Source organism: Bradyrhizobium sp. FW305-F6 (genome assembly GCF_058782905.1).
The window spans coordinates 1-55,379 of record NZ_JBYSYD010000004.1; the positions used below are offsets into that span (position 1 = coordinate 1).

55 protein-coding genes (1 of these 55 running past the window's edge) are annotated in these 55,379 nt (G+C 64.9%); 12 read left to right on the plus strand and 43 right to left on the minus strand.

Annotated features, from left to right (window positions below; genetic code table 11):
• The coding region (locus AC3WLX_RS24535; RefSeq protein WP_492337919.1) for an endonuclease domain-containing protein at positions 1-400 on the plus strand (400 nt) is incomplete at its 5' end.
• Between the two features lie 79 nt (positions 401-479).
• On the opposite strand, the gene trpB is transcribed toward AC3WLX_RS24535, so the two are convergent.
• The 9 genes from trpB to ubiE all read right to left on the minus strand — a co-directional run bounded on the left by trpB (position 480) and on the right by ubiE (position 8,794).
• Positions 480-1,697 (minus strand): tryptophan synthase subunit beta, encoded by a 1,218-nt coding sequence (gene trpB / locus AC3WLX_RS24540; protein WP_492337920.1) that lies wholly within the window; start codon positions 1,695-1,697, stop codon positions 480-482.
• Positions 1,694-2,353, minus strand: a complete 660-nt coding sequence (locus AC3WLX_RS24545; RefSeq protein WP_492337921.1) for a phosphoribosylanthranilate isomerase — start codon at positions 2,351-2,353, stop codon at positions 1,694-1,696. The genes trpB and AC3WLX_RS24545 overlap by 4 nt, the downstream gene beginning before the upstream one ends.
• Before the next feature lie 67 nt (positions 2,354-2,420).
• Positions 2,421-2,813 carry a lipopolysaccharide assembly protein LapA domain-containing protein gene (locus AC3WLX_RS24550; protein WP_492337922.1) on the minus strand — a complete coding sequence of 131 codons (393 nt, stop codon included), beginning with the start codon at positions 2,811-2,813 and terminating at the stop codon, positions 2,421-2,423.
• A gap of 66 nt (positions 2,814-2,879) precedes the next feature.
• Complete coding sequence (locus tag AC3WLX_RS24555; RefSeq protein WP_008539997.1) at positions 2,880-3,185, minus strand: integration host factor subunit beta; 306 nt, start codon at positions 3,183-3,185, stop codon at positions 2,880-2,882.
• Positions 3,186-3,357: 172 nt separating this feature from the next.
• Positions 3,358-4,338 carry a signal peptide peptidase SppA gene (gene sppA / locus AC3WLX_RS24560; protein WP_492337923.1) on the minus strand — a complete coding sequence of 327 codons (981 nt, stop codon included), beginning with the start codon at positions 4,336-4,338 and terminating at the stop codon, positions 3,358-3,360.
• 145 nt (positions 4,339-4,483) lie between these two features.
• On the minus strand, positions 4,484-4,942 hold the full coding sequence (gene dut / locus AC3WLX_RS24565; RefSeq protein WP_492337924.1) for a dUTP diphosphatase: 459 nt from the start codon (positions 4,940-4,942) through the stop codon (positions 4,484-4,486).
• Entirely contained in the window at positions 4,939-6,390 is a 1,452-nt protein-coding gene (gene coaBC / locus AC3WLX_RS24570) for a bifunctional phosphopantothenoylcysteine decarboxylase/phosphopantothenate--cysteine ligase CoaBC (protein WP_492337925.1), read from the minus strand. The genes dut and coaBC overlap by 4 nt, the downstream gene beginning before the upstream one ends.
• 71 nt (positions 6,391-6,461) lie before the next feature.
• A complete protein-coding gene (ubiB, locus tag AC3WLX_RS24575; RefSeq protein ID WP_492337926.1) occupies positions 6,462-8,036 on the minus strand; it encodes a 2-polyprenylphenol 6-hydroxylase in 1,575 nt (524 codons plus the stop codon).
• Positions 8,033-8,794 (minus strand): bifunctional demethylmenaquinone methyltransferase/2-methoxy-6-polyprenyl-1,4-benzoquinol methylase UbiE, encoded by a 762-nt coding sequence (gene ubiE, locus AC3WLX_RS24580; RefSeq protein WP_492337927.1) that lies wholly within the window; start codon positions 8,792-8,794, stop codon positions 8,033-8,035. The genes ubiB and ubiE overlap by 4 nt, the downstream gene beginning before the upstream one ends.
• Before the next feature lie 81 nt (positions 8,795-8,875).
• On the opposite strand from ubiE, the gene mutM reads away from it, so the two are divergent.
• Positions 8,876-9,757: a bifunctional DNA-formamidopyrimidine glycosylase/DNA-(apurinic or apyrimidinic site) lyase gene (gene mutM, locus AC3WLX_RS24585; RefSeq protein ID WP_492337928.1), complete on the plus strand. Its 882-nt coding sequence runs from the start codon at positions 8,876-8,878 to the stop codon at positions 9,755-9,757.
• 6 nt (positions 9,758-9,763) lie between these two features.
• Positions 9,764-10,678 carry a GNAT family N-acetyltransferase gene (locus tag AC3WLX_RS24590; protein ID WP_492337929.1) on the plus strand — a complete coding sequence of 305 codons (915 nt, stop codon included), beginning with the start codon at positions 9,764-9,766 and terminating at the stop codon, positions 10,676-10,678.
• Here AC3WLX_RS24590 and AC3WLX_RS24595 read toward each other — a convergent pair.
• Positions 10,602-11,345 (minus strand): nucleotide-binding protein, encoded by a 744-nt coding sequence (locus tag AC3WLX_RS24595; RefSeq protein ID WP_492337930.1) that lies wholly within the window; start codon positions 11,343-11,345, stop codon positions 10,602-10,604. The two genes, AC3WLX_RS24590 and AC3WLX_RS24595, sit on opposite strands and share 77 nt — an antisense overlap.
• A gap of 240 nt (positions 11,346-11,585) precedes the next feature.
• On the opposite strand from AC3WLX_RS24595, the gene ggt reads away from it, so the two are divergent.
• Positions 11,586-13,265, plus strand: a complete 1,680-nt coding sequence (gene ggt, locus AC3WLX_RS24600; RefSeq protein ID WP_492337931.1) for a gamma-glutamyltransferase — start codon at positions 11,586-11,588, stop codon at positions 13,263-13,265.
• A gap of 6 nt (positions 13,266-13,271) precedes the next feature.
• Here ggt and AC3WLX_RS24605 read toward each other — a convergent pair whose 3' ends face one another.
• On the minus strand, positions 13,272-13,667 hold the full coding sequence (locus AC3WLX_RS24605; protein WP_492337932.1) for a hypothetical protein: 396 nt from the start codon (positions 13,665-13,667) through the stop codon (positions 13,272-13,274).
• 118 nt (positions 13,668-13,785) lie between these two features.
• Entirely contained in the window at positions 13,786-15,144 is a 1,359-nt protein-coding gene (locus tag AC3WLX_RS24610; protein ID WP_492337933.1) for a serine protease, read from the minus strand.
• A 230-nt stretch (positions 15,145-15,374) separates the two neighbouring features.
• Here AC3WLX_RS24610 and AC3WLX_RS24615 point away from each other — a divergent pair, with 230 nt between their 5' ends.
• Positions 15,375-16,178 (plus strand): HesA/MoeB/ThiF family protein, encoded by an 804-nt coding sequence (locus AC3WLX_RS24615; protein ID WP_492337934.1) that lies wholly within the window; start codon positions 15,375-15,377, stop codon positions 16,176-16,178.
• Between the two features lie 9 nt (positions 16,179-16,187).
• On the opposite strand, the gene AC3WLX_RS24620 is transcribed toward AC3WLX_RS24615, so the two are convergent.
• Positions 16,188-17,195, minus strand: coding sequence for an aldo/keto reductase (locus AC3WLX_RS24620; RefSeq protein ID WP_492337935.1), 1,008 nt, complete (start codon positions 17,193-17,195; stop codon positions 16,188-16,190).
• A 113-nt stretch (positions 17,196-17,308) separates the two neighbouring features.
• Here AC3WLX_RS24620 and AC3WLX_RS24625 point away from each other — a divergent pair, with 113 nt between their 5' ends.
• Complete coding sequence (locus AC3WLX_RS24625; protein WP_492337936.1) at positions 17,309-18,220, plus strand: LysR family transcriptional regulator; 912 nt, start codon at positions 17,309-17,311, stop codon at positions 18,218-18,220.
• A 3-nt stretch (positions 18,221-18,223) separates the two neighbouring features.
• Here the strand turns inward: AC3WLX_RS24625 and AC3WLX_RS24630 are convergent, their stop codons facing one another.
• Positions 18,224-19,225 carry a 2-hydroxyacid dehydrogenase gene (locus AC3WLX_RS24630; RefSeq protein ID WP_061023436.1) on the minus strand — a complete coding sequence of 334 codons (1,002 nt, stop codon included), beginning with the start codon at positions 19,223-19,225 and terminating at the stop codon, positions 18,224-18,226.
• Positions 19,226-19,548: 323 nt separating this feature from the next.
• On the opposite strand from AC3WLX_RS24630, the gene AC3WLX_RS24635 reads away from it, so the two are divergent.
• Positions 19,549-20,079 carry an SH3 domain-containing protein gene (locus AC3WLX_RS24635; protein ID WP_291620118.1) on the plus strand — a complete coding sequence of 177 codons (531 nt, stop codon included), beginning with the start codon at positions 19,549-19,551 and terminating at the stop codon, positions 20,077-20,079.
• 139 nt (positions 20,080-20,218) lie between these two features.
• Here AC3WLX_RS24635 and irrA read toward each other — a convergent pair whose 3' ends face one another.
• The gene (gene irrA, locus AC3WLX_RS24640; RefSeq protein WP_291620120.1) at positions 20,219-20,710 is read right to left on the minus strand and encodes an iron response transcriptional regulator IrrA; all 492 of its coding nucleotides are present in this window, start codon (positions 20,708-20,710) and stop codon (positions 20,219-20,221) included.
• 319 nt (positions 20,711-21,029) lie between these two features.
• Between irrA and fabA the strand changes: the two genes are divergently transcribed.
• The 3 genes from fabA (at position 21,030) to fabI (ending at position 23,754) form a co-directional block, all read left to right on the plus strand.
• The gene (gene fabA / locus AC3WLX_RS24645) at positions 21,030-21,551 is read left to right on the plus strand and encodes a bifunctional 3-hydroxydecanoyl-ACP dehydratase/trans-2-decenoyl-ACP isomerase (protein WP_492337937.1); all 522 of its coding nucleotides are present in this window, start codon (positions 21,030-21,032) and stop codon (positions 21,549-21,551) included.
• 42 nt (positions 21,552-21,593) lie between these two features.
• Positions 21,594-22,817 carry a beta-ketoacyl-ACP synthase I gene (gene fabB, locus AC3WLX_RS24650; RefSeq protein WP_291620124.1) on the plus strand — a complete coding sequence of 408 codons (1,224 nt, stop codon included), beginning with the start codon at positions 21,594-21,596 and terminating at the stop codon, positions 22,815-22,817.
• 136 nt (positions 22,818-22,953) lie between these two features.
• Positions 22,954-23,754, plus strand: a complete 801-nt coding sequence (gene fabI, locus AC3WLX_RS24655) for an enoyl-ACP reductase FabI (protein WP_492337938.1) — start codon at positions 22,954-22,956, stop codon at positions 23,752-23,754.
• A 107-nt stretch (positions 23,755-23,861) separates the two neighbouring features.
• On the opposite strand, the gene AC3WLX_RS24660 is transcribed toward fabI, so the two are convergent.
• The 5 genes from AC3WLX_RS24660 to AC3WLX_RS24680 form a co-directional block, all read right to left on the minus strand.
• Positions 23,862-24,458 carry a glutathione S-transferase family protein gene (locus tag AC3WLX_RS24660; protein WP_492337939.1) on the minus strand — a complete coding sequence of 199 codons (597 nt, stop codon included), beginning with the start codon at positions 24,456-24,458 and terminating at the stop codon, positions 23,862-23,864.
• Positions 24,459-24,574: 116 nt separating this feature from the next.
• Positions 24,575-25,489 carry a hypothetical protein gene (locus AC3WLX_RS24665; protein WP_492337940.1) on the minus strand — a complete coding sequence of 305 codons (915 nt, stop codon included), beginning with the start codon at positions 25,487-25,489 and terminating at the stop codon, positions 24,575-24,577.
• Between the two features lie 6 nt (positions 25,490-25,495).
• Entirely contained in the window at positions 25,496-26,320 is an 825-nt protein-coding gene (locus AC3WLX_RS24670; protein ID WP_492337941.1) for a hypothetical protein, read from the minus strand.
• 92 nt (positions 26,321-26,412) lie between these two features.
• Positions 26,413-26,871, minus strand: a complete 459-nt coding sequence (locus AC3WLX_RS24675) for a GNAT family N-acetyltransferase (protein WP_492337942.1) — start codon at positions 26,869-26,871, stop codon at positions 26,413-26,415.
• A 7-nt stretch (positions 26,872-26,878) separates the two neighbouring features.
• On the minus strand, positions 26,879-27,805 hold the full coding sequence (locus AC3WLX_RS24680) for a hydrogen peroxide-inducible genes activator (protein WP_291620137.1): 927 nt from the start codon (positions 27,803-27,805) through the stop codon (positions 26,879-26,881).
• A gap of 113 nt (positions 27,806-27,918) precedes the next feature.
• Between AC3WLX_RS24680 and katG the strand changes: the two genes are divergently transcribed.
• The gene (gene katG, locus AC3WLX_RS24685; RefSeq protein ID WP_492337943.1) at positions 27,919-30,087 is read left to right on the plus strand and encodes a catalase/peroxidase HPI; all 2,169 of its coding nucleotides are present in this window, start codon (positions 27,919-27,921) and stop codon (positions 30,085-30,087) included.
• Between the two features lie 110 nt (positions 30,088-30,197).
• Here the strand turns inward: katG and AC3WLX_RS24690 are convergent, their stop codons facing one another.
• From AC3WLX_RS24690 to rimP, 9 genes are all read right to left on the minus strand, one after another.
• On the minus strand, positions 30,198-30,929 hold the full coding sequence (locus tag AC3WLX_RS24690) for a superoxide dismutase (RefSeq protein WP_492337944.1): 732 nt from the start codon (positions 30,927-30,929) through the stop codon (positions 30,198-30,200).
• Between the two features lie 204 nt (positions 30,930-31,133).
• The gene (gene pnp, locus AC3WLX_RS24695; RefSeq protein WP_492337945.1) at positions 31,134-33,296 is read right to left on the minus strand and encodes a polyribonucleotide nucleotidyltransferase; all 2,163 of its coding nucleotides are present in this window, start codon (positions 33,294-33,296) and stop codon (positions 31,134-31,136) included.
• A gap of 377 nt (positions 33,297-33,673) precedes the next feature.
• Positions 33,674-33,943, minus strand: a complete 270-nt coding sequence (rpsO, locus tag AC3WLX_RS24700; RefSeq protein WP_008540131.1) for a 30S ribosomal protein S15 — start codon at positions 33,941-33,943, stop codon at positions 33,674-33,676.
• 2 nt (positions 33,944-33,945) lie between these two features.
• Positions 33,946-35,064 carry a tRNA pseudouridine(55) synthase TruB gene (gene truB, locus AC3WLX_RS24705; RefSeq protein WP_492337946.1) on the minus strand — a complete coding sequence of 373 codons (1,119 nt, stop codon included), beginning with the start codon at positions 35,062-35,064 and terminating at the stop codon, positions 33,946-33,948.
• Positions 35,061-35,519 (minus strand): 30S ribosome-binding factor RbfA, encoded by a 459-nt coding sequence (gene rbfA / locus AC3WLX_RS24710; protein ID WP_291629769.1) that lies wholly within the window; start codon positions 35,517-35,519, stop codon positions 35,061-35,063. Before rbfA ends, truB begins: the two co-directional genes overlap by 4 nt.
• A 157-nt stretch (positions 35,520-35,676) precedes the next feature.
• The gene (infB, locus tag AC3WLX_RS24715; protein WP_492337947.1) at positions 35,677-38,373 is read right to left on the minus strand and encodes a translation initiation factor IF-2; all 2,697 of its coding nucleotides are present in this window, start codon (positions 38,371-38,373) and stop codon (positions 35,677-35,679) included.
• 70 nt (positions 38,374-38,443) lie between these two features.
• Entirely contained in the window at positions 38,444-39,127 is a 684-nt protein-coding gene (locus AC3WLX_RS24720; RefSeq protein ID WP_492337948.1) for an RNA-binding protein, read from the minus strand.
• 60 nt (positions 39,128-39,187) lie between these two features.
• Entirely contained in the window at positions 39,188-40,795 is a 1,608-nt protein-coding gene (gene nusA / locus AC3WLX_RS24725; protein ID WP_492337949.1) for a transcription termination factor NusA, read from the minus strand.
• A 2-nt stretch (positions 40,796-40,797) separates the two neighbouring features.
• Complete coding sequence (gene rimP, locus AC3WLX_RS24730; RefSeq protein ID WP_492337950.1) at positions 40,798-41,553, minus strand: ribosome maturation factor RimP; 756 nt, start codon at positions 41,551-41,553, stop codon at positions 40,798-40,800.
• Between the two features lie 365 nt (positions 41,554-41,918).
• Between rimP and AC3WLX_RS24735 the strand changes: the two genes are divergently transcribed.
• Positions 41,919-43,001 (plus strand): DUF2336 domain-containing protein, encoded by a 1,083-nt coding sequence (locus tag AC3WLX_RS24735; RefSeq protein ID WP_291628774.1) that lies wholly within the window; start codon positions 41,919-41,921, stop codon positions 42,999-43,001.
• A gap of 83 nt (positions 43,002-43,084) precedes the next feature.
• Here AC3WLX_RS24735 and trmB read toward each other — a convergent pair whose 3' ends face one another.
• The 14 genes from trmB to AC3WLX_RS24805 form a co-directional block, all read right to left on the minus strand.
• A complete protein-coding gene (gene trmB / locus AC3WLX_RS24740) occupies positions 43,085-43,795 on the minus strand; it encodes a tRNA (guanosine(46)-N7)-methyltransferase TrmB (RefSeq protein WP_291628775.1) in 711 nt (236 codons plus the stop codon).
• Positions 43,792-44,949 (minus strand): M20 family metallopeptidase, encoded by a 1,158-nt coding sequence (locus AC3WLX_RS24745; RefSeq protein WP_492337951.1) that lies wholly within the window; start codon positions 44,947-44,949, stop codon positions 43,792-43,794. Before AC3WLX_RS24745 ends, trmB begins: the two co-directional genes overlap by 4 nt.
• Positions 44,950-45,035: 86 nt before the next feature.
• Positions 45,036-45,449 carry a helix-turn-helix domain-containing protein gene (locus AC3WLX_RS24750; protein ID WP_018319423.1) on the minus strand — a complete coding sequence of 138 codons (414 nt, stop codon included), beginning with the start codon at positions 45,447-45,449 and terminating at the stop codon, positions 45,036-45,038.
• Between the two features lie 216 nt (positions 45,450-45,665).
• Entirely contained in the window at positions 45,666-47,279 is a 1,614-nt protein-coding gene (gene lnt, locus AC3WLX_RS24755) for an apolipoprotein N-acyltransferase (RefSeq protein WP_492337952.1), read from the minus strand.
• Complete coding sequence (locus AC3WLX_RS24760; RefSeq protein ID WP_492337953.1) at positions 47,276-48,394, minus strand: hemolysin family protein; 1,119 nt, start codon at positions 48,392-48,394, stop codon at positions 47,276-47,278. The genes lnt and AC3WLX_RS24760 overlap by 4 nt, the downstream gene beginning before the upstream one ends.
• A gap of 1 nt (position 48,395) precedes the next feature.
• Entirely contained in the window at positions 48,396-48,905 is a 510-nt protein-coding gene (gene ybeY, locus AC3WLX_RS24765; RefSeq protein ID WP_492337954.1) for an rRNA maturation RNase YbeY, read from the minus strand.
• A gap of 58 nt (positions 48,906-48,963) precedes the next feature.
• Entirely contained in the window at positions 48,964-49,959 is a 996-nt protein-coding gene (locus AC3WLX_RS24770; RefSeq protein ID WP_291630156.1) for a PhoH family protein, read from the minus strand.
• Positions 49,960-50,023: 64 nt separating this feature from the next.
• Positions 50,024-51,418 (minus strand): tRNA (N6-isopentenyl adenosine(37)-C2)-methylthiotransferase MiaB, encoded by a 1,395-nt coding sequence (gene miaB, locus AC3WLX_RS24775; protein WP_492338403.1) that lies wholly within the window; start codon positions 51,416-51,418, stop codon positions 50,024-50,026.
• Between the two features lie 189 nt (positions 51,419-51,607).
• Positions 51,608-52,288 (minus strand): HAD family hydrolase, encoded by a 681-nt coding sequence (locus tag AC3WLX_RS24780; RefSeq protein ID WP_492337955.1) that lies wholly within the window; start codon positions 52,286-52,288, stop codon positions 51,608-51,610.
• Positions 52,289-52,507: 219 nt separating this feature from the next.
• A complete protein-coding gene (locus AC3WLX_RS24785) occupies positions 52,508-52,963 on the minus strand; it encodes a Fur family transcriptional regulator (RefSeq protein ID WP_492337956.1) in 456 nt (151 codons plus the stop codon).
• A gap of 39 nt (positions 52,964-53,002) precedes the next feature.
• A complete protein-coding gene (gene rimI, locus AC3WLX_RS24790) occupies positions 53,003-53,488 on the minus strand; it encodes a ribosomal protein S18-alanine N-acetyltransferase (protein WP_492337957.1) in 486 nt (161 codons plus the stop codon).
• Positions 53,485-54,177: a tRNA (adenosine(37)-N6)-threonylcarbamoyltransferase complex dimerization subunit type 1 TsaB gene (gene tsaB / locus AC3WLX_RS24795; RefSeq protein WP_492337958.1), complete on the minus strand. Its 693-nt coding sequence runs from the start codon at positions 54,175-54,177 to the stop codon at positions 53,485-53,487. The genes rimI and tsaB overlap by 4 nt, the downstream gene beginning before the upstream one ends.
• A gap of 192 nt (positions 54,178-54,369) precedes the next feature.
• Positions 54,370-54,939, minus strand: coding sequence for a NifU family protein (locus AC3WLX_RS24800; protein ID WP_492337959.1), 570 nt, complete (start codon positions 54,937-54,939; stop codon positions 54,370-54,372).
• 251 nt (positions 54,940-55,190) lie between these two features.
• Positions 55,191-55,379 carry the 3' end of a universal stress protein gene (locus AC3WLX_RS24805; RefSeq protein ID WP_492337960.1) on the minus strand. It continues 306 nt past the right edge of the window, so 189 of the gene's 495 nt are visible here — the last part of the coding sequence; its start codon lies beyond the right edge, outside the window — the gene reads right to left on this strand; it ends in the stop codon at positions 55,191-55,193.

Sequence of the window (55,379 nt, forward strand, 5' to 3'; positions counted from 1 at the left end):
GCTATACCTCTCCCCTTCGGGGAGAGGTCGGCTGCGAAGCAGCCGGGTGAGGGGGATGGAGAGGTTCAAGTCGAGAGCGCGACGGCTCCGCGAATCGCAGACGAGCGCCGAAGCGAAGCTTTGGCAGGCGTTGCGCAACCGGCAGCTCGCCCGCTGGAAGTTTCGTCGCCAGCATCCGATCGACCGGTTTGTTGTCGATTTCGTGACGCTAGATGGGAAGCTCATCATTGAAGTCGACGGCGTGACGCATTCCAGCCCGTCCGAGATCGAACGTGACGAAGCGAGGACCAAGGTGCTTGAGTCCTGCGGCTTCTTGGTCCTGCGCGTTTCGAACACCGATGTGTACGACAATCTTGAAGGCGTTCTCGAACTCGTCCGGAGATCACTGACGTTCGAGTGAGCGGACAGCCCCCTCACCCGGCTGCTGCGCAGCCGACCTCTCCCCGACGGGGAGAGGTGAAGAGAGTGCGATACCCGCCTCACTTGCTCTTGCCCCTCAGGATGTCGCCGACCTGCGGGACGTCCTTGTCGCCGCGGCCGGAGAGGTTGACGACCATCAGGTGATCCCGTGGCCGTTTCGGCGCGAGCTCCATCACCTTGGCGATGGCATGCGCGGGCTCGAGCGCGGGGATGATGCCCTCTAACTTCGACAGCAGCTGGAACGCGGCGAGCGCCTCGTCGTCGGTCGCGGAGAGATAGTTCACGCGGCCGACGTCGTGCAGCCAGGAATGCTCGGGGCCGATGCCGGGATAATCGAGACCCGCCGAGATCGAATGCGCGTCCTGGATCTGGCCGTCGGCATCCATCAGCAGATACGTGCGGTTGCCATGCAGCACGCCAGGACGGCCGCCTGCGAGCGAGGCCGCATGCAGCTGCGTCAGGCCATGGCCGGCGGCTTCGACGCCAAAAATCTCGACGGAGGGGTCGTCAAGGAAAGGATGAAACAGGCCCATCGCGTTGGAGCCGCCGCCGATGCAGGCGACCAGCGAATCCGGCAAGCGGCCTTCGATCTCCTGCATCTGCGCCTTGGTCTCGTTGCCGATGATCGACTGGAAGTCGCGGACCAGGGTCGGATAGGGATGCGGGCCCGCCACCGTGCCGATGCAATAGAACGTGTTGTGCACGTTGGTGACCCAGTCGCGCAGCGCCTCGTTCATGGCGTCCTTGAGCGTGCGTGTGCCCGACTGCACCGGGACCACTGTCGCGCCCAGCATCTCCATGCGGATCACGTTGGGCTGCTGCCGCTCGACGTCGACCGCGCCCATATAGACCACGCATTCGAGACCGAAGCGCGCGCACAGCGTCGCGGTGGCGACACCGTGCTGGCCCGCGCCGGTCTCGGCGATGATGCGCTTCTTGCCCATGCGCCGCGCCAGCATGATCTGGCCGAGCACGTTGTTCACCTTGTGCGAACCGGTGTGATTGAGCTCCTCGCGCTTCAGGTAGATTTTTGCGCCGCCGAGATGCTCGCTGAGGCGTTCGGCGAAATAGAGCGGGGAGGGGCGGCCGACATAGTTCTTGAGATAGCCGTTCATCTCCCCCTGGAACGCTGGATCGGCCTTGGCTTCGGTGTAGGCCTTCTCCAGTTCGAGGATCAGCGGCATCAGCGTTTCGGCGACGAAGCGGCCGCCGAAAATGCCGAAATGGCCGCGGTCATCGGGGCCACTGCGATAGGAGTTTGGTTTGGCGATGTTCATCGTACGCTCGACTGTTGGGTGGCGCGCGCGGCGCGGATGAAGGCCTTGATCATCTCGGGGGCCTTGACGCCGGGCGCGCTCTCGACGCCCGAGGACACATCGACGCCGCCGGCGCGGGTGAGGCGAAGGGCCTCGGCGAGGTTATCGGCGTGCAGCCCGCCCGAGACCATGTAAGGCAGTTTCAGGTCCAGATTCTCCAGGAGATGCCAGTCGAACGGCTCGCCCAAGCCCCCGGGCCGCGTCGCATCTTTCGGCGCACGCGCATCGAACAGGATGCGGTCGGCGACCGCGGCATAGCCAGGCAGTACGGAGAGATCGGCGGCTGTTGCAACCGGCACCACCTTCATCACGGCACGGCCGAAGCGTTGCTTGATGTCGCGCAGCCGCGCCACGCTCTCCTTGCCATGGAGCTGGAAAATGTCCGGCGCCAGTGCGTCCATGATGTTGTCGAGCGTGGCGTCATCAGCGTCGACGGTGAGCGCCACCTTGAGCGCGCGCCCCTTCACCTGGCGGCCGAGATCACGGCCGAGTTCCAGGGAGAGATGCCGCGGCGACGGCGGAAAAAACACGAACCCCACCATGTCGGCCCCCGCCTCGAGCGCCGTTTCAAGCGTCTCGCGCGTGGACAGGCCACAGATTTTGACGAGCAGGGACATGGTTCCAAAGCGAATGGAGGCCGCGAGCATCCGCGGCCGGAAAACGGGGTTCTCGGTCGGGCCGCTTCTACAACGTCGCGCGCTGCTTGTCTCGCCCGATGGGCCCATACAGCCCCATCCCGGAGGGAACGGGAAGGCGCCGGGATTCAGGGTTCGCTGCCGCCGCCTGGGCCCGCAGATCGGCCAGTTCGGTCCTGGCGGCCCTTGCCTCGGCATCGTTCCGGCGTGCCGCGCGTCGCCAGCGCCGCTGGCCGAACCAGACGGCACTGCCGCCCACGACGACCCCGACGGCCGCGACCAGGATCAGCAGCAGGAACAACGGCAGCGTGAGCGACAGCGACGGATCTTCTGCAATGAAGGGGTCGAAGGAGACCGTGACGAAATGCCGGTTGGCGACGGCAAACGCCACCAGGATCACGCCCAGCGGAAGCACGATCAGCGCGGTCAGGAACTTTCGCATCGCGATCGCTCGTCTTGAATCAAGCTGGCTGCCGCATCATGCGGCCGTTCGGTTAAGCCCGGACGTTCAATCGGCCGCGCCGGGATCCGGATGGTCGCGGTTCAGCCGCTCGCGCATTTCCTTGCCGGTCTTGAAGAACGGAACGCTCTTCTGATCGACAGGCACATGGGCGCCGGTGCGTGGATTGCGCCCTGCGCGTGCGGGACGATGCTTGACCGAGAAGGCACCGAAGCCACGCAGCTCGACGCGGTCACCGCGTGCAAGTGCCGCTACGATCTCTTCGAGAATCGCATTCACAATGTTCTCGACATCCCGCTGGTACAGATGCGGGTTGTGCTCGGCGATACGCTGAACAAGTTCGGATTTGATCATCGAGAGATAGGACCCGGGAGCGTGCGGATGACCATTTCCGTGAAAATACCTTGATCTGTCAAGACGCTAAATCAAGGTCGAACGCCGTGAAAATGCGTGACAAATGCCGAAAAAGCAGGCTGAGCCGGCACGCGTCAAACGGGAAAAGCTTTCGGGACTCGCCTGCTTCCGGTCAGTTTGACGCAGCCGGCTGCCACAGGGCCAGCATTCCATCCATTCCGAGCCGGTCGACCGCCTGCGCGACGCCGGTTTGCCCGATTTGATGTGCAATGCTGCTCAAACCGAGCGCTTCCAGCGTCACGGAAGCGGCGGTCTTGAGGAACGGCAGATCGCCAAAGCGCGGTTGAAGCTTGTAGTCGCGTACCGGCAGGCCCTTCCTGACGCCCTTGTGCTCGACCAGCCAGGTCACGGCCGTCTTCTCGTCGCCGATCTGGTCGATCAGCTTGAGCTCGATCGCCTGACGCCCAGTGAAGACGCGGCCATCAGCGACTTTTTCGAGCAGCGTGTCATCCATGCCACGCCGCTCCTTCACCATGCCCTTGAACCACGCATAGGAATCCTTCACCAGCGCGTCGAGCGCGGCGCGCGCCTCTGGGCTGGTCGGCTCGAAACCGTTGGGCGCGGCCTTCAGCGGCGAGGATTTTACCTCCTCGACCTTGACGCCGATGGTCTTCAGCAGCTCCGAAACGTTGGGATATTGGAACAGTACGCCGATCGAGCCGACCAGCGAACTCTGCTGGGCGACGATATGGTCGCTCGCGATCGCCGTGATGTAGCCCCCGGAGGCGGCAAGGCCTTCGACCACGACGACCAGCGGCTTCTTTGCCTTCAGCCGAACCAGCGAATCGTAGAGCTGTTCGGAGCCCGCGGTGGTGCCGCCCGGCGAGTTGATATGGACGATGACGGCGGCGGCCTGCGAGTTCTCCAGCCGCTCGAGCGCCTGCGTGCGATCGGAATCGCTGCGGATCAATCCCTCGATATGAACGCGCGCGATCGAGCCGGCCGACGCGAAAGTACCACGCGCACCCGGCGTCGCGATCAGCGCAAAGCTCGCAATCGCCGCGATCGCGATCAGCGCGGCCATCACACGCCAGAACGTCAGCTTGCGGCGAATCCTGCGGCGATCGACGATGATGTCCGAATCGAGCGACATCGAGATATCTCCAAATGAAAGATCAGGCGCGTTGTACCGTTACAACATGACCAACGACGTATCTGGATACATCAATTGCGGCGCAATTTGAAGAAATGAAGGCTGGGGCGGGCATGGGCCGGCCGCACATCCGCTGTCGTGATCGCTAGCGGCCGGTGGAGCCGAATCCGCCTGAGCCGCGGTCGGTCGCCGACAAGACGGCCACCGGAACCAGCGCAGCCTGCACCACCGGCGCGATCACCATCTGGGCGATGCGTTCGCCGCGCTTGATCACGAACGGCGCCTGGCCGTGGTTGATCAGGATCACCTTGATCTCGCCGCGGTAGTCGGCGTCGATCGTGCCGGGCGAGTTCAGCACGGTGACCCCGTGCTTGGCCGCAAGCCCCGAGCGCGGACGCACCTGCGCCTCGTGCGCCGGAGGCAATGCGATCGCAAGGCCCGTCGGCACCAGCGCATATTGGCCGGGCGCGAGCGTCAGCGGCTCGTTCTCCGGCACGGCAGCCATCAGGTCGAGGCCGGCGGCCTCGGCGGTCTGGTAGGCCGGGAGCGGCAGGCCTTCGGCGTGGGCAAGGCGTTGCAGTTCGACGGTGACCTTCGTGCTCAAGATGCCGGCTCCCGGGATTTTTCGGTCACGCTTTTCGCGATATGCGCGACCAGTTCGATGGCGACCTGTTCCTTGGTCATCACCGGCCAGGAATCAACCGCAATCTCGCCGTCCTTCGCACCGTTCTTGCGACTGAGCAGGTGGACCGTGTTGCGATCGCCGCCCATGACGCCGGTCGCGGGGGAGACGTCGTTGGCGACGATCCAGTCGCAGCCCTTGCGCGCGAATTTCGCCTTGGCGTTGTCGATGAGGTGCTCGGTCTCGGCGGCAAAGCCGATCACCAGCCTCGGGCGCTTGTCGCTCAGTTTGGAAATGGTGGCGAGGATGTCGGGGTTCTCGACCAATTGCAGCGGCGGCATGCCGGCCGACATCTTCTTCAGCTTCTGCTCGCCCTTATTGGCGACGCGCCAGTCGGCGACCGCGGCGGCGAAGATCGCGACGTCGACGGGAAGCGCCGCCTGCACCTGCTCCAGCATCTGCCGCGCCGATTCGACGTGCTTCACGGTCACGCCGGCGGGATCGTCGAGATCGACCGGACCGCTCACCAGGATGACCTCGGCGCCGGCGGCCTGCGCGGCGGCGGCAATGGCAAAGCCCTGCTTGCCGGAGGAGCGGTTGGCGATATAGCGCACCGGGTCGATCGGCTCGTGCGTGGGACCTGCGGTGATCAGCACGCGCTTACCGGCGAGCGGCTTCGGCACCGGCGGCCGGAGCAGCCGCTCGGCGGCATTGGCGATCTCGATGGCTTCCGACATGCGGCCCGTTCCGGCTTCGCCGGCTTCGGCCATCTCGCCCGCATTCGGGCCGATCAGCACCACGCCGTCGCGCTGGAGCTGGGCGACGTTGCGGCGGGTCGCCGCGTTGCTCCACATCAGCGGATTCATCGCCGGTGCCAGCAGCACCTTGCGGTTGGTCGCGAGCAGGATCGCGCTGGCGAGATCGTCGGCGTGGCCGTTCGCCATCTTCGCCATCAGGTCGGCGGTCGCCGGCGCCACCACGATCAGGTCGCACTCCCGCGCCAGCCGAATATGGCCGGCGTCGAACTCGCTCTGCGGGTCGAACAGGTCGGTATAGACGCGCTCATGCGACAGCGCGCTCGCGGCCAGCGGCGTGACGAATTGCTGGGCCGCCTTGGTCAGCACGCAGCGCACCTCGATGCGGCGCTCCTTCAGCCGCCGGATCAGGTCGAGCGACTTGTAGGCCGCGATCCCGCCGCCGATGATCAGGGTGACGCTGGCCTCGGGAACCGCGCCGGTGCGCTGCGGCGCCGGTGTGGCGGACGGGGCAGGCGGCAGCGCAAACGGCGTCAACGGCTCCTCGCGGCCCTCGATCAGCTCGCGCAGGATGACCCGGACTTCTTCCTCGACCGACCTGCGGTTTTTGGCCGAGCGCAGCCGCAGATAGGTTTTCACGGTGTCGTCGAGCTTGCGGATGGTCAGGCTTGCCACGGCGCCCCTCCAGCACGGAATGATAGCGATGATATCATTCGTATGATTGCAATGCAATCAAGTCTAAGCGATTAGAGATTCCGGACCGCGATCAGGATGCCGATGAAGGTCGCAGCGATGATCCAGAGCGCCACGGTGCGCCAACGGTTCTTGCGGCCCTCGCTCCGCCCCATCGCGGCGATGCTCTCCGGCGACAGCCTGATGCCCTCACGCGTCATGGTCTCGAGCTGCTCGAGCACCTTGACCGACCGCTCGGCGATCTCCGGCAGGCGCATCAAGACCCGCGCGATGTCCCCGGTTCCGGCGAGGGCGCCTTGCACCCGGCCCAGGGGGCCGAGATTGCGTTCGATCCATTCGCGTACCACGGGGTCGGCGATCTTCCAGATGTCGAGCTTGGGATCGAAGCCGCGCGCCACGCCCTCGACCACGACCATGGTCTTCTGCAGCAGGATCAGCTCGGGCCGCGTCGTCATGTCGAACAGGCCGGTAACCTCGAGCAGCAGCGTCAGGAGCCGCGCCATCGAGATCTCTTCCGCGGTGCGGTTGTGGATCGGCTCGCCGATGGCACGGATGGCTTGCGCGAAATTTTCGACCGAATGATGCGCGGGCACATAGCCCGCCTCGAAATGCACCTCGGCGACGCGGCGATAGTCGCGGGTGATGAAGCCGAGCAGGATCTCGGCGAGGAAGCGCCGCTCCTTCATGCCCAATCGGCCCATGATGCCGAAATCGACCGCGACGAGGCGGCCGGCGTCATCGAGGAACAGGTTGCCCGGATGCATGTCGGCGTGGAAGAAGCCGTCGCGCAGCGCGTGGCGCAGGAAGCTCTGGATCACCTTGCGGCCGAGGTCGGGCAGGTCGACCTGCGACTCAGCAAGGCGCTTGTGGTCGTTCAGCGCGATGCCGTCGATCCACTCCATCGTCAGCACGTTGTGCGTGGTGCGGTCCCAGTCGACGGCGGGCACCCGGAAGTCAGGATCGTCGCGCGTGTTCTCCGCCATCTCCGACAGCGCGGCGGCCTCCAACCGCAGGTCCATCTCCATCGCGACCGAGCGCGACATGGTGTTGATGACCTCGATCAGGCGCAGCCGCCGCGCCTCGGCCGAATAGGCCTCGGCCTTGTGCGCGACGTAGAAGAAATCGGAGAGGTCGCGGCGGAAGCGGGCGGCCACGTTGGGCCTCAGCACCTTGATGGCGACGGACCTGCGGATGCCGTCGTGGAGCACCTCGCCGCGATGCACCTGCGCGATCGAGGCGGCCGCGACCGGCGGGCCGAAGCTCGCGAAGATATCGGTCAGTGGCCGATCGAGGGAGGTCGTGATCGCAGCTTCCGCCTCGGCTTGCGAGAACGGCGGCAGGCGGTCTTGAAGGCTTTCGAGGTCGCGCGCCATGATGACGCCGACCACGTCCGGGCGCGTCGCCAGGAACTGCCCGAGCTTGAGATAGGCCGGGCCCATTCGGGTCAGCGCGCGCGAGATCCGCGGGCCGTGCTTGACGCCGCGGCGCTCAATGATGCGCGCCAGCTTTAGGGCGAGTTGTCCCGGCGGCGGCACCAGGCTCGGATCGACCGAACCGAACACGCCCTCGCGCGCAAACACGAAGGCGGCGCGGATCAGGCGCGCAATGTGGGTGACGGCAGAGATCACAAACGCCAGCCCGAATGCAGCGCGACGATACCGCCGGAGAGCGTCTGCCAGCCGACCCGGGCAAAGCCGGCGTCGCGGATCATGTCGGCGAAGACCGCTGGCTTTGGGAACTTGCGGATCGATTCCACGAGATATTGGTAGGATTCGGCGTCGCCCGTGACCATGCGCCCGAGCGGCGGAATCACCTTGAACGAAAACAGATCATAGAGCTTGTCGAGCCCGGGCATCTCGACGGTGGAGAACTCCAGGCACAGGAAGCGGCTGCCGGGCCTCAGCACGCGATAGGCCTCACGCAGCGCCAGGTCGATCCGCGGCACGTTGCGGATGCCGAAGGCGATCGTATAGGCGTCGAAGCTACGGTCGGCGAAGCCAAGCGCTTCGGCATTGCCCTCGACGAAGTCGACGCGGGTGTCGATATGCCGCTTGGCGGCGCGCTCGCGGCCGACAGCGAGCATGTCGGAATTGATGTCGCAGACGGTGGCATGGAAGCCGGGGCCGGCCGCCTTCGCGGCGCGGAACGCGATGTCCCCGGTGCCGCCGGCAACGTCCAGCAACGCGAACGGCCGCTCGCTCCTCGGCGGGTCGAGCGCCGTGATCATGATGTCCTTCCAGACCCGGTGCAGGCCAGCGGACATCAGATCGTTCATCAGATCATAGCGCGAGGCCACGCTGTGAAACACGTCGTTCACCAGCGTCTGCTTGTCCCCCAGGGGAACATCCCTGAAGCCAAAATGCGTGGTTTCGCCCGGCCGATCCATTACTCTACTCCGCGAGGCGGACCATAGCCTGCCCGCCGCAATGGCGCTATCACACCGCCCTCATAAGGTGAATGCCCGATCATGCCTGAATTGCCCGAAGTCGAGACCGTCCGTCGCGGCCTTCAGCCCGTCATGGAGGGTGCGAAGATCCTGGTCGCGGAGGCCCGCCGCCCGGATCTGCGCTTCCCGTTCCAGCCCGACTTCGTGGCCCGGCTCAAGGGGCAGGTCGTCACGGGCCTCGGCCGCCGCGCAAAATATCTCATGGCCGACCTCGCCTCCGGCGACGTGCTCTTGATGCATCTGGGCATGTCGGGCTCGTTCCGCGTCATCAAGCCGGACAACGGCGTGCAGCCCGGCGAGTTTCATTATCCCAGGGGCAAGGACTCCGCGCACGACCATGTGCTGTTTCGGATGTCGTCCGGCGCGGACATCGTCTTCAACGACCCGCGCCGCTTCGGCTACATGAAGGTGATCGCGCGCCATGCGCTCGATGAAGAGCCGCTGCTGCGCGGCCTTGGCCCGGAGCCGCTGGGCAACGAATTCGACGCCGCGATGCTGGCGCGATCCTGCGCCGGCAAGACCACGAGCCTGAAGGCGGCGCTGCTTGACCAGCGCGTGGTGGCGGGGCTCGGCAACATCTATGTCTGCGAGGCGCTGCACCGCTCGCATTTGTCGCCGCGCCGGATCGCAGCAACGCTATGCACCAGGAAGGGCGAGCCTACGGACCATGCCAAGCGCTTGGTCGGCGCGATCCACACCGTGCTGAACGACGCCATCAAGGCCGGGGGCTCCAGCCTGCGTGACCATCGCCAGACCTCGGGTGAGCTCGGCTATTTCCAGCACTCGTTCAAGGTTTATGACCGCGAAGGCGAGAAATGCACGACCCCGCGCTGTGGCGGTACGGTGAAGCGCTTCACGCAGAACGGCCGCTCGACCTTCTGGTGCCCGCAATGTCAGAAATAGATGCGCATGCAGACGCCGCAGCTTGAAACCGAACGGTTGATCCTGCGTCCGCTCGCGCTATCCGACGTGCCGGCGATCCAGCGGTATTTCGACAATTGGAACATCATCCGGCACCTCTCCACCGTCGTGCCCTGGCCGTATCCCGCCGATGGCGCGGAGACCTTCGTCAGGATCCAGCTCGACAAGATCATGGCTGGCGACGAGATCCACCTCTGGGTGCTGGTGCTGAAGGGCGGCGACGGCGAGGCGATCGGAAACATTCATCTGCGGCCTCGCGCGCAGGGTTTGAAAGGCAATCGCGGCTTCTGGCTCGCCGAGCCCTATTGGCGGCGCGGATTGATGACGGAAGCCATCGGCGTGGTGAACGATTTTGCCTTCCTCACGCTCGGCCTCGATCATTTCTACGTCTGCAACGCGGCCACCAACGATGCCTCGCGCCGGGTCAAGCAGAAGACCGGCGCGGAGTTCGTCGGCTTCATCGAGCTTGCCCATCACGGCGGGCAGACGAAATCCGAGAAATGGATCGTGCGGCGCGAGGCCTGGCTAAGGGACCGGCCGCGAGACCTGTGGTCAGCTAGAGCGGGATTGGGCGCGGTCGAGGGCATTTTTCGCCGAACGGCCGTTTCGGCCGACGACTCAAATGCTTGCGCGGCCTCACCTCGCTGCAAGAGCGCCGAGCGGTTCTACTGTGCATGGGGTTGTTTTCGAGATTTTGAGTGCAGCATCCGCCTTCCTCAAACGCGAGGCGAAGCAATCCGGCCGGGCTGGTGGCCGGACTGCTTCGTCGCTTGGGCTCGTTCACCGGATGGCGAAGAGCCCGTCTGTCGTCCGAGCGATGCCCCGCTCAGGACGCCAGAGTCGGGATCTCGTCCGCCGCGTGTTCGGCGGCGATATGCAGCACGCCGTTCGCGGCCGAGATGACCTGGTCGATGAGCACATTGGTCGTGGCTTCGAGCTCGAGCCGAGTCTCGATCCAGCGCCAGAGGCCGCGGATCTCGTCCGCCGACTTGCCGTTCGGCGCGAATTCGCTCACCGCAAGACCGTTCGCGAGCGAGTCCTGATGGTCGTTGCGCATCACGATCAAGGGGCGCGCGAGCACCCCTGTGAGATCGAGCGCGGCCTCCTCGGCGAGCGCGCCCGCGGCGTTGTCGATGCGCTGGCCGCGAATCGGCGTCTGGTTCAGCACGAAGCCGTAGGGCCGCTTCCAGGCGCGCGCGACGCTGAGCGTGGACACGGTCGCCTCGATGTCGGCAACGCTCGGGCGGGCCGGGATCAGGCAGAGATCGCAATGGCGGATCGCGGCGGTCGTGGCGGCGGACAAGCCGGCCGCGGTGTCGACGATCGCGAGCTGCAGGCCGCTGTCGGCCAGCATCTTCAGGCGCGGCTCGATGTCGGCGGCATGGTAGATCGGCTCGACGACCACGTCGTCATTGTTTCGGCGGCGCTGCCAGCTGGAGAGGGTGCCCTGCGGGTCGGTCTCGATCAGGCGGACGGTGAAGCCGGCCTGCTTGGCCGCCAGCGCGAGGCCGATGGCGAGCGTGCTCTTGCCGCTGCCGCCCTTTTGGGTGGCCAGTACGATCGTGTGCATTGAGGATCAATCCTTTGGAGTGCCTGGGGTCTTGGGTAACGCCACGCGAACGTGCATCGCTTCTCGATGCTGAGCTCTTCTCGCTCAGGACGTGCCTTGCCCGATCCACAGGGACCGCGGATGTCCGAATCAACCAGAGCAATGGTGGCAGAATTGGGAATGTCAGCTAATCCGTACCAATACTGGACCCGTAATCCTGCGTATGATGTGGTTGCCGCGTGAACAAGAAGGGCAAGCGGCATGGGCGGAAACTGGCGCGACCGGACGGCGACCACTTTTGAATGCCAGAAGATGCCGGCGGTCTCGAGCCGCGGCATGGTGGTCAGCAACCATCCCCTGGCCTCCAGCGCCGGCGCCGAGATGCTGGCCGCCGGCGGCAACGCCATCGATGCCGCGATCGCCACCTTGTTTACGCTGACGGTGGTCGAGCCGATGATGGTCGGCATCATCGGCGGCGGCATGGCACACATTCGGTTGGCCGACGGCAGCCATCGCATCATCGACGGCCAGAGTACCGTACCCTCGGCCGTTCGTGACACCACCTACACCTCCAAGCCCGGCTCGGCGCACGACGTGTTCGACACCGTCGGCGACGAGAATCTCAACGGACCGAAGGCGGTTGCCACGCCGGGCTCGCTGAAGGCCTGGTGCGAGACGTTGCGCCGGTTCGGCACCATGAGCCTCGCCGACGTCCTGCAACCCGCCATCAAGCACGCTGCGCGCGGCTATGCGGCGACGCCCTATCTGCGCGAATGCATCAGCGAGAGCGCTGTCGAGATGCGTAAGGACGAGCCGATTTCGGCGATCTACTTGCCGGGCGGTGAGCCGCTCAAGGTCGGCGAGCGCGTGGTGCAGGCCGAATATGCCGAGACCTTGAGCCATATCGCCGAGCACGGCGAGACCGCGCTGTACGAAGGGCCGCTCGGCGACATCCTGGTCGACTACATGGAGAAGACCGGCGGCTTTATCCGTCGCAATGATCTCGCCGGCTACAAGACCGTCGAGCGGCAGCCGATCCGGGCCGATTATCGTGGCTGGACCATCTTGGGCCCGCCGCCGCCGGCTGCCTCCGGCGTCCATATCGCGCAGATGCTGAACATCCTGGAAGGCTACGACATCGGCGGCCTCGGCTTCGGTACGCCTGAAACGATTCATTACCTTGCCGAGGTCCTGAAGATTGCCTTTGCCGACCGCGCGGCCGCAAGCGGCGATCCTGATTATGTCGGCGTGCCCGTGGAGAAGCTGACCTCGAAAGCCTATGCCGAGGAGCGCCGCCGCGCCATCGATCCGGCGCGGGCGCAGATTTGGAGTGCCGGCGTGTCGCCGCTCGAAGGCGCGCATACCACGCACATGACGGCGGCGGATAGCTTCGGGAACGTGATTGCGACCACGCAGACCATCAACAGTCTGTTCGGCGCCAAGATCATGGTCCCGGGCTTGGGAGCCATTGCCAACAACTACATGAATTTATTCGATCCGCGTCCGGGCCACGCGCTGTCGCTGGCGCCGGGCAAGCGTGTCACCACCTCGATGTCGCCGATGATGGCGCTGAATGGGGGCAAGCTGCGCTATGCGCTCGGCTTGCCCGGAGGCAAGCGCATCTTCCCGAGCGCGATGCAGGCCCTGGTCAATTTGATCGACCACGGCATGAGCCTGCAGGAGGCCGTCGAGGCGCCGAGGGTCTGGACCGAGGGCAATGCGCTCGAGGTCGAGCAGACGGTGCCAGAGAGCGTGCGTTCGAGGCTCGCGGCGCTTGGCCACGAGGTCCAGTCCGTTCCGACCGTCGCCGGCGGCATGAACGGGATCGCCTTCGACGACGACGGCACGATGACCGGTGCCGCCTGCTGGCGCGCCGATGGTACGCCGATCGGCATTTCGGGAGGCCTTGCGAAAAGCGGGATCAGGTTCAGGCTCGCCTGACGGCTCTCATTTCTGTACGCCGCTGCCCGCGAGATCCGCGGCAGCGCGCGCAACCAGGTCGGTGGCGCTCGCATTGGTCTGCAGCGATCGGACCTTGACGTCGATCGTGATCAGCTTCCATTCGCCCTCAGACATGGCGTAATCCAGCGCGTAGCTCAGCCGTGATGGCGTCGTATCGAAATGGCCGCGCAACAACAGCGCGCCGTTGTCGCCGATCCTGGGCCCTTCCGTCGACACGATCGGCATCCCGGCAACGGCGTCGATATGATGTCCGGCAAAGGTCGCAAATGCCTGCTTCAGCGTGGCGGCTGAAAATCGCTCGCGAAACGGTCTCGCCATCTTCGCATGGAGGACATCGTAGTTGCCGGTGAGGTTGGCGTCGTTGAGCGTCAGCAGCGCCACCTTCACCATCACTTCCTCTACCTTCGGCGTCGGCAGTGCCGGCGATTGGGCCCAAGCCGAAAAGCTCAGCAGCGCGGTCGCTGCCGCCGCGGAAGAAGAGATAAGACGGCGCAACATGCTACTTCCGCACGCAGATCACGCGCACGACGCCGGCTTTGGCATCGGTTGATGTGCCGTTCGCCGTCACCTGCTTGGATTTCAGGAAATCGCGCACCGCATCTGCCGACACCATAACGGCCTGAGAGGCCGGGACCGAGGTCGCAGGACCCGCCACCATTGCCGCCTTCAGCAGTACAAGGCCGGCGAACTTGCCGTCGGCGTCAACGGCGGGACTGCCGGAGAAGCCGACCGGCGGCGGCGGAGACAGTGCGGAATCGCCCGAGGCGCCTGGTGCCAGCGTCGCCTTGATGCTCGACACGCCGGCGGCGCCGCCCTGGCTTTGCGGATCGGCGATGCCGATGACGTCGACATTCGTCTTTGCTGCACCGCCGGCGAGGCTGAGCGGCTTCAGTCCGCGGGCGCCGTAGATGTGCAGCAGCGCGAGATCGCGCTGCTTGTCTTCCGCGAGCCGGTCGGCACTGCCATGGCCTGCGATCGTGATCGCAAGGCAGCCATCGGTGACGAGGCGGTCGGTGACGATCGCACCGTCGTCGCTGACGACGATGCCGGTGCCGTATTCGACGGTCCTGCGCGGCGGCGGCCCGGCAAGCGGTCCCGACGGGAACGCATTGAACGCGCTCGACATCGCGATCACCACCGGCTCGACAATGTTCTCGGTGGCCTGGTCGTAGAGGATCGTCATGGTGCGGACCTCGTCACCTTTGAAGGTGCCGCGGACGTAGAATTTCTTCAGGCCCTGCAAGCCCGACAGCACGAAGAAGTCGGGCTTCACCACGGTATAATCGACCTTGCGCCCGGAGGGCTCTTTCTCGAGCTCGGCGAGTTTTGCCGAGGTCGGGTTCGCCTCCTTGCGGCGGCTGAGAACCACCTGCACCGTGCCGGTCGGCGAGGTCCATTTCGAGCCGTTGGCGTCGCTTGCCTGCTGCGGCAGCAGCTTGCCGGGGATGCCGAGCCGGGCGCCGCTGGTCGGCTCCGTCACGATCTTCCAGCCGACGCTCTCCTGCTTCTTTCGCGCCGTTTCGGCGAGCGCGGCACGCTCCTGCGGATTGAGCACGCCGGTCGGCTTGCCGCCCTTGGCCTTCTGGTACTCCTTGATGGCGTTGACCATGCGCTCGCTGACGTCGCCGGTGATGGCGCCGTTGTATTGGCCGACCCAAGCGAGGTCGGATTGCAGCGCCAGCCGCTCCGCTTTGGCCATGGCATCGGCCGTCGCCGACGGCGTCTGCATCGCGGGAGGCTGGATGGGGACGGTCTGAACCGCTTTCGGCTTGGTGCCGGGGACCTGTGGCGCCGTCATCTGGGCGTTCGCGCCTGTAGCGGCCGCAAACATCAGTGTTGCCGCAAGCATCGATCTCATGACAAATCCAGCCAGCCCATTGAACGCAGTGTCATTGAAGCACATCTCGTTGGTCGCGAACAATGTTGCGGTGGTTCAGGTTTGACAGAGCCGCGAACTCAAATCCTCATCCTGAGGAGCGGCCTCAAGGCCGCGTCTCGAAGGATGGCCAAGGGCGAGATCGGGGCCTTCATGGTTCGAGATGCGCGTTCCGCGCTCCTCACCATGAGGAGTGAGAGGAATGTAGGACGATGCTGAGCCCGGACGAACTCGAACGCTATGCCCGCCATATCGTGCTGCGCGATGTCGGCGGGCCGGGCCAGGCCGCGCTGAAGCGGGCCTCCGTGCTGGTGATCGGCGCCGGTGGGCTCGGCGCGCCGGCACTGATGTACCTGGCCGCAGCCGGCGTCGGCACGCTCGGCGTGGTCGACGACGACGTGGTGTCGCTGTCCAACCTGCAGCGCCAGGTGATCCACACCACGCCCGACATCGGCCGGCACAAGGTTGAGAGCGCGGCCGAGCGGATCGCCGCGCTCAATCCGCATGTCCGCTTCGTCGGCCATGCCACCTGGCTCAACGCCGACAATGCGCTCGGCCTGATCGGCGATTACGACCTCGTGCTCGACGGCTCCGATAACTTCGCGACGCGCTATCTCGTCTCCGACGCGTGCTTCTTCGCCAAGAGGCCGCTGATTACCGCGGCGCTCGGCACCTTCGACGGCTCGCTCACCACCATCCGCGCGCACGAGACCAACGAAGCCGGCGAGTTCAATCCGACCTATCGCTGCCTGTTTCCGGAAGCGCCGCCGCCCGGCACCGTGCCGGCCTGTGCCGAGGCCGGCGTCATGGGCGCGCTGGCCGGCGTGCTCGGTTCGATGATGGCGTTGGAAGCAATCCGCGAGATCGTCGGCTTCGGCGACGGCCTCGTCGGCCGCCTCCTGATGATCGATGCGCGCGCGATGCGCTTCGAGACGTTGCGTTACGCCCGCGATCCCGCCAATCCACTCAACGGCGACGGGCCTGTGGTTGCCGATCTCAGCGCCCATCGCAGTTGATTGCCGCGGTTACGCCGTCGCCGGCTTTTCGCTGTCGAGATGCGCCATCTGCTCGGCTGCGTAACGCGTGCCGGCCGCGACATTGGGCGGAAATGCCTTGGCCAGCGCAGCGAGATGCACCGGTGTCAGCGTCACCTTCGTTGCGCCGAGCGCTTCGCTGAGGCGGTTGCGGGTGCGGGCGCCAACCAGCGGCACGATCGCGTTATCCTGTGCAGCGACCCAGGCGATCGCAACCTGTGCCGGCGTTGCGTCGATCTCGTTCGCGATTGCGCGCAGCTGCTCCACCAGCGCGAGATTGGTGTCGAGGTTCGCGCCCTGGAAACGCGGTGTCATCAGCCGGTAGTCACGGCCGGCCTTGCCTGAGTCCTTCGACCAGTGGCCGCTGATCAGGCCGCGCGCCAGCACCCCGTACGCGGTGATGCCAATGCCGAGCTCGCGGCAGGTCTTCAGGATATCGCGTTCGATGCCGCGCTCGATCAGCGAATATTCGATCTGAAGATCAGCAATCGGATGCACCGCATGGGCGCGGCGGATGGTGTCGGAGCCGACCTCGGACAGGCCGATATGCCTGACATAGCCGGCCTTCACGAGATCGGCGAGGCCGCCGATCGTCTCCTCGATCGGCACGTTGGGATCGAGTCGCGCGGGACGGTAGATGTCGACATAGTCGGTGCCGAGGCGCTGCAGCGAATAGGCGAGGAAGTTCTTTGTCGCGGCGGGCCTCGTGTCGATTCCGGCGAATTCACCGGCGGGGCCGCGCAGCGCGCCGTACTTCACGCTGAGCTGCACCTTTTCGCGCGGCATGTCGTTCAGCGCTTCCCGCAACAGCATCTCGTTGTGCCCCATGGCGTAGAAATCGCCGGTGTCGAGCAGGGTGATGCCGCCGTCGAGCGCCGCATGCACCGTGGCGATGGCCTCGCCGCGGTCGGCGGGGCCGTAGACCTCCGACATGCCCATGCAGCCGAGGCCGAATGCCGAAACGGTCGGGCCGGTTGAACCCAGTTTGCGCTGTTCCATGATCTTTATCCCTCGAAAAGGCGGCTGCGCCGCGTAACGAGGCCAGATATGAGCCGGAGCGATTGCGCCGATAAGCTGGACAATCCAGAATGCCTTGTTCACATTAGCGAACAATGGCCGAACCGGATTTGCGCGATCTTGATGTCTTCGTGGCGGTTGCCCGAACCCGGAATTTCCGTCGGGCAGCGGTCGAAATTCGCTCGTCCGTATCGAGCCTTAGCCAGCGGCTGCGGGACCTGGAGGAGCGGCTCGGCGTCCGCCTGATGAACCGCACGACCCGCAGCGTCGCGCTGACCGAGGCGGGCGAGCTGTTGCTCTCGCGCCTCGCCCCGGCACTGCGCGATGTCGGCGATGCCCTGGAGCAGGTCCGGGGGCTGCGTGAGGTCGCCTCGGGCCGCCTGCGCATCAATGCGCCGCCGCCCGCGGTCGATCTCGTGCTGGCGCCGCTGGCAGGGCCGTTCCTGACCCAACATCCGCATGTCGATCTCGACGTCGTGAGCGAAAGCGGGTTCGTCGATATCGTGAGCGGGGGGTACGATGCCGGCGTGCGTTATGGCGAGCATCTGGCGCAGGACATGGTGGCGATTCCGCTGAGCGGCCCGCAGCGCTATGTCGTGGTTGCTTCGCCCGGTTACATCGCGCGGCGCGGTAGGCCGAAGCATCCGAAGGACCTGCTCGACCACGATTGCATCCGCGCACGTTATTCGAGCGGCGTCATGCACGATCTGGAATTCGAGAGAGCCGGGCAGGTCGTGAAGGTCGATCCGCCGGCGAAGCTGATCTCCACCAATATGAACCTTGCGATGCGCGCCGCGCTCGACGGCGTGGGCATCTGGGCTACGCTCGACGGCTATGTCGGCGATGCCGTGAAGTCCGGCGCTCTGGTCAGCCTGATGGAGGATTGGTGCGAGCCGTTTCCAGGCCCGTTCCTGTACTATCCAAGCCGGCGCCAGACGCCGCCGGCGCTGCGCGCGTTCATCGATTTCGTCGCGGATTGGCGCAAGCGCGAAGGGCGCGGGGAGTAAACCTCACAGCATGCTCGGCAGCACGCGATCCGGCGGCTTGTGGGCGTCGAGGAAGGTGCGGATGTTGATGATCACCTTCTCGCCCATCTCGACGCGGCCTTCGATCGTGGCCGAGCCCATATGCGGCAGCAGCGTGACCTTGCCGGCCTTGGCGAGCCGCACCAGCTTCGGGTTGACCGCGGGCTCGTGCTCGTAGACGTCGAGGCCGGCGCCGGCGATCTCGCCGCCTTCGATCAGCTTGATCAGCGTGTCCTCGTCGGTGACCTCGCCGCGCGCGGTGTTGACGATGTAGGCGTCCTTGCGGATCAGCTTCAGCCGCCGCGCCGAGAGCAGGTGATAGGTCGCCGGCGTGTGCGGACAATTCACCGAGATGATGTCCATCCGCGCCAGCATCTGGTCGAGGCTTTCCCAGTAGGTGGCCCCCAACTCCTCGGCAATCACGGGCGCGACGGGACGGCGGTTGTGATAGTGGATTTGCAGGCCGAAGGCACGGGCGCGGCGCGCCACCGCCTGGCCGATGCGGCCCATGCCGATGATGCCGAGACGTTTTCCTCCGATACGGTGGCCGAGCATCCAGGTCGGCGACCAGCCGGCCCACGGCTTGCCCTCGGTCAGGATCGAGGCGCCTTCGATCATCCGCCTGGGCACCGCGAGGATCAGCGCCATGGTCATGTCGGCGGTGTCTTCGGTCAGGACTTTCGGCGTGTTGGTGACGGTGATGCCGCGGGCATGGGCGGCTGCGACGTCGATATTGTCGACGCCATTGCCGAAATTGGCGATCAGGCGGAGCTTGCAGTCGGGCTGGTTGACGACATCGGCGCTGATGTGGTCGGTCACGGTCGGAACCAGCACGTCGGCGGTGCGCGCGGCTTCCGCGATCTGCTCGGGCGACATCGGCGTATCCTCGAGATTGATCCGCGCGTCGAACAATTCGCGCATCCGCGTCTCGATCGAATCCGGCAGCTTGCGCGTCACCACGACGAGGGGCTTCTTCTTCACCGACATGTCCTGCTCTCATGAGGCATGGCAAGCCGCCTCTGTCGCCAGAGGCTGGTCGTTGAGGCCTCATTAACCCGGTTGTTCGACACTGCCCTTGCCGTGTCCGTCCCCGGCGTTTCCTCCAAGCTCACCCGACATTTCCGGCCGGAAAATCGGGGCAAACCGGTTGCTCAAGTGCCCGTCCTCTCTATCAGAAGGCCGGGCCAAGACAAGAACCACGGCTCAGGGCTTGGAACCCGCGCGGGACGGGGCGAAGGGACAGGCGCGGCAGGGAGTTGGAATTTGGGGTGAGGACCCGGTTTGGCCGGGTCTTCGAAGGAGACGGGTTGATGGCGTTGGGGCGTTTTTGTGCGGTGATGGCGCTCGCTTGCAGCTGGCTGAGCGCCTCGGTCGACCCCTCGCATGCGGCGAAGGATAATACCGCGCAAAGCGCCAGCGGCTTGCCGGTGCCGCGCTATGTCAGCCTCAAATCGGATCATGTGAACGTCCGGGCCGGCCCGACCAAGGACAATGACGTCGCCTGGGTCTACACCCGCGCCGGCCTGCCCGTAGAGATCACCGCCGAGTTCGAGAACTGGCGCCGCGTGCGCGATTCCGAAGGCGCCGAGGGCTGGGTCTACCACTCGCTGCTCTCGGGCCGCCGCACGGCGGTCGTCACCATGAAGCACAAGGACGATCTCGCCCCGATCTATGATAGCCCCGATCCAGGCAGTGCGGTTGCGGCAAAGCTCCAGGCCGGCGTCGTGACCCAGGTCAAGAAATGCACCGCAAGCTGGTGCCGTGTCACGGGCAATGGCTTCGACGGCTGGATCCAGCAGGAGCGCCTGTGGGGCGTCTACGCCGACGAGCAGGTGAATTGACGCCGATAGGCGGAGGGCGCGCTCGCCGCGTCATGCCCGGGCTTGTCCCGGGCATCCACGGACTTTCGTGCCGAGCCCAAAAAGAGGATGGCCGGGACAAGCCCGGCCATGACGATCTCGATTCGATCTTAAGACGACCTCAGCGCTTCTTGCGCAGGCGCACGACCATGTCGATGCGGGAGATCTCGTAGCCGTCCGGCACCTCCGGCATCTTGGACAGCGCCAAATGCGGATCCTCGATGTCCACCAGCTCGTGGCTGTTCTCGAGATAGTAGTGATGGTGTGTCGTGACGTTGGTATCGAAATAGGTCTTGGTGCCGTCGACGCTGACCTGGCGGAGCAGGCCGGCATCGGTGAGCTGGTTCAGCGTGTTGTAGACCGTGGCCAGCGACACCGGAACCTTGGCGAGCGTCGCTTCCTCGTACAGCATTTCAGCCGTGAGGTGGCGTGCGCCCTTGCCGAACAGGAGCCAGCCCAGCGCCATGCGCTGCCGCGTCGGGCGCAGCCCCGCGGACTGGAGCATTTCGTTGACGTCGTGCCAGGGACAGCCGGTCAGGGCCGGCTGGCGGCCGGACAGGAGGGCCGCAGCGTGGGCTTCGTCGTCGATGTGGGACGCGCTATTTTCGTTCATTTCCAGATTTCGGGCACGCGTGAACAATATCTCTCTGCAATATAAGAACAGAAAGATGCAGATGCAAGTTTCTCGCAACTAGAGAGGTTCTAATCAGGCTTGGAACCGGGCGATCAGGCCGTCATTTTACCTTCACGAGAGCGCTTTGCCACCGAAATAGCCTGTGTTAGAGAGCGCGCGGTTTCGCTAGCCGATTTTGGCGCAGCCGGGCGTGGGGGCTTGGTGCGCAGCCCATCCGGGGTTCGCGCGAGTCTCCGGGAGAGACGGGCCCATTTTTCGGCAAGAACCCCCTCAAGCGGGATTGAACAGAGGCTCGTGCATGCTGAACAGGCGCAACGGTTACGACTATGAAGGTCTGCTGGCCTGTGCCCGCGGCGAGATGTTCGGCCCGGGCAACGCCCAGCTGCCGCTGCCGCCGATGCTGATGTTCGACCGGATCACCGATATCAACGACAATGGCGGCGAGTTCGGCAAGGGTCTGGTGCGTGCCGAGCTCGACGTGAAGTCTGATCTCTGGTTCTTCGGTTGCCACTTCAAGAACGATCCGGTCATGCCCGGCTGCCTCGGCCTCGATGCGCTGTGGCAAATGGTCGGCTTCTACCTCGGCTGGATCGGGGGCGAAGGCCGCGGCCGGGCACTCGGCCTGAACGAGCTGAAGTTCAGCGGCCAGGTGCTGCCCGAGGCCCGCAAGGTTGTGTACAACGTCGACATGAAGCGCGTGATGCGGTCAAAGCTGGTGCTCGGCATCGCCGACGGGTGGCTTTCGGTCGATGACCAGATTATCTATCGCGCCAAGGATCTGAAGGTCGGCCTGTTCAAGCAGGGCACGAGCCTGGGCTGAGGCGCATCACCAAGAAAGACAACGATTTAGGGCGAGGCTGTCATGAGGCGGGTTGTGGTCACCGGGATGGGCATCGTCTCGTCCATCGGAAACAACACCCAGGAAGTGCTTGCGAGCCTTCACGAGGCGAAATCGGGCATTTCGCGGGCGGAAAAATACGCCGAGCTCGGCTTCCGTTCGCAGGTGCAAGGTGAACCCACGCTGGATCCTTCGACGGTAGTCGACCGCCGCGCCATGCGTTTCCTCGGCCAGGGTGCGGCGTGGAATCACATCGCGATGGAGCAGGCGATCCAGGACTCCGGCCTGAGCCCTGAGGACGTCTCCAATATCCGCACCGGCATCATCATGGGGTCGGGCGGCCCTTCGGCACGCACCATCGTCGAAGCAGCCGACATCACCCGCTCCAAGGGACCCAAGCGCGTCGGCCCGTTCGCGGTGCCGAAGGCGATGTCCTCCACGGCGTCGGCGACACTCGCGACCTGGTTCAAGATCAAGGGCGTGAACTATTCGATCTCCTCGGCCTGCGCGACGTCGAACCATTGCGTCGGCAACGCCTATGAGACCATCCAGATCGGCAAGCAGGACATCATCTTCGCCGGCGGCTGCGAGGAGCTGGACTGGTCGCTGTCGGTGCTTTTCGACGCCATGGGCGCGATGTCGTCGAAGTACAACGATACGCCGGCCACGGCCTCGCGTCCCTACGACGTCAACCGCGACGGCTTCGTCATCGCGGGCGGCGCCGGCGTGTTGGTGCTGGAAGAGCTCGAGCATGCCAAGGCGCGCGGCGCGCGCATCTACGGCGAGATCGTCGGCTACGGCGCGACCTCGGACGGCCACGACATGGTGGCGCCGTCAGGCGAGGGTGCCGAGCGCTGCATGCGCATGGCGATGTCGACCGTGAAGACCAAGGTGGACTACATCAATCCGCATGCCACCTCGACGCCGGCCGGCGACCCGCCGGAGATCGAGGCGATCCGAAAAGTATTCGGCGTCGGCGAGAAGTGCCCGCCGATCTCGGCGACTAAGGCCCTGACCGGCCATTCGCTGGGCGCCACCGGCGTGCAGGAAGCAATCTATTCGCTGCTGATGATGAACAACGGCTTCATCTGCGAGAGCGCGCACATCCAGGAGCTCGATCCTGTTTTCGCCGACATGCCGATTGTCCGCAAACGCATCGACAACGTCAAGATCGGCACCGTGCTGTCGAACTCCTTCGGCTTCGGCGGCACCAACGCCACGCTGGTGTTCAGCCGGCTGGATGCTTGATCTCTGACCTTGTCATGCCCCGCGAAGGCGGGGCATCCAGTACGCCGCGGCTTCTCTATTTATCACGACGGTCTCTGGAATACTGGATCGCCCGCCGGCGCGGGCGATGACGTCGAAATTGGGAGCGATGGCGGCAATGGAAGGTTTGATGAAAGGCAAGCGCGGTCTGATCATGGGCATCGCCAATGATCATTCCATCGCCTGGGGCATGGCGCGGACGCTGCATGCCCATGGCGCCGAGCTCGCCTTCACCTTCCAGGGCGAGGCGCTCGGCAAACGCGTCAAGCCGCTGGCCGAGCAGCTCGGCGTCGATCTGGTGCTGCCTTGCGACGTCGAGGACATCGCCAGCGTCGATGCCACCTTCGCGGCGCTCCGCGAGGCATGGGGCCGGCTCGACTTCGTCATCCACGCCATCGGCTTCGCCGACAAGAACGAGCTGAAGGGCCGCTACGCCGACACCAGCCGCGAGAATTTTTCACGCACCATGGTGATCTCCTGTTTCTCCTTCACGGAGGTCGCAAAGCGCGCCGCCGAGCTCATGGCGGAAGGCGGCAGCATGATCACGCTGACCTTCGGCGCCTCGGAGCGCGCGATGCCGAACTACAACGTGATGGGCGTAGCCAAGGCGGCCCTGGAGGCTTCCGTGCGCTATCTCGCCGCCGATTTCGGGCCGCGCGGCATCCGCGTCAACGCCATCTCCGCAGGTCCCATCCGTACGCTCGCAGGCTCCGGCATCGGTGAGGCACGGGCGATGTTCGCCTACATGCAGAAGCACGCGCCGCTTCGTCGCGGCGTCACGCTCGACGATCTCGGCGGCTCGGCGTTGTATCTGCTGTCCGACCTTTCCGGCGGCGTGACCGGCGAGATTCACTACGTGGATTCCGGCTACAACACCATCCTGATGCCGAGGCCGGACGATCTGAAGGCATCGGAATAGCTTGGTGCTCTTGTAGGGTGGGCGAAGCGAAGCATGCCCAACATCTCTCGATGATTACAGACGGTGGGCACGGCACGCTTCGCCTTGCCCACCCGACGAGAGCCTGCTTAACCCGCCGCGATCTTCTCCGCGCGCTGGAACGCCGGACGCGCCGTGCATCGCGCGAGATAAGCGTCGAACGCGGGGCGCGACGGCACCATCTTGAACAGGCGTACCGCATAATTCAGGCCGGAGCCGATGACGACGTCGGCGGCCGAAAATTCGTCGCCGAGAATCCACGGCCCCTTCTGTAGCGCGGCTTCCAGCACGTCGAACACTTGCGCCGCGCTGCCCCAGGCCGCGCTCGAGGTCGGGATCTCGATCTTGGTGAAGATCTGGGTGATGGCGGGCTCGATGCAGCCCGGCGAGAAGAACAGCCATTGCAGGTAGCGCGCACGGCGCGGGTCGGTCACGCCTGGCGCGAGCCTGGTCTCGGGATAGCGGTCGCCGATGTAGGCGCAGATGGCCGCGGCTTCGCCGAGCGCCGCATCGCCGTCGGTCAGGGCCGGCACCTTTCCCATCGGGTTGATCTTGAGGAAGTCTGGCGCCTTCTGCGCGCCGGTCGAGATGTCGGTCAGGACGCGCTCATAGGGCAGGCCGCTCTCTTCCATCAGCCAGAGAGTGGTGAACGAGCGCGAACGGGGCGACCAATAGAGCTTGATCATGGGGCGGAACCTTCCGGAGACGAGCGGCGAACAGCGCGCAATTCATGCCGCGTTTGCCGCGTATCCGCAACGCACTAACCCTAGGAGGAAGGCAAGCGGCGTGAACGATATGTGGGTCAACGTTCTCTGACGTCGCTTTGACGCGCTGCTGGTCGAGCCCCGAGCAAGAGCGGCAGCGTCTTGTCGAGGCTTTCCGTCAGCATGGCGCGTACGCCGTCGCGCAGTGCGGGATTGCCGGCGGCATCTTCAGGATGCGTTGGAAACGATTCTGCGGGCAACTCTCGATAAGGGCCGCCGACGAGCTTGCCCAAAAACCTCTGTACCGCCAGCGAATGGTCCAGGTTGATCAGCGCAGAGCTCTGTCTGACGATGGCAAAGTCGCGCCCGTCAAAGATACGGATAAATGCCAGGGCGTGGAGAAAGATGCGACGCCCGAGCACCACATCCTGGTTGAGGATGCCGAAGCCGCGGACCGTATAGCTTGATGACCCGACCGGACTGATTGCATTGAGAATCTGGATGTAGTGCCGGCAATTCGTTCCTTTCGCCACTTGGCGCATGTATTCGGCTAGCTCCGCGTTGAGATCGCGTACCAACCTGTCTTTCAACGTATCCTTCGACTCATCGCGGGGAGGAAATTTAGCCGGGTTGTAGGGAATTCTCAGAACGGATGCGCCGACAGGGATCGCGGCGCGAGTCCGCGCGAAGATCAGATCGCTCAGTCCCCAGCCTGGGATCGGGACCACCGTCTTCTTGTTCTGAAATACGGTCAGGCCGGTCGTCTGCACGGTGAACTCGTCGCCGGTGGTGACCACGACACCGAAGTCGCACGAGTTGCCGGCCACGGGAACGGGCCTGCCCGTCGCTACACGCCCCGTGGTCGACTTGCTTTTGGCTTGCCTGACGGCTGGTCCTGCCGTCTGCGTCCCTGTTGATTGGGTCTGCGCCGAAGCAGATGTTGAAAAGCACCACAGGACAGCCGCAATAGCGACCAGTCGGGCCAGAACGTCAAATACGTGTCCTGTCGCCATGGGGGCTTACTCGCCCTTGATGTATGCGGGCAGATACTTTTCCAGCTGGGCCGTGAGCAGGCTGCGTGTGCTGTCACGCAGCAATGCACTGTTGGTCACCTGTTCAGGAGTCTTGGGAAACTCGAGATTGTCGAGGATTTGCATATTGCCGTTCTTGCTGGAAAAACTCGAAGCAAGCACATCTCCGAAGCTCCGGGTGGGCGCTCGATGGATGTCGAAGGTCCGTCCGTCAAAAACGTTGATACGGTAATGGGCAACCACGACGCCACGCCCGGAAGGGCTCGCCCAATTTTTGTAGACTCCGAGGCCCTCGATTGACTGATTGGTGCCATCAACCGAAGCGCGGGCTTTCGTGGCTACGACGTAGCGTTCGCAATTTGCAGTTCCGGCGATCTGCCGCACCAGGGCCGTCAGGTCGTTGCGGTCATTGCGGAACAGTTTTGCTTCCGGTTGATAGTAAGGCTTGAAGGCTCCGCTTGCGTAAGCGATTTTTCGGACAGCCGTGCCGGGAGCCGCGGCTCGAACCTTCGCAACAAACAGATCATCGATGCCCCACGTCTCGATCGGCGCTTCCAGATATTCGTTGCCGAACATCGTAAGGCCGACATGTTGTACCGAGAAACGGTCTCCGATCGCGGAAATGACGCCGATTTGACATGGGCCTCTCTCCGCCGCGACCGGCTGTTGTGCAGCCGGCTTGGCCTTCGGCGCTGCCTTCTTGGCCGGCGCTGCAGTCCGAGCGGAAGGCGCGGCGGGTGTTGGAGGCGTTTGCGCGACCGCCGGGGTCCATATGGACGAGAGCACAATTAACGAGACAGCAATGCGGAGCATGGATTTCGGGGGGATCAGAGGCAGGAGGTCATCGATCTCGTCACACTAGGTGGGGATCGTGACAACCGCAAGCTGCGCCCGGAGTCCAGTGCTTACCCCCTGAGCCGCTTCCACCGGTAATACTTCATCACGAACCCGTTCGACGGCTCGATCTCTTCCTTCTCGAACACGAACCCTTCGCGCTCGTACCAGCGCCAGGCCTTTTCGTTCTCGCGAACGCAACGCAGGTACATCTCTTCGGGCATCTGCGTGCGGGTGAAGGCGAGCAGTTGCCGGCCGATCGACTGCCCCTGATAGGCGGGGGCAACGAAGAGCATGTCGAGATAGAGCTTCGGCACATGCAGCGCCAGCATCGCAGCGATCGTGCCGCGGTCGTCGGCGACGAAAAGGCTCCAGCCGTTCTCGATCTCGCGCCTGATGCGCGCACGCAAATTGGCCAGCAGGAAGTCGCTGGCCTCGCCGAGCCCGGTCGAGACCCAGCTCTCCATCCAGACACGGCCAATCTCGTCGTACTCGTCGGAGCGGGCGGGGCGGATGATCGGATCCGGCATCTGCCGCTCAAGCCTTCTGGCTGCGAACGGATTGCCGCGCGCGGACCTTGCCGGCCGACAGGCACACCACCTCGGAGATCTGGAGCAGCTGCCGCGCCAGCGGGCTGGTCTTGCGCCAGACCATGCCGATGGTGCGCGACGGCTCGGGGTCGCGGAAGCGCGCCAGCGAGACCGTGGCAGATCGCGTCTCGACCGGCACCGCCATCTCCGGGATCAAGGTGACGCCGATGCCGGCGCTGACCATCTGCACCAGCGTCGACAGCGAGTTGGCGTCCAGCATCTCGCGCGGCGGCGCCGATTGCATGTTGCAGAAGGAGAGCGCCTGGTCGCGGAAGCAGTGCCCTTCCTCGAGCAGCAGAAGCCGCATTTCGCGCATCATCTCCCGCGACGGCGCCGGCGTGCCTTCATCGGCGGCCGGCCGCACCAGCAGGAATTTTTCCTCGAACAGAGCGACCTCGGTGAGCGAAGGCTCTGACACCGGCAGTGCCACGATGGCGGTATCGAGCCGGCCTTCCACCAGCTCCTGAATCAGCCGCGGCGTCATGGTCTCGCGCACGCGGATATCGAGCTCCGGATGCATGCGCGTGAGATTCTTGGTGATCTTCGGCAGCAGGTATGGCGCGATGGTCGGGATCATGCCGATGCGCAGCCGGCCGGCAAAGCGGTCCTGTGATGCCCGCGCGAAATCGCCGAGCTCGTCGACCGAGCGCAGGATATCGCGGACCCGCTCGGCGAGCTCCTCGCCGAACCGGGTCAGAGCCACCTGGCGCGCGCTGCGCTCCAGCAGCAGGCCCCCGAGCGCCTCCTCCAGCTCCTTGATCTGCATCGACAAGGCCGGTTGCGAGATGGAGCAGGACTCCGCCGCGCGACCAAAATGGCCATGACGCGCCAGCGCATCGAAATACCGGAGCTGGCGCAGCGTCACATTGATCATCAGAAAATCCTATCGCAGCGATCATTAAAGTCAACTTTACCTGATCGTTTGCGACGCTTAGAGTGATTCTACCTGGTCAAGGGCGCAAGTCGACGCCGCCAGAGGAGGTATTTATGGACGACACTTCGAAGTGCCCGTTTTCGGGCGGAAAACCCGTTCGCTCAAACCGCGACTGGTGGCCGACGCAGCTCAACATCGAGGTGCTGCACAAGAATTCCGACAAGTCCGATCCGATGGACAAGGACTTCGACTATGCCAAGGAATTCAAGTCGCTCGACCTGAACGCGCTCATCAAGGACCTGACCGCCTTGATGACGGATTCGCAGGAATGGTGGCCCGCCGACTTCGGCCACTATGGCGGTCTCATGATCCGCATGGCCTGGCACAGCGCGGGCACGTATCGCACCACCGATGGCCGCGGTGGCGCCGGTGCCGGTCAGCAGCGTTTCGCACCGCTCAACAGTTGGCCCGACAACGCCAACCTCGACAAGGCGCGCCGGCTGCTCTGGCCGATCAAGCAGAAATACGGCCGCAAGATTTCCTGGGCCGACCTGATGGTGCTCGCCGGCAACGTCGCGCTGGAATCGATGGGCTTCAAGACGTTTGGTTTCGCGGGTGGTCGCGTCGACGTCTGGGAGCCGGAAGAGCTCTATTGGGGTCCCGAAGGCAGCTGGCTCGGTGATGAGCGCTACAGCGGTGAGCGTGAGCTGGCAGAGCCGCTCGGCGCGGTGCAGATGGGCCTCATCTACGTCAATCCGGAAGGCCCGAACGGGAAGCCGGATCCGGTCGCTGCGGCCAAGGACATCCGCGAGACCTTCGCCCGCATGGCGATGAACGACGAGGAGACCGTCGCGCTGATCGCCGGCGGCCACAGCTTCGGCAAGACCCATGGCGCCGGAGATCCGTCGCTGGTCGGTCCGGAACCTGAAGCAGGTGCACTCGAAGATCAGGGCCTCGGCTGGAAGAGCAAGCATGGGGCGGGCCACTCCGCCGACTCCATCACCAGCGGTCTGGAAGTGACCTGGACGAAGACGCCGACGAAGTGGAGCAACAACTTCTTCGAAAACCTCTTTAACTTCGAATGGGAGCTGACGAAGAGCCCGGCCGGCGCTCAGCAATGGACCGCCAAGAACGCCGAAGCGATTATTCCGGACGCGTTCGACCCGTCGAAGAAGCATCGGCCGACGATGCTGACGACGGACCTCTCGCTGCGCTTCGATCCCGCGTATGAGAAGATCTCGCGTCGCTTCCTGGAGAACCCGGACCAGTTCGCTGACGCCTTTGCCCGCGCCTGGTTCAAGCTCACCCATCGCGACATGGGCCCGATCCAGCGCTATCTCGGCCCGCTGGTGCCGAAGGAGACGCTGATCTGGCAGGATCCGATCCCGGCCGTGAATCACGAGCTGGTCAGCGACCAGGACATCGCCGTCCTGAAGACCAAGATCCTGGGCTCCGGCCTCTCGGTGTCCGAGCTGGTCTCGACCGCCTGGGCCTCGGCCTCGACGTTCCGCGGCTCGGACAAGCGCGGTGGCGCCAACGGTGCGCGCATTCGTCTCGCGCCGCAGAAGGACTGGGAGGTCAACGAGCCGGCTCAGCTTTCCAAGGTGCTCGGCAAGCTCGAAGCGATCCAGAAGGACTTCAACGCGTCATCCGGCGCCAAGAAGGTCTCGCTGGCGGACCTCATCGTGCTCGGCGGCACCGCCGCGGTCGAGAAGGCCGCGAAGGACGGCGGTGTCGAGGTGAAGGTCGACTTCACGCCGGGCCGGATGGATGCTTCGCAGGAGCAGACCGACGCAGTTTCGTTTGCACCGCTGGAGCCGAGGGCCGATGGTTTCCGCAACTATGTCGGCAAGCGGCATCAGTTCATGCAGCAGGAAGAAGCCCTGGTCGATCGCGCGCAACTTCTCAGGCTCACCGGCCCCGAGATGACGGTGCTGCTCGGCGGCCTGCGTGTGCTCGGAGCCAACGCCAACGGTTCGAAACACGGTGTATTCACTGCGAAGGTGGGAACGCTGAGCAACGACTACTTCGTCAACCTGCTCGACATGAGCACGCAGTGGGTGCCGTCGGCCGACGGTAGCTATGAGGGGCACGACCGCAAGACCAACGCGGTGAAGTGGACCGCCACGCGTGTCGACCTCATCTTCGGCGCACACTCTCAGCTCCGCGCCTATGCCGAGGTTTACGCCACGTCGGACTCCAAGGAGCAGTTCGTCAAGGACTTCGCCAAGGCGTGGACGAAAGTGATGAACCTCGACCGCTACGACATCGTGCGCAAGTAAAGCGAGGCTGCCGTTCCCCCACGCGGGAGAGGTGAGCGGCAGTCGGTAGCGACGCGTAAGCAGGAAGGGCGGCCGGGAGGCCGCCCTTCTTTTTTGATCATTGTCTGTGATCAGACATCGAGCTTGCCGGCCTTCGCGGCAGTGTAGCGCTCGCCCACCGCCTTCCAGTTCACCGTGTTCCACCATGCCTTGAGATAATCGGCGCGTCGGTTCTGGTAGTTCAGATAGTAGGCGTGCTCCCAGACGTCATTGCCGAGCAGCGCCCGCTTGCCGTCCATCATCGGATTGTCCTGGTTGGGTCGCGTTTCGATGGCGAGCTTGCCGTCCTTGCTGACAGTCACGAACACCCAGCCCGAGCCGAAGACGCGTCCGCCGGCGGCGTTGAAGTCGGCCTGAAACTTTTCCATGCCTCCGAGGTCGCTGTCGATTGCGGCGAGCAGGGCGCCCTCCGGCTTGCCTCCGTTCGGTCCCATGATCCGCCAGAACATCGTGTGATTGGCGTGGCCACCCATGCTGTTGCGAACGCCGGTGCGGATCGCTTCCGGAACCGCGCCGAGGTTGCCCAGCACTTCCGCGACCGGCTTCTCGGCGATCTGCGGATTGTCCTTGGCGAAATTGTTCAGGTTGGTGATGAAGGCCTGGTGATGGCGGCCGTGATGGATCTCCATCGTCTTGGCATCGATATGCGGTTCCAGCGCGTTCGCCGGATAGGCCAGTGGATCGAGCTTGAACGGCCCTGTGGGCGCCATGGCCGCCTGCGCAAACGCCAAGCGCGGGGCAGCGGCAGCCGCAACGAGGCCGGTTGCTGCGAACATGAGACGGCGCCGGGATATGGATGACATTTGGTTCTCCTGTCTGGGACGATCCGCTGGGGAAGCGTATGGCGGGTAGAAGTAGGTACGCGGCTGCAGCCACTTCGGGTTTCGATCGAAGTGGTCGTGACGGTGCGGCGGAATCGCGCACGGCGCATCGAGGATGCAGGTCGCAAAGGGCCAACAAAAAGGGCGGCCTTTCAGCCGCCCTTGGTGTTCAGATGTTCCGAGAGCTTACTCGCCCGCCGCTTCGCGCGGGGCCTTCTCGCCCTCGGCGGCCTTCTCCTTGGCCTCGAGGTCTTCGCCGGTGGTCTGGTCGACCACCTTCATCGACAGGCGGGTCTTGCCGCGATCGTCGAAGCCGAGCAGCTTGACCTTGACCTTGTCGCCTTCCTTGACGACGTCGGAGGTCTTCTGCACGCGGCTGGACGCGAGCTGGCTGATGTGGACGAGGCCGTCCTTGGAACCGAAGAAGTTCACGAAGGCGCCGAACTCCATCACCTTGACGACGGTGCCGTCGTAGATCTGGCCGACTTCCGGCTCGGAAGCGATCGACTTGATCCACTTGATCGCGGCCTTCATCGCCTCGCCGTCGCTGGAGGCGACCTTCACGGTGCCGTCGTCCTCGATGTTGACCTTGGCGCCGGTCTTCTCGACGATCTCGCGGATCACCTTGCCGCCGGTGCCGATCACTTCGCGGATCTTGTCGGTCGGGATCTTGAAGGTCTCGATGCGCGGCGCGTATTCGCCGAGCTCGGCGCGGGCGTTGGTGAGCGCCTTCGCCATTTCGCCGAGAATATGGATACGCCCGTCCTTGGCCTGGCCGAGCGCGACCTTCATGATCTCTTCGGTGATGCCCTCGATCTTGATGTCCATCTGGAGCGAGGTGATGCCCGCTTCCGTGCCGGCGACCTTGAAGTCCATGTCGCCGAGATGGTCCTCGTCGCCGAGGATGTCCGAGAGAACCGCGAAGCGCTTGTCTTCGAGGATCAGGCCCATCGCGATGCCCGCGGTCGGCCGCTTCAGCGGCACGCCGGCGTCCATCAGCGCCAGCGAGGCGCCGCAGACCGAAGCCATCGACGACGAGCCGTTGGATTCGGTGATCTCCGACACCACGCGCACCGTGTAGGGGAATTCATGGTGCGGAGGCAGGACCGGATGGATCGCGCGCCAGGCGAGCTTGCCATGGCCGATCTCGCGGCGCTTGGTGCCGCCCAGGCGGCCGGTCTCGCCGACCGAATAGGGCGGGAAGTTGTAGTGCAGCAGGAACGTCTCTTTATACGTTCCCGACAGCGCGTCGATATACTGCTCGTCCTCACCGGTGCCGAGCGTGGTCACCACCATCGCCTGGGTCTCGCCGCGGGTGAACAGCGCCGAGCCGTGAGCGCGCGGCAGCACGCCGACTTCGGCGACGATGTTGCGCACCGTCTTGCTGTCGCGGCCGTCGATACGCTTGCCGGTGTCCAGGATGTTCCAGCGAACGATCTTGGCTTCGAGCTCCTTGAACACGCCGGCGATACGGAGCTTGTCGTATTTCGGCTCCTGCCCCTCGGGGAAGTAATGGGCCATCACCTTTTCCTTGACCTTGCCGACCGCAGCGTAGCGATCCTGCTTGACCGGAATGGCGTAGGCGGCGCGCAGCTCCTGCTCGACGAGGCCGAGCATCTCTTTCTCGAGCGCGGCATTGTCGATGACGGTGACTTCGCGCGGCTCCTTGGCGGCCTTCTCGGCCAGCTCGATGATGGCCTTGATGACGGGCTGGAAGTGGCGGTGACCGAACATCACGGCGCCGAGCATGATGTCCTCGTTCAGCTCCTTGGCTTCCGATTCCACCATCAGCACGGCGTCGGCAGTGCCGGCGACGACGAGGTCGAGCTGGGTGTCGACCATCTCGTCGAGGGTCGGGTTGAGGATGAACTCGTCATTGGCGAAGCCGACGCGGGCTGCGCCGATCGGGCCCTTGAACGGAGCGCCCGACAAGGTCAGCGCGGCCGACGAGGCCACCAGAGCGACGATGTCAGGGTCATTCTCCATGTCGTGCGACAGCACGGTGACGATCACCTGGGTTTCGTTGCGCCAGCCGTCGACGAACAGCGGACGGATCGGACGGTCGATCAGGCGGGAGACCAGCGTCTCCTTCTCGGTCGGACGGCCCTCGCGCTTGAAATAGCCGCCGGGAATGCGGCCCGCGGCGTAGGTCTTTTCCTGGTAGTCGACGGTCAGCGGCAGGAAATCGACGCCTTCGCGCGGCGCCTTCGCCGCGACGACGGTGGCGAGCACCACAGTCTCGCCGTAGGTGGCGACGACGGCGCCGTCGGCCTGGCGGGCGATCTTGCCGGTTTCGAGCTTGAGTGGGCGTCCGCCCCAGTCGATCTCGACTGAATGCTTATTGAACATAGAGGTCTTCTTTCATGGTTTCTCGAAAGAAGGGACGCTTCCAAAAACAAAAACCATGCGCAAGATTGCGGGACGCTGATCGGAGCGGATGATCAGCGTCCTGCGATCCTGCCATGGTTTTTGAATGTCGGATGGCGTCCATCCTTTCGGGTCATACGGGCGCCTTGCCCGTTGTGCCCAGCCGCCGGATTGCTGCTGGACTGTCAGTCGGCACGAGCGCGAATACCGAACCGCGGTCTTCGCTGTTCATGCCCGGATGCTCGCCGACAACGGCTTGCATCCGACGCGCACGCAGCCTCGATCAAAAACCTTCAAAGAAACGATTCTCGTTCGAAACCACGCACGAAAACGCGCGCCAGTGGCGCGCGCAGGAACACTTAACGACGAATATTGTGCTTCTCGAGCAGCGCCTTGTACCGCGCCTCGTCCTTCTTCTTGAGATAGTCGAGGAGCGAGCGGCGGGTCGAGACCAGCTTCAAGAGGCCGCGACGCGAATGGTTGTCCTTCACGTGGGTCTTGAAATGGTTGGTGAGGTTGTTGATGCGTTCCGAGAGGATCGCGACCTGAACCTCGGGCGAGCCGGTGTCGCCGGCCTTGGTGGCATTCGTCTTGATGACTTCCGCTTTGCGTTCTGCGGCAATCGACATCGTCAATTTCTCTCGTTGCGACCGGGGCTGGCAGTCAGGCCGGTCAGGTTGAACACACGCTTGGGGATGATTTCGCCGTTGCCGACTTCGGCAAGCGCCAAAAGACGGCCTGCCACCGTGACATAGACTGTGCCGCTACAAGTGGGCGCATCCCGTCCGCGCAACAAAACGGCCTGGCCCCGATGGAGCCTTGCCGCATCAGCCCGAGTGACGGCCAGTGCCGGGATGTCGTCCAGCGCGGTCTCAACGGGCAAAAGCGCGTCGGCGAGGCTTCCCTCGCCGGACGCGGCTCTATCGCACAAAGCCTCCAACTGATCCAGTGGAATCATGTCGTTTTCGCCAAATGGGCCGACCAGGGTGCGCCTGAGCGCGCAAATATGACCGTAAGTGCCCAGAATCCGGCCCATATCCCTGGCCAGCGCCCGGACATAGGTGCCCTTGCCGCACTCGGCCTCGAATACGGCCCGGTCGCTATCGGGTTGATCGACAAGGGTTAAATGGTGAATTTCGACCGGGCGGGGGGCCAGTTCCACGATCTCGCCGTCGCGCGCGAGGTCATAGGCGCGTTCGCCCTGGACCTTGATCGCCGAATAGCGCGGTGGGATCTGCTCGATCACCCCGGTGAAGCGGGGCAGCAGCGCCAGGATCTCCTCCCGGGTCGGGCGCTGGTCGGAGGTCGCGGTCACCCGGCCCTCGATGTCGTCGGTGTCGCGCTCTGCGCCCCAGCACACCGTGAAACGGTAGCGCTTGCGGCCGTCCATCACGAAGGGAACGGTCTTGGTGGCTTCGCCGAGCGCGATCGGCAAGCCCCCCGAGGCGAGCGGATCGAGCGTGCCGGCGTGCCCGGCGCGCTTGGCATTGAAAAGGCGCTTGAGCACGGCGACCGCCTGCGTCGAGGTCATGCCGATCGGCTTGTCGAGCACGACCCAGCCATGGACGTCGCGCCGGTCGCGGCGAACCTGGTTGCCCCTCTGCTGCTTGGCGCGCGGATCGTTGTTGACGCGGCGCGGCTCCTGATGGGGCTGAGACTTGCCGCCCATGTCCGCGAAATCATTCTTCTGCACATCGCGCTGATCGGCGTCGTTGCCGTCGACCGTGCCGTGAGCCGGGTCCATCGTCATTGCTTTTCTTCCCGATCCGAAGCCGGATTCTGTTCCAGATCCTTGTCCGGATCCTTGTCCAAGTCCTTCTGCACCGCAGGTGTTCGCAAAAGCTTCTCGATCCGTTCCGCTTCGTCGAATCGTTCGTCGACGCGGAAGCGAATGTCAGGTGCAAATTTCAGGTTAACGCGCCGCGCGACCTCGCCGCGCAGGAACTTCTTGTTGCGCTCGAGCGCAGCGATGACGATCTCGGTGTCGCGGCCACCGAGCGGCATCACGTAGACCGTCGCGAGCTTCAGGTCAGGCGACATCCGCACCTCCGGCACGGTGATGATGTGACCTTCGAGATCGGCATCATGCACGTTGCCTTGCGCCAGAATCTCGGCCATCGCGTGGCGAACCTGCTCGCCGACGCGCAACTGACGTTGCGAGCCTCCGCCGGGCACGGAACTCTTCTTCTGATGATGGCGTGGCATTTTCTAGAAATCACCTCGTCATGCCCGCATCCCTTGGACACGGGCACTGTCATTTGTCCTGTTGAAACGAAGAGGGGCGGATGGCCGGAAAAATCCGGCCATCGCACTCCCGCAATTTCAGTTCAAAAAGATCCGGACGCTTCGGTAAGATTTGGACTTACAGGGAGCGCTGGATCGTCTCCACGCGATAACACTCGATCACGTCACCGGCACGCATGTCGTGATAGTTCTCGAAGGCCATGCCGCATTCCTGACCGGACTGGACTTCCTTCACTTCGTCCTTGAAGCGCTTCAGCGTCGACAGCTTGCCTTCATGCACGACGACGTTGTCGCGGATCAGGCGCACATTGGCGCCGCGTTCCACGGTGCCGTCGGTGACGCGGCAGCCGGCGACCTTGCCGACCTTGGAGATGTTGAAGATCTCCAGGATCGAGGCGTTGCCCAGCATGGTTTCGCGCAAGGTCGGCGCGAGCAGGCCGCTCATCGCCTTCTTCACGTCGTCCACGAGGTCGTAGATGATGTTGTAATAGCGGATCTCGATGCCGTTGCGCTTGGCGGCCGCAGCGGCCTCCTTGTTGGCTCGAACCGAGAAACCGATGATCGCGGCGTTGAAGCCTTCCGCGAGCGTCACGTCGGATTCGGAGATGCCGCCGACGCCGGCATGCAGGATGCGGGCGGCGACTTCGTCGGTGCCGAGCTTCTCCAGCGAGCCGAGGATCGCTTCCAGCGAGCCCTGCACGTCGGCCTTGATGATCAGCGGGAATTCCTTGCGGCCCGCGGTCTTCAATTGTGACATCATCTGCTCGAGCGAGCCGCGCATGCCGGAGATCGAGGCAGCCGCGTTCTCGCGCTTCTGGTGCGCGCGGTAGCTGGTGACCTGACGGGCGCGGGCTTCGTTCTCGACCACGGCAAGGCGATCGCCGGCCTCCGGCGGGCCGTTGAAGCCGAGCACTTCGACCGGCACCGAGGGGCCGGCTTCCTGCACCGTCTCGCCCTGATCCGAGATCAGCGCGCGGACACGGCCCATTTCGGCGCCGGCGACGATGATGTCGCCGACACGAAGCGTGCCGCGCTGGACCAGCACGGTCGCGACCGGACCACGGCCGCGATCGAGCTTGGCTTCGATCACGGTGCCCTCGGCCGGACGCTCCGAATTGGTCTTGAGGTCGAGGAGTTCGGCCTGGAGCGCGATCATCTCGAGCAGCTTGTCGAGATTTGTCTTGTTCTTGGCGGACACCTCGACGTCGACGACTTCGCCGCCGAAGGATTCCACCTGCACCTCGTGCTGGAGCAGCTCGGTGCGCACGCGCTCGGGCTTGGCGTCGGGCTTGTCGATCTTGTTGATGGCAACGATGATCGGCACCCGCGCCGCCTTGGCGTGGTTGATGGCTTCGACCGTCTGCGGCATCACGCCGTCGTCGGCCGCGACCACCAGCACGACGATGTCGGTGACCTTGGCACCCCGGGCGCGCATCGCGGTGAACGCGGCGTGGCCGGGCGTGTCGATGAAGGTGATCTTCTTGCCGCTCTCGGGCGATACCACCTGGTACGCGCCGATATGCTGCGTGATACCGCCGGCTTCGCCGGAGACGACGTTGGCGTGGCGGAGCGCATCGAGCAGCGAGGTCTTGCCGTGGTCGACGTGACCCATCACGGTCACGACGGGCGAGCGCGTCTCGGTGTCGGTGGAGTCGTCGACGATGTCGAACAGGCCTTCTTCGACGTCGGCTGCCGCAACGCGCTTGACGGTGTGGCCGAGCTCTTCGGCGATCAGCTGGGCGGTATCGGCGTCGATCACGTCGGTGATCTTGTGCATCGCGCCCTGCTTCATCAGCATGCGGATGACGTCCACCGCACGCTCTGACATGCGGTTGGCGAGTTCCTGGATGGTGATCGCCTCCGGGATCGTGACTTCGCGGATCAGCTTTTCCTTCGGCTCGTTCGAGGCGTGGCCCTTCAGGCGCTGGGTGCGGCGGCGGAACGAGGCGATCGAGCGCTCACGGACCTCGTCTGCATTGAGCGCGGTGACGACCGTCAGGCGGCCGCGCTCTTTCTGCGGGCCGGGCTTGTGGGTGGTCTTGGGGGCAGCCACAGGACGCGCGGCGCCGCCGGGACCGCGACGGATCTGGCGCGGACCGTCGTCCTCGTCTGGGCCGGCCGCAACCGCAGGAGCGCGCCCCACAGGGCCCGTTGGCCGCTGCGTGGTCGTTGCCGGGCGCGCAGTGGTGGTCGCCGCAGGTCGCGCCGTGCTCAGCGCAGGACGCGGAGAGCTCGTCACCGGAGCTGCCGCTGCGGGCCGCGCGGCCGCCGGCTGCTCGCCTTCGCCGAAGCGCTTCTTGGCTTCGGTCTCGGCCTTGCGCTTGGCTTCGTCCTCGTGGCGATGCCGCTCTTCCTCGGCCTTGCGACGAGCTTCGGCGGCCTCGCGCTCGACGCGCTCGGCGGCCTCGCGGACGGCGCGGCGCTGGGCCTCTTCCTCGGCCTGACGGCGCTCCTCGACCTCGCGCAGCTTGGCATCTGCCAGCGCGCTGGCGCGCGCCGAGCGCTCGTCCTCGGTGAGGGTACGCAGCACCACGCCGGAACCGGCGTTGCGCGGCGGGGCGGACTGCGCCGGGCGCGACGGCGCGGCGGGTGCGGCCGGCGCCGGCTTTGCCGCGGGCTTTGCCGTCACCTCGGGCGCGTGCGGCTCGGGTCCGTCGCCGATGCGGCGCTTGCCGCGCTTCTCGACCACGACCTGCTTGCTACGGCCATGGCTGAAGCTCTGGCGTACGGTGCCCGTTTCGACGCGCGGCTTGAGCGATAGCGTCTTGCTCGGAACGCTCAGCTTCTTGTCGCCAGGGGTCTTGGTATCAACCATTCAGCAGTCCTAATCCTGATTTGTCAGTGTTGTGCGTTGCCGCACCATCCAATCGGGTCGTCGTTGTCTCTCAGAAATCCTGGCCGGGTTTTTCGGCAGTCCTGTCGTCGTCCGCCATCCGGTATCGGACCAGCATCTGGCTACGTGACAGGAATGACTTGCTCGCCGGGCCCGCGAGCAGGGCAGCATGTATCACATTTGACCGGGTCAGTGCCAAATCCAATTCTATCGATTTCAGTACGGTGACGACGGGAATCTGCGGCGGAGCGCCGCGATTTCCGGCATTTTGACGCGCCAGCACGTCCAATTTGCGGATTCCGTCCGCGGCCCCGTCGCTGGCATGGATCAGGACCTCGACCGTGCCTTCCCGAAGGGCGCTCTCGACCTTGCCGAAGCCGGCCACAACCTGGCCCGCCTTGGCGGCGATCCCAAGGGCTTCCGTCACGCTCCGAACCAGGAGCGTCTCGATGTCGGCGGGAAGCGTCTGAAGGGGGCGCAGGTCGCGCTTGAAGGCCTTGCTGAATTGGTGACGCCGCACGGCTTCCGCAACCACCTTCCGCGAGGCGGTGATCCACATGCCGCGACCGGGCAGCTTGCGCTTGAGATCGGGAACCACGTCTCCTTGCGGCGAGACGACGAAGCGGATCAGCTCGTCGATCGGCCGGACCTCGCGGCTGACCGCGCACATGCGCATGGTCGCGGACCTTTCGGTCCGCGGCCCATGGTCGAGTTCGCTGTCAACGCTGGCAAGCATCCGGGCGACATTCTCCTTGGCTCTCTAAGTCGCGTGGTCTTGACGCATGATGGACACGCCCTAAGCGGGTTGATCCTCAGTCGCCTCGGCCTCTTCGGGCTTGGCGAGATCGGCCTCGGTGATCCAGCCAGCCTTGACGCGGGCCTGCATGATCATCGCTTCAGCGTCGTCACGGGAGATGTCGACGCCGTCGAGCGCGCCGGCGTGCTTGGTCGGCTCGCTGCCTTCCTTGCGCTCGGTCCATCCGACCAGATCGTCGGTGGCGCAGCCGGCGAGGTCGTCGACCGTCTTGATGTCGTTCTCGCCGAACTTCACCAGCATCTTCGAGGTCACGCCGGGCACGTCCTTGAGGGCGTCCTCGACGCCGAGCTCCTTGCGCCGGGTCTCGAGCTCCGCTTCCTGCTGCTCCAGATATTCGCGGGCGCGGTTCTGCAGCTCCTGTGCGGTCTCCTCGTCGAATCCCTCGATCCCGGCGAGTTCCTTGACGTCCACCATCGCGAGTTCCTCGACGGAGGTGAAGCCTTCCGACGCCAGCAGCTGGCCGACCACTTCGTCGACGTTGAGCGATTCCATGAAGACGCGGGTGGAGTTCTCGAAGTCGGCCTGGCGGCGCTCCGATTCCTCCTGCTCGGTCAGGATGTCGATGTCCCAGCCGGTGAGCTGCGAGGCCAGGCGCACGTTCTGGCCGCGGCGGCCGATCGCGAGCGAAAGCTGGTTGTTGGTGTCGGGCACCACGACCTCGATGCGCTCGCGGTCCTCGTCGATGACGACCTTGGAGACTTCGGCCGGTGCCAATGCGTTGACCACGAAGGTCGCGATGTCGGGCGACCAGGGGATGATGTCGATCTTCTCACCCTGCAGCTCGTTCACCACGGCCTGCACGCGCGAGCCGCGCATGCCGACGCAGGCGCCGACCGGATCGACCGAGGAATCACGCGAAATCACGCCGATCTTGGCGCGCGAGCCGGGATCGCGGGCCACCGCCTTGATCTCGACGATGCCGTCATAGATTTCCGGCACTTCCTGCGCGAACAGTTTTGCCATGAACTGCGGATGGGTGCGCGAGAGGAAGATCTGCGGGCCTCTCGTTTCGCGGCGGACGTCGAAGATGTAGGCACGGACGCGGTCGCCGTTGCGGAACACTTCGCGCGGCAGCATCTCGTCGCGGCGGATGATGGCTTCGCCACGGCCGAGATCGACAATCACGCTGCCATATTCGACCCGCTTGACGACGCCGTTGACGATGTCGCCGATCCGGTCCTTGAATTCCTGGTACTGCCGGTCGCGCTCGGCCTCGCGCACCTTCTGCACGATCACCTGCTTGGCCGATTGCGCGGCGATGCGGCCGTATTCCAGCGGCGGCAGGGTGTCGGCGATGGTGTCGCCGACCTGGGCGCCGGGATTGGCGCGCTGCGCGTCCACCAGCGAGATCTGGTTGGAGTGGTTCTCGACCTTATCGACCACCAGCATGTGGCGCGACAGTCGCAGCTCGCCCTTCTTCGGGTCGATCTCGGCATGAACGTCAGTTTCGCTGCCGTAACGGGCCCGCGCCGCCTTGGCGATGGCGTCTTCCATCGCGGCGATGACGATGCCGCGGTCGATCGATTTTTCGCGCGCGACGGCGTCCGCGATCTGAAGCAATTCAAGTCGGTTGGCGCTGACTGCCATGGCTAGTCTCCTTGGTCAGGATCGGTCTCGCCGCGCCGCGCGCGTTCGGCGGCAAGGCGATGCTTCTTCGTGTTGGTCGGGGCCGGCTTCTTCTTCGGCTTGGTGTTCTTGGTGATCTTCGCACTGATCTCCGCGTGCGGTGCAGCCGGCGGCTCCAGTCCGAGATCCCTGCGCATCTTGCGCTCCTCGGCCTTGCCGCGGCGCATGGATTCCGCGATCAGTTCGTCGGTGAGTACCAGGCGCGCCTCGCCGATATCCTCCATGGTCAGGAGAACGTCGGCATCGTCGCCCGGCTTGACGTCGTCGCGATGCAGATGCACGCGGTCGCCTTCGACCGGACCGAGCGTGCCGCGGAAGCGCTTGCGCCCCTCATGTGCCACGGCCATCTCGATCTTCACCATATGCCCGGAATAGCGCTCGAAATCGGAACGGCGCACCAGCGGGCGGTCGATGCCCGGCGAGGAGATCTCCAGCCGATAGGCGCGATCGATGGGATCGGCGACGTCGAGCACGGGCGACAGCGCCCGCGAGATCGCCTCGCAATCCTCGATCTGCATCGAGCCGTCCGGTCGCTCGGCCATGATCTGCACGGTGCAGCCGGCTTCCCCGGAAATGCGGATCCGCACCAGCCGATAGCCCATGCCCTGGAGCACGGGGGCTGCGACTGCCGACACCCGTGCCGCGGCGCCCGGCTCGACCACGAGCCGCGGCTCGGCCAGCAACTCGGCATCCGGGGAACCTGAGGTCGGTTCGGTCATGGCAGGGGTCAAGGCGCTCGTTGGTTAGGGCTTGGGTTAAGGCTTGGTTAATCCAAAGCTCGCTTCGGAACTCTCCCGACGACGCGTCGGGCCGCATCCTCCACCGAGCCGCATTCAGGTAATAAAAAAGAGCGGGTCCTTTCGGGCCCACTCTCCTACGCGGATCGTATGAGAAGATGAATTGGCGCTGATATAGCGCTTTCCACCCTCTCGGACAAGGCCCATTGCAGCGGTGACGGCCCTTTTTGCGCCGGCCCGCGGCGCCGCGCAACGCTTCCTTCATCAAGCCGGCCTAGATTCCCGGATTGTGGGGCGGCTTGAACCAAGGGCGCACCCGCGGCGTGCCCCGTTCGAGTTGCGTTTTCATGACCGTTGCCACGTCGCTCATTCCTGGACTGGAGGATATCGTCAAGCGTGGCGATCCCCGGCGCCGTGGCGATATCGCGCGCGCCATTTCCCAGCTGTTCTTCCAGGATGCGGAGAAGCTCCGCCCCGAACTGATCGATCTCTTCGACAATCTCCTGGTCGATCTCGTCCCGCATGCCGAACTGGCGTCGCGAGCCGATCTGGCCGAGCGCTTTTCGCACCTGAACAATGCGCCGCCGCACCTCGTCAATCAGCTCGCGCGCGAAAACGAGATCGCGGTGGCCGGCCCCGTGCTGCGCCGCTCGCCCGTGCTCGACGACGCGGCTCTGGTCGAGATCGCGCGCCTGAAGGGCCAGGGTCATCTGCTGGCGATGACGGAGCGTCCCGCTTTGTCGCCTGTGATCACCGACGTGCTGGTCGAGCGCGGCGATCGCGACGTGGTGCGCCGTGCCGCGGCCAATGCCGGTGCGGCGTTCTCGCCCGGCAGCTATTCCGAGCTGATCAAGCGCGCGGCGCAGGACGGGGTGCTGACGCTGAAGATCGGTCAGCGCAACGACCTTTCCGGCGAGCACCTGAAGCAACTGCTCGACGGTACCCTCGACGTCATCCGCCGCCGCCTCTCCACCGTGGTGAATCCCGCGCGCCAGGCCGAGATCAAGCGTGCGATGGCGGCGATCGACGAGGCCGCGCTGCCGCCCGGCCCGCGCCGCGACTACTCTGCGGCACAGCACACCGTGCTGACATTGCATCGCGGAGGCCATCTCGGCGAGAGCGCGCTGCTCGGCTTCGCCAAGGCGCAGAAATACGAGGAATCGATCGCCGCGCTCTCGGCGCTTTCAGGCGTTCGGCTCCCGGTGCTCGACCGCCTGATTGCGGGCGACCGCTACGATCCGCTTCTGATCCTTGGCCGCGTGCTGAACCTCGGTTGGCCCACGGTGCGCGCGCTCATCCTGCTCTGGTACGGGCCGAACCGCATGCCGGCCGACGCCGACATCGAGGCCGCGCGTCTGAACTTCACGCGCCTGATGCCGGCCACCGCCGAACGCGTCGTGAATTTCTGGCGCAACCGGCAGACGATCTAATCGAAGTTCGCGACTTCGCCGTCATGGCCGCGCAGGCGGGACAAGACCGGGCGTGACGAACGCGGATGGAGTGCACGCGAAATCTACACCCGCCGAAACCGCAGATAAGCCGCCTTGCGCCCCTCGCGCGCGGCCTTCCTTCCATAGCGCGTCATGGTGTAGCCGGGCCATGGCTGCCGGAAATCGTCGGCGCGTTCCGCAAGCCAGACGAAGTCCTGCGAGCGTGCCAGATGAGACAGCGTCCAGGCGCAATAATCGTCGATGTCGCAGACAAAGCGGAATTCACCATTCGGCTTCAGCACGCGCGCCATCGCCGCGATCGTCCGGTCCTGCACGAAGCGCCGCTTCCAGTGCCGCCGCTTCGGCCATGGATCGGGATGAATCAGGTCGATGCGCGACAGCGAGTCCTTGGGCAGCCAGGCCAGGAGCTCGGCGGCATCGCCCGCGAACAGGCGGATGTTGCCGATATTGGCGGCCTCGATCTGCGCGAGGATCTTTGCCATTCCGTTGACATAGGGCTCGCAGCCGATGAAGCCGGTCGTCGGGAAGTTCTGGGCCTCGGCGGCAAGATGCTCACCGCCGCCGAAGCCGATTTCGAGCCTGACATCTTCGGCCGCGGGGTCGAAGATGTCGCGCGCGTCCGCCGGCGCCTCGGCGTCGATGTCGAGCGCAAGATGGGGCAGCAACTGCTCGATCAATCCGGCCTGGTGCTGCCGGAGCTTGTGGCCCTTGCGGCGCCCGAAGAAGGCGCGCTCGCCGTCGTCGCGATCGGGATCTGATTTGCGGTCGCTCATCGCAGTGTCTGGTACAGGCGATGGAGCAGCCGGGCGCGCGGCGCGAGCGAGGAAACGTAGAGCTGCTCATAATGGGTGTGCGCGCCCTTGCCGTCGACGCCGAGCCCGTCGAGAGTCGCGGTGTGCGCGGCCGTGAAATTGCCATCCGAGCCGCCGCCGGTGTGGGTGTCGATCAGCGCGAAGCCGATCTCGCCGGCGAGCGCCTTGCCATGCTCGTACAACGCGGCGCCTGCGCTGCTCTTCTCGTAAGGCGGCCGATTGAGCTCGCCACTGACCTTGACGGTGACGCCGTCGGTCTTCGATGTCAAAGCGAGAATCCTGCCGACGAACTCGTCGGCGTCCTCGAGGCTCATGACGCGCAGATCGACTTCGGCGTAAGCCTCCTCCGGCGTGACGTTGGGACGCGTGCCGCCGCGCACCACGCCGACATTGACGGTGACGCCGCGCGCGTAATCGTTCATCCCTTCCAGGGCCAGGATGACGTTGCCGAGCTCGCGGACGGCGCTGCGGCCGTCTTCGGGCCGCGAGCCGGCATGGGCGGGCACGCCCTTGATGAAGACCTTGAAACGCCCGACGCCCTTGCGTGCGGTGACGATCCTGCCGCCGTCGCGTGCCGGCTCGGTGACCAGCACGTATTTGGCGTTGCGCCCTTCCTTCTCAATCAGCGCACGCGACGTCGGGCTGCCGATCTCCTCGTCCGAGGTGAACAGGTGCGTGATGCCGAGCGGCGAGCGCTCGCCGCCGGCGCAGAGCGCGCCAAAGGCGTGATGGGCGATATAGGCGCCGCCCTTCATGTCGTAGATGCCGGGACCGAACGCGACGTCACCTTCGACCTTGAACGGCAGGCGCTCGATGAAGCCCATGGGATGAACGGTGTCGAGGTGGCTCAGCACCAGGATGCCCGGCCGGTCCTGGCCCCAATTGGTGCGCACGATGAGATGATCGCCGCAGCCATCCACGCCGGCGATGCGCTCGAGCTTGGCAGGCAGGTCGCGGTATTGCTCCGCGACCATGGAGATCAGCTTGTTGACCTGTTCAGGCGCTTCCGTCGGCGTCTCGATCTCCACCCAGCGGCGGATACCATCGAGGATGGTTTGAGAATCGAACCAATTGGAGCTGGCCATCGATGCATCTGTGTCCTTGAATCGTATCATCGAAGCGGACGCGCACTGAAGCGCGCCGCAAATCACGACATAGGCCAGATTTGACGCAGTCTCAAATCGCCGTCGAGAATGGCGCGTCAGCGCTTGTCGGGGCCTTCGCGCGCCGCAATCTGCTCGACGAGGTCGACGATCGAACGGCGCATCTTCGAATCGGTGATTCGCGTGAACGCCTTGGTCAGGGCGAGCCCTTCGGAGGTCGCCAGAAAGTCCGAGACGTAAGAGGGCGAGGCGCCTTCGCTGAAGCCATCCGGTCCTGGCACGCCGCTCGGGCCGCCTTCGAACAGGAACGACACCGGCACCTGCAAAATCTCGGCGATTTGCTGGATGCGGCTCGCGCCCACGCGGTTGGTGCCCTTCTCGTATTTCTGGATCTGTTGGAAAGTCAGGCCCAAAGCTTCACCGAGCTTTTCCTGACTCATGCCCAACATGATGCGGCGCATGCGCACGCGACTGCCGACATATTTGTCAACAGGGTTGGGCGCTTTCGACATTTCCTCAGCCCTCCAAACATCACCTTCGGCGCAATCATCAAGCATGCCTCGGGTGCAACTCGTCAAAATCGAACCCTGTTATTGGGAAACATTGCGGAGAAATTTAGCAACGCAGCGCTGTCTTTCGCAGCGGGTGCAGAATGGGGAGCCCGCGTGCAGTCTGTCAACCGTGGGACTACGGTTGTCAAAGGATTCCGGCTGCGCCCATGAGAGTGATCATGGATGTCGTTTGGCGACGCGGCGGCGGACGGCCACAATCACGGCGAGCGCGACGAGCATGATTGCTGGTACGTCACCCACGCGCGCATAGATCGTCGGCGGGATCGCAGCCGGCAGGTTTGCATCCAAAATGCCTTCGATGCCGAGACCGAGGCTCGCGACCGTGCGTCCGACCGGATCGATCACTGCGGAGATGCCGGTATTGGCCGAGCGGACCAGCGGCAATCCGAGCTCGATCGCGCGCATCCGCGACTGCTCCAGGTGCTGATAGGGGCCGGTCGAGATGCCGAACCAGCCGTCATTGGTGAGGTTCACGATCCAGCCCGGACGTTCGTTGCGTCCGGCCACTTCGCCGGGGAAGATCGCCTCGTAGCAGATCAGCGGCAGTGCCGGCGGCGCGCCCGCGACCGGCAGCGCATGCCGCACGGTACCTGCAATGAAGCCGCCGCGCACACGCGTCAGTTGCTCGAAACCAAGCTTCTCCATCAACGACTGATAGGGCAGAAATTCTCCGAACGGTACCAGGTGCAGCTTGTCGTAGACGGCGAGGACGCTGCCTTCGTGATCGATCACGTAGATCGAATTATAGGCGCGTGTGATCGGCGTGCCGCGCGGCAGGTCGGGCGCGCGGACCGAGCCCGTGATCAGCACGGTGCCCTTCGGCAGCAGATCGGCGATTTGCGCCATCGCGTCGGCTTCGCGGGTCAGGAAGAACGGAAAGGCGGATTCCGGCCAGACCAGGATGGTGGCATCGCGCACGCCGGTCGATTGCGGGCCGGAGGCTCGGTCGGACAGCGCCAAATATTTCTTCATCACCTCCGCCTTGGCGGCGTAGTTGAATTTCGCATCCTGCTGCAGGTTGGGCTGCATAAGGCGCAGCTTGGCGCCCGATATCGTCGTGGTCGGATGCAGCGACAGGCGGATCGCACCGAAGACGCCCATGACGATCAGAAGCCCGATGGCGGCGGCCGGCACGCGCCATTGCAGGCGGCGATCGGGCGTTCGGTCGATCAGCGTCGCGGGGCTTGCGAAGATCGCCACCGTCAGGAACGTCATGCCCCACAGCCCGATCAGCGCCGCCGTCTGCGCCAGCGCCAGCGGCTCCGAGAGCGCATAGCCGAACGCGTTCCAGGGAAACCCTGTCAGCGCATGACCGCGCAGCCATTCGCTGATGGTGAGGCTTGCTGCGAGCGCCAGCACGCGCGTGGCGTTCTTGGTCCAGAGCAGGCGCGCCAGCGCAAAGCCCATTGCCGTGAATATAGACAGATACGCCGGCAGGCCCAGCACGGCGAACGGCGTCAGCCAGGCGAACACGTCGGCGTCGACGAAGAAGGCGTAGCCGATCCAGTAGAGACCCGGGACGAAATAGCCGAGCCCGAACCAGTAGCCGGTCAAAGCGGCGGCGGGGACGCCGCCATGGCGGCCGGCGCCGGCGCCGTCGATCAGCCAGACCAGCACCGGGAAGGTGATGAACAGCACCGGGAAGAGGTTGAATGGCGCCAGCGCCAGCACCGACAACGCCCCGGCCGCCATGGCGATGACGGCGCGCTGCCATACCCAGGCGAGGATGACGGCGAGCGCAATTTGCCGAAGTCGCTGCGATGGGCTCACTGCGGGGCGGTCCCGTCGCCCGGCGGCGGCGTGGGCGTGTCGCCGGCCGGCGATTGTCCGCTGTCCGGCGTGGCTTCGCGGCGCCGGCTCTCGCGCTGGACGCGGGGGGCGGGACGCTCCTTCCGCGTCGAGATGCGCAGCCGCTTGACGCGGCGCGGATCGGCATCGAGCACCTCGACCTCGTAGGTGCCGGGACCCGAGATCACCTCGCCCCGCACCGGCAGGCGCCCGACGAAGCTGACGAGATAGCCGCCCAGCGTCTCCACCTCCTCGCCGGCCTCGCCGGTGAGGAAGTCCTCGCCGATCACCGAGCGGACGTCGTCGAGGCTGGCGCGGGCGTCGGCGATGAAGGCGTTGTCGGGCAGGCGCACGATCGAGGGTGGCTCGTCGCTGTCGTGCTCGTCGTCGATCTCGCCCACGATCTGCTCGACGATGTCCTCGATCGAGACCAGCCCGTCGCTGCCGCCATATTCGTCGACCACCAGCGCCAGATGGATGCGCGAGGCCTGCATCTGCGCGAGCAGGTCGATCGCGCGCATCGAGGGTGGCACGTAGAGCAGCTTGCGGATGATGTGCGCGTCATGAAGCGGCAGCGCGAGATCGACGGCCCGCAGGTCGAGCCCGGCCGGCAGCGGCTTCTTGCGCTTGGTCTTGGTGGCTTGCGACACGCGGGCGCGTGCGGTCATGAAGGCGAGCAGGTCGCGGATGTGGACGATGCCGACGGGATCGTCGAGCGTCTCGTTGTAGACCACGAGGCGGGAATGGCCTGCGCTCTCGAAGCGGTCCATCAATTCGCCGAGCGGGATGTCGCGCTTCACCGCGACGATGTCGGCGCGATGCACCATGACGTCCGCGATCCGGCGCTCGTGCAGGCCGAGGATATTGCGCAGCATGGTGCGCTCGACGGCCGAGAAGCCGGTGTCGTCGGGTGTGGTCGCATCGAGCACGACCTGGAGGTCGTGGCGCACCGAGCCCGCCTTCCAGCCGAACAGCGTGCGGATCGCGCGCAGCAGCCAGCCGTCGGAGCTCGGGCGCATCACCTCGCCTTGCGCCACGACGACGGGCAGATTGCGCGTGTTGCGCGGGTTGTCCTGGATTGGGTCGGATTCAGGCATCTCAGTGCGTCCCCGTGCGGTCGGCATAGGGATCGGGGATGCCGAGATGCGCTAGGATCTGCGTCTCCAGCGCTTCCATCTCCTCGGCGTCGGCGTCGTTCTCGTGATCGTAGCCGATCAGGTGCAGGAAGCCGTGCACGGCGAGATGGCTCAGATGGTGATCGAACGGCTTGTGTTCCTCATCCGCCTCGCGCCGCATGGTCTCGTAGGCGATCGCGATGTCGCCGAGCATGCGCGGCGCATCGCCCGGCTTCCACGCGCCCTCCGGCTGCAGCGCGGGGAACGACAGCACGTTGGTCGGCTTGTCGATGCCGCGCCAGTTGCTGTTGAGGGTGCGGATGCCGGCATCATCGGTCAGCATCACCGCCACTTCCGCGTCGGCAACGTCTTCGTCGACGCTCTCGGCGGCGGCCGCCACCGCGCGCTGGATCACGGCTTCTGAATCGGGCTCGCGCTGCCAGCAATCGGCAACGACGAGGACCTCGGTCATGGGAATATTGGAATGGGACATTGTGCTGTCTCGGACGAAGGACGCCATATTCACGCCCTCGGGGTCCGGTGTTGCCTCGTCAGGATTGACCGGTGGCCGGTCGCTGCGGCGACCCTTCGTAGGCGCCGACGATCCTTGCCACGAGTTCGTGGCGGATCACGTCCTCGGCCTTGAAATGAACCTGGGCGATACCCTCGATGCCGTTCAGGAGCCGGGTCGCTTCGGCGAGGCCCGAGGTCTGGCCGTTGGGCAGGTCGATCTGCGAGGGATCGCCCGTCACGATCATGCGGCTGTTCTCGCCGAGACGCGTCAGGAACATCTTCATCTGCATCGACGTGGTGTTCTGGGCCTCGTCCAGGATGATGGCGGCATTGGTCAGTGTACGGCCGCGCATGAACGCGAGTGGCGCGATCTCGATCTCGCCGCTCTGCAGCGCACGCTCGACGATGCGCGCATCCATGAGATCGTAGAGCGCGTCGTAGATCGGCCGCAGATAAGGATCCACCTTCTCGCGGAGGTCGCCGGGCAGGAAACCGAGTCGCTCGCCGGCTTCTACCGCCGGACGCGACAGGATGATGCGATCGACCTCCTTGCGCTCGAACAGCTGGGCGGCGTGGGCGACGGCAAGCCAGGTCTTTCCGGTGCCGGCCGGGCCGACGCCGAACACCAGCTCGTGGCGTTTCAGCGCGCGGATGTAGGAATCCTGCGCGGCGGTGCGCGCGCGCACCGGGCGCTTGCGCAAGTTGATGCTGTCGAAGGCCGTCTTGGGCGATTTGGCATCGAACTCGAACAGCGAGCCTTGCGCGATGACGGCGCGGATCGCGCCTTCGACCTCGCCCTGGTCGAGATCCTGCCCCTTCACGGCCTGACCGTAGAGCATCTCAAGCACGCGGCGCGCGGCGTCGCAGCCGTCGCGCGAGCCGCCGATCGTGATGTGGTTGCCTTTGGAGTCCACGACCACGCCGAGCCGCCGCTCGATCTGCGCCAGATGCTGGCCGTAGGGGCCGACCAGTGCGGAGGCGGCGCGGTTGTCGTCGAAGTCGATGACGACCTGGGTCTCGGGCGGAGCTTGCATGTCGCGGTCAAATTTGCGGCTGGGAGCGAACGAAGACGAATCCGATGCGCTTTTTGGCAAGGGTTCAGGCTCCACTGGCTTGCGATAAAGCGGGCTCGCGCGCGCTGCGCGCCGTCACGAGCTCGCCGAGAAAACTGTACCGCTCGAGGCTGTCGATGCGGACCGGCAGGATCTGTCCGATAATGTCGGGCGAGGCCATGACATGGGCCGGCTGGAGGTACGCGGTGCGGCCGACGATCTGGCCCTCCTTGCGGGCCGGACGCTCGAACAACACGTCGACCGTTGAGCCAATCGCAGCCTTGTTGAAGGCCGATTGCTGGCTGTCGATCAGTTCCTGGAGCCGCTCCAATCGCTGGTCCATGTCGGCGGGGGACACCGTCTCCTGCATGTCCGCGGCCGGCGTTCCCGGCCGGGCGGAGTATTTGAACGAATACGCCGCAGCGTAGCCGATTTGCGTGACAAGCGCGAGGGTGGCGAGAAAATCTTGCTCGCTTTCGCCGGGGAAGCCGACGATGAAATCTGATGAAAAAGCAATGTCTTGGCGGGCGGCGCGGAAACGCTCGACGACCCGCCGGTAGTCATCGGCGGTATGTTTGCGGTTCATGGCGGCCAGAATCCGGTCCGAGCCCGACTGCACCGGCAGGTGCACGAACGGCATCAGGGCACCGAGATCGCGATGGGCGGCAATCAGGCTATCGTCGACGTCGCGGGGATGGCTGGTCGAATAGCGCAGCCTGGCGATGCCCGGGATCGCCGCCAGATGTTCGAGCAGCCTGCCGAGCGGCCAGGTTTTTCCGTCCGGTCCCTCGCCGTGATAGGCGTTGACGTTCTGCCCGATCAGCGTCAGCTCGCGCACGCCATTGTCGGCGAGGCGCTTCACGTCATCGACGATCTTCGCCACCGGGCGCGAGACTTCCGAGCCCCGCGTGTAGGGTACGACGCAGAAGGTGCAGAACTTGTCGCAGCCTTCCTGCACTGTGACGAAGGCGGAAATGCCGCGCGCGCGGATCGCGTCGGGCTTGGGTTGGGCCAAGAAGCCGAACTTGTCCTCGGCCGGGAACTCAGTCTCGATCGCGCGGCCTTCGCTGCCGGCGCGCTTCAGCAGCTCCGGCAGATGATGATAGCTCTGCGGCCCGACCACGACGTCGACCGCGGGCGCCCGCCGCACGATCTCCTCGCCCTCGGCCTGTGCCACGCAGCCGGCCACCGCGATCTGCATCGTGCGGCCCCCACGCGCGGCCTCGTCCTTGGCGACGCGAAGGCGGCCGAGTTCGGAATAGACCTTTTCCGAAGCCTTCTCGCGGATATGGCAGGTGTTGAGGATGACGAGGTCGGCATCCTCTGCGCTATCAGTCTCCACGAATCCTTCAGGCGCCAGCGTATCCACCATGCGCTGGGCATCGTAGACGTTCATCTGGCAGCCAAATGATTTGATGTGCAGCTTGCGCGGCGGCGTCATGGAACCCGAAATGGCGTGGAGGACGGCCTTCACATAGAGGTTGGAGAGCCGAAAATCCAGCGAATGGACCATCTTCGCCCGTCATTCCGGGGCGCGACGCCGTCGCGAACCCGGAATCTCGCCCCAGAATCTCGGGATTCCGGGTTCACGCGCGCTGCGCATGCCCGGAATGACGCCAAGTGGCCGAAATCAGCCCGCCAGGGTCTTCGCTCCCGCCTTCAGAACCAACTCCGGCAATTGCCGCATATCGTCGAATGTCAGGTTGGCACCTGCGGCGCGCAACCGTTCGGCGTGGCCCGGCGGGCAGTGGCCGCCGCCGTGAAAGCCGAGCACGGTCATCCCGGCGGCTTGCGCGCCTGTGACCCCGGGGACGCTGTCCTCGATCACGAGACACCGCTCGGGTGCGACCTTCATCTGCGCGGCGGCGAACAGGAACAGATCGGGCGCTGGCTTGCCGCGTGCGACCTGGCTCGCGGAAAAGATGTTCGGGGCAAGCAGATCGTAGAGCCCGGCGCAGGTCAGACCATGGTGGATCTTGTCCGGCGTGCCGCTCGACGCAACGCATTTGGGCAGGTCGATCGCGGCGATCGCTGCCGCGACGTGGATAATCGGCTGTAGATCGCTGGCGTAGGATTGCAGCGTGGCCGCATTGATCTGCTGCTCGAGATCGTCGGGAAGACTACGGCCGATTTCCTGCTCGACCATCCGCCGCGCATCCTTCTCGGACACGCCGAGGAACCGGACCAGCACCTGCTCCGACGTGATCGGATATCCGTGGCGCGTCAGCACGTCCGCATGCGCACGGCAGGAGATCACCTCGCTGTCCACGAGCACGCCGTCGCAATCGAAGATGATGAGGTCGATGGGCATCAGAGCCTTACTTGGTCGGGCACTCTGGTGCCGCGCGGGTGGTACCACCTCTCCCATAGGGAGAGGTCGGCGCGAAGCGCCGGGTGAGGGGTTACGGTCTGTCGTAGTAGCAGCGCTCCCTCACCCGATTTGCACCGGACGATGCTTCGCATCGCCGGGAGCAAATCGACCTCTCCCCGTTGGGGAGAGGTGAAGAAAGATCGCCGAAAGAACTGTGCATCAATTCGTCGGCTTGTCGTCGTCGAGCGGTACGCAATAGAGCTCGAGCCGGTGATCGACCAGCTTGTAGCCGAGCTTGCGCGCAATCTCCGCCTGGAGCTTCTCGATCTCCTCGGAGGTAAACTCGATCACCTTGCCGTCGCGCAGATTGATGAGATGGTCGTGATGGCTGTCGCGCATCGTCTCGTAGCGCGCGCGGCCCTCGCGGAAATCGTGGCGCTCGATGATGCCGGCATCCTCGAACAATTTCACGGTGCGATAGACGGTCGAGATCGAAATCTTGTCGTCGACCGCGGCGCAGCGCCGGTACAGTTCTTCGACATCGGGATGATCGGCCGACTCCGCGAGCACGCGGGCGATGACGCGGCGTTGCTCTGTCATGCGCATGCCAGTGGCGGCACAGCGCGCCTCGATGCCGGACGCCTTGGATGCGGAAGAAGGTTTCAATGCGGTCATAGGGTGTCTGCCTGGCGGAGGCGCTTTCTGGCACCAATGTTACGACAAGTCACGTCGCATCAGAAGGGCGTTCAATTGTTCCCCGTTCGGCTGCTTATAGTAGCGTTCGCGGCGCCCGACCACCGTGAATCCGGCCCGGTCGTAGAGCCGGCGCGCCGGCTGGTTGTTTTCCTCCACTTCGAGAAATATCGTGCGCACACCGCGCCCCGCGAGGTGGCCGAGATGGGTCATCAGCAGCGTACGGGAGAGGCCGCGGCCGCGATAGGCTGCGTCCACCGCAATCGAGAGAATTTCCGCTTCGTCCGCGCCGATTCGGGACACCGCAAAGCCGACCGTCTTGCTGCCGAGACGCAAGCGCTGCACCAGCGTGTTGCGCTCGCTCATCATGTCCTCGAATTCGCCTTCGCCCCAGCCGCGCGCGAAGGAGGCGCCGTGCAGCTGTGCGAGCCGCGCGGCGTCGCGCGAGGTCGCAGGCTCGACGACGGGGCTGCCGCCGCGCCACCACTCCGCCAACCATCGCATCATGAGCTTGCGGCTTGCGCGAGCGGCGGAGTTGCGGCCGGCTTTGCGTCTGGCGCCTTCAGATAGAATGGCCGCGCCGGCGTGGCGCCGGGATCGGCCGCGGCGCCGAGCCAGGCGACCCAGCCGATGTCGGGCGCGGGCTGCGCATCGACCGCAACAGGTTGCACACCATTCTCAGGCCAGCGATCGGCGAGGATCCCGGCCGCATTGCCGACGAGATGCGGCGCGCCGAATTGCGAGGCCGCGATCGCCTCGTCGATGGGGGCGACACAAGGCCGCACCAACTGGCTGCCGTCGCCGGCGACGATCTGGAAATAGACGTGATCGTGCCGCGCATCGATTGCAGAGATCACCGGCGCCGGCTTGTTCTGGCTGACGACGGCCGCGGCATAGGCCGACAGCGTCGTCAGCCCGACCGCCGGCCGTTTCGCCGCAAGCGCAAGGCCCCGCGCCGCCGAGATGCCGACGCGCAGGCCGGTAAAGCTGCCGGGCCCGACGGTTACGGCGATGCGGTCGAGCGAGGTGAAGGCGAGATCGGCCGATTGCATCACGCGCGCGATCATCGGCATCAGTGCCTCGGCATGACCGCGCTTCATCAGCAGCGATTCCTGAGCGAGAAACTCGCCGGCATCAGTGTCCAGCACGGCGGCCGCGCAGGCGTCGAGCGCAGTATCGATGGCAAGGATCAGCATGGAAAAGCGAATGGCGAGTTGCGAATGGCGAGCAGTCTAGCGAACCAGGCGCCTGTCCGCCATTCATCACGCACGCAGCCCCCCATATTACCCTGCGCAACCGTCATTCCGGGGCGGTCTGTAGACCGAACCCGGAATCTCGAGATTCCGGGTCTGGTGCTGACGCACCATCCCGGAATGACGACTTCCTCGTCACATCGGCCGGACTTCGACCACGTCGGGCACGAAATGCTTCAGGAGGTTCTGGATGCCATGCTGCAGCGTCGCGGTCGATGACGGGCAGCCGGCGCATGAGCCCTTCATGTTGAGATAGACAATGCCGTCCTTGAAGCCGCGGAAGGTGATGTCGCCGCCGTCATTGGCGACAGCCGGCCGCACCCGGGTCTCGATCAGGTCCTTGATCATGTCCACCGTCTCGGCGTCGGACTCGTCGAAGAACTCGTCCTCGTCGTCGAGATCGCCATCGCCTTGCGCGGTGCCGTCGGCGAGCAGCGGCGCGCCGGACATATAGTGCTCCATGATCGCGCCGAGGATCGCGGGCTTGAGCTGCTGCCATTCACCGCTCGCTTTCGTCACGGTGATGAAGTCCGATCCGTAGAACACGCCGGTGACACCGGGCACATCAAATAGCTTTTCGGCCAGCGGCGAGCGCGCCGCCGATTCGCGGCTGGCAAATTCCATCGGGCTGCCGTCGACCACGACGCGGCCGGGAATGAACTTCAGCGTGGCGGGATTGGGGGTGGCTTCGGTTTGAATGAACATGGTTTTCTCCAGACGTCGCCGGTTCAAGGCCGGCGCGTGCTCTATCCCCTAGCAGATGGCGACGGGGAACGCACGGTCAAGGGGAGGGATCGACGTTTGACTGTAATTTCAGTGGGTTAAGGCGCGCAATCTTCTCTCTCCGTCATGGCCGGGCTTGTCCCGGCCACCCACGCCTTGCTTCGTCGTGCCAAGAACGTGGATGCCCGGGACAAGCCCGGGCATGACGAGTAACCCACCGGCAGAACAACGGCCTACGACAGCGAATCCACGCTTTCGTCGCTCAGCGCGCCCGAGATGATAGTCACCGGTATCGGAAACGTGCCCAGCTCTTGCGCGAGCAGCGCGACCAGCGGTCCCGGTCCTTCCGCGCCGGGATTGGCCGCGAGCACCAGCATGGCGATATCAGGGTCCTCGTCTATCACTGCGAACAGCTGTTCCAT

What these genes read in the sequence shown, in the direction of transcription:
- trmB (WP_291628775.1), bottom strand. Translation starts at nt 43,795, where the DNA reads ATGAGCGACCGCAAATCAGATCCCGATCGCGACGACGGCGAGCGCGCC.
- AC3WLX_RS24680 (WP_291620137.1), bottom strand. Translation starts at nt 27,805, where the DNA reads ATGATCAATGTGACGCTGCGCCAGCTCCGGTATTTCGATGCGCTGGCG.
- AC3WLX_RS24625 (WP_492337936.1), top strand. Translation starts at nt 17,309, where the DNA reads ATGGCCGAACCGGATTTGCGCGATCTTGATGTCTTCGTGGCGGTTGCC.
- AC3WLX_RS24615 (WP_492337934.1), top strand. Translation starts at nt 15,375, where the DNA reads ATGCTGAGCCCGGACGAACTCGAACGCTATGCCCGCCATATCGTGCTG.
- rpsO (WP_008540131.1), bottom strand. Translation starts at nt 33,943, where the DNA reads ATGTCGATTGCCGCAGAACGCAAAGCGGAAGTCATCAAGACGAATGCC.
- AC3WLX_RS24780 (WP_492337955.1), bottom strand. Translation starts at nt 52,288, where the DNA reads ATGCCCATCGACCTCATCATCTTCGATTGCGACGGCGTGCTCGTGGAC.
- AC3WLX_RS24675 (WP_492337942.1), bottom strand. Translation starts at nt 26,871, where the DNA reads ATGCCGGATCCGATCATCCGCCCCGCCCGCTCCGACGAGTACGACGAG.
- AC3WLX_RS24690 (WP_492337944.1), bottom strand. Translation starts at nt 30,929, where the DNA reads ATGTCATCCATATCCCGGCGCCGTCTCATGTTCGCAGCAACCGGCCTC.
- sppA (WP_492337923.1), bottom strand. Translation starts at nt 4,338, where the DNA reads ATGTCGCTCGATTCGGACATCATCGTCGATCGCCGCAGGATTCGCCGC.
- fabI (WP_492337938.1), top strand. Translation starts at nt 22,954, where the DNA reads ATGGAAGGTTTGATGAAAGGCAAGCGCGGTCTGATCATGGGCATCGCC.
- miaB (WP_492338403.1), bottom strand. Translation starts at nt 51,418, where the DNA reads ATGACGCCGCCGCGCAAGCTGCACATCAAATCATTTGGCTGCCAGATG.
- AC3WLX_RS24635 (WP_291620118.1), top strand. Translation starts at nt 19,549, where the DNA reads ATGGCGTTGGGGCGTTTTTGTGCGGTGATGGCGCTCGCTTGCAGCTGG.
- nusA (WP_492337949.1), bottom strand. Translation starts at nt 40,795, where the DNA reads ATGGCAGTCAGCGCCAACCGACTTGAATTGCTTCAGATCGCGGACGCC.
- AC3WLX_RS24610 (WP_492337933.1), bottom strand. Translation starts at nt 15,144, where the DNA reads ATGAGATCGATGCTTGCGGCAACACTGATGTTTGCGGCCGCTACAGGC.
- AC3WLX_RS24670 (WP_492337941.1), bottom strand. Translation starts at nt 26,320, where the DNA reads ATGCTCCGCATTGCTGTCTCGTTAATTGTGCTCTCGTCCATATGGACC.
- AC3WLX_RS24550 (WP_492337922.1), bottom strand. Translation starts at nt 2,813, where the DNA reads ATGCGAAAGTTCCTGACCGCGCTGATCGTGCTTCCGCTGGGCGTGATC.
- rbfA (WP_291629769.1), bottom strand. Translation starts at nt 35,519, where the DNA reads ATGCCACGCCATCATCAGAAGAAGAGTTCCGTGCCCGGCGGAGGCTCG.
- infB (WP_492337947.1), bottom strand. Translation starts at nt 38,373, where the DNA reads ATGGTTGATACCAAGACCCCTGGCGACAAGAAGCTGAGCGTTCCGAGC.
- fabB (WP_291620124.1), top strand. Translation starts at nt 21,594, where the DNA reads ATGAGGCGGGTTGTGGTCACCGGGATGGGCATCGTCTCGTCCATCGGA.
- AC3WLX_RS24595 (WP_492337930.1), bottom strand. Translation starts at nt 11,345, where the DNA reads ATGCACACGATCGTACTGGCCACCCAAAAGGGCGGCAGCGGCAAGAGC.
- AC3WLX_RS24735 (WP_291628774.1), top strand. Translation starts at nt 41,919, where the DNA reads ATGACCGTTGCCACGTCGCTCATTCCTGGACTGGAGGATATCGTCAAG.
- ybeY (WP_492337954.1), bottom strand. Translation starts at nt 48,905, where the DNA reads ATGTCCCATTCCAATATTCCCATGACCGAGGTCCTCGTCGTTGCCGAT.
- AC3WLX_RS24800 (WP_492337959.1), bottom strand. Translation starts at nt 54,939, where the DNA reads ATGTTCATTCAAACCGAAGCCACCCCCAATCCCGCCACGCTGAAGTTC.
- AC3WLX_RS24720 (WP_492337948.1), bottom strand. Translation starts at nt 39,127, where the DNA reads ATGCTTGCCAGCGTTGACAGCGAACTCGACCATGGGCCGCGGACCGAA.
- AC3WLX_RS24785 (WP_492337956.1), bottom strand. Translation starts at nt 52,963, where the DNA reads ATGACCGCATTGAAACCTTCTTCCGCATCCAAGGCGTCCGGCATCGAG.
- rimI (WP_492337957.1), bottom strand. Translation starts at nt 53,488, where the DNA reads ATGATGCGATGGTTGGCGGAGTGGTGGCGCGGCGGCAGCCCCGTCGTC.
- AC3WLX_RS24545 (WP_492337921.1), bottom strand. Translation starts at nt 2,353, where the DNA reads ATGTCCCTGCTCGTCAAAATCTGTGGCCTGTCCACGCGCGAGACGCTT.
- AC3WLX_RS24660 (WP_492337939.1), bottom strand. Translation starts at nt 24,458, where the DNA reads ATGATCAAGCTCTATTGGTCGCCCCGTTCGCGCTCGTTCACCACTCTC.
- AC3WLX_RS24620 (WP_492337935.1), bottom strand. Translation starts at nt 17,195, where the DNA reads ATGGAACAGCGCAAACTGGGTTCAACCGGCCCGACCGTTTCGGCATTC.
- truB (WP_492337946.1), bottom strand. Translation starts at nt 35,064, where the DNA reads ATGACGATGGACCCGGCTCACGGCACGGTCGACGGCAACGACGCCGAT.
- pnp (WP_492337945.1), bottom strand. Translation starts at nt 33,296, where the DNA reads ATGTTCAATAAGCATTCAGTCGAGATCGACTGGGGCGGACGCCCACTC.
- ggt (WP_492337931.1), top strand. Translation starts at nt 11,586, where the DNA reads ATGGGCGGAAACTGGCGCGACCGGACGGCGACCACTTTTGAATGCCAG.
- trpB (WP_492337920.1), bottom strand. Translation starts at nt 1,697, where the DNA reads ATGAACATCGCCAAACCAAACTCCTATCGCAGTGGCCCCGATGACCGC.
- AC3WLX_RS24760 (WP_492337953.1), bottom strand. Translation starts at nt 48,394, where the DNA reads ATGCCTGAATCCGACCCAATCCAGGACAACCCGCGCAACACGCGCAAT.
- fabA (WP_492337937.1), top strand. Translation starts at nt 21,030, where the DNA reads ATGCTGAACAGGCGCAACGGTTACGACTATGAAGGTCTGCTGGCCTGT.
- AC3WLX_RS24665 (WP_492337940.1), bottom strand. Translation starts at nt 25,489, where the DNA reads ATGGCGACAGGACACGTATTTGACGTTCTGGCCCGACTGGTCGCTATT.
- ubiE (WP_492337927.1), bottom strand. Translation starts at nt 8,794, where the DNA reads ATGGATCGGCCGGGCGAAACCACGCATTTTGGCTTCAGGGATGTTCCC.
- AC3WLX_RS24555 (WP_008539997.1), bottom strand. Translation starts at nt 3,185, where the DNA reads ATGATCAAATCCGAACTTGTTCAGCGTATCGCCGAGCACAACCCGCAT.
- AC3WLX_RS24745 (WP_492337951.1), bottom strand. Translation starts at nt 44,949, where the DNA reads ATGATACGATTCAAGGACACAGATGCATCGATGGCCAGCTCCAATTGG.
- katG (WP_492337943.1), top strand. Translation starts at nt 27,919, where the DNA reads ATGGACGACACTTCGAAGTGCCCGTTTTCGGGCGGAAAACCCGTTCGC.
- mutM (WP_492337928.1), top strand. Translation starts at nt 8,876, where the DNA reads ATGCCTGAATTGCCCGAAGTCGAGACCGTCCGTCGCGGCCTTCAGCCC.
- AC3WLX_RS24590 (WP_492337929.1), top strand. Translation starts at nt 9,764, where the DNA reads ATGCAGACGCCGCAGCTTGAAACCGAACGGTTGATCCTGCGTCCGCTC.
- AC3WLX_RS24750 (WP_018319423.1), bottom strand. Translation starts at nt 45,449, where the DNA reads ATGTCGAAAGCGCCCAACCCTGTTGACAAATATGTCGGCAGTCGCGTG.
- tsaB (WP_492337958.1), bottom strand. Translation starts at nt 54,177, where the DNA reads ATGCTGATCCTTGCCATCGATACTGCGCTCGACGCCTGCGCGGCCGCC.
- irrA (WP_291620120.1), bottom strand. Translation starts at nt 20,710, where the DNA reads ATGAACGAAAATAGCGCGTCCCACATCGACGACGAAGCCCACGCTGCG.
- rimP (WP_492337950.1), bottom strand. Translation starts at nt 41,553, where the DNA reads ATGACCGAACCGACCTCAGGTTCCCCGGATGCCGAGTTGCTGGCCGAG.
- AC3WLX_RS24630 (WP_061023436.1), bottom strand. Translation starts at nt 19,225, where the DNA reads ATGTCGGTGAAGAAGAAGCCCCTCGTCGTGGTGACGCGCAAGCTGCCG.
- AC3WLX_RS24770 (WP_291630156.1), bottom strand. Translation starts at nt 49,959, where the DNA reads ATGCAAGCTCCGCCCGAGACCCAGGTCGTCATCGACTTCGACGACAAC.